The organism is Pseudomonas sp. ok272 (assembly GCF_900109995.1).
Taxonomy (GTDB): domain Bacteria; phylum Pseudomonadota; class Gammaproteobacteria; order Pseudomonadales; family Pseudomonadaceae; genus Aquipseudomonas.
In genome coordinates this window covers 1-57,671 of sequence record NZ_FOCB01000018.1, presented here as the reverse complement: position 1 = coordinate 57,671, position 57,671 = coordinate 1, and the positions used below count along the sequence as shown (strand labels likewise).

Here is a 57,671-nt window from a genome sequence, read left to right as displayed (position 1 = left end):
TTAGCACATGAGAACTCGGCACGCCCGAGAGTAGTAGCAGTGTTCACAGTGCACCGCCTTTCTGGCCCATTGGCACAGAGGAGGCATCACCGTACAAGGCGAGTGTTTTGATCAAGCCCAAGGTGCCGCGCACGTCCCAAATAACGGATGACAGCACTCGGTTGGAGAGCACAGGTTTATCGCCGTCGAAGTGATCTTCCAGCAGCATTAGAACTGAGTCGGCACGGTCGAGGGCGCAGGTGATGGCATCGATGGGAATACCGGCTTCAGCGTCCTGGCTGACGCAGAGCAGATCCTCGGGAAGTGAGAAGCCTGGGAGCATGCTCATTGGGCACCCCCTGCGGCTTCCAGAGCTCGCGCTTTGGACATATGGGCGTTGTAACGGGAAAGGCGTGTAGCGAGGCTGGAGTTGGCGTGTAAAGCGGCGAGAGCCATTGCTCGATGAGCAGCGGCGCGAATTTTGGACGGATTGAGGGCGTGCATGTGGTGAGCTCCTACTTTCAGGCTGGAGCCGCCACCGTCCTTCCTACGGGATTGGGCGACGGCTGTGCACGGGGTAGGAATACCGGGATAGTAGGCACCCGGCCAGGCCGAAGCCTGCCCGCACACAGCCGCCATAACACGTAACTGCGGACGAAAAAAAACGCCTGCAGTTGTGATCTGGGCGCTGATGCGCCTACTAGTTCTCGGGTTCCTACGCCCGGTCGCTGAATTTGCAGCGACGACCAGAGAGTAACGTTCGTTTTTTGAAAGTGCAACTGTGCTGATAGCTTGCGGATTTTTTCGCTGCGGCATAAATTGATTAGGCATACAGATTTACCTCAACGCCTCCGGTTGCCGCCGGGGGCGTTTTCGTTTCAGGCATGGATTTCCCAGCGCAGTGAGACAAAAGGCAACAGGTCGCCTTCGAGGCAGGCGCGCGCGTCCTCGTAGGCGTCGATTTGTTGGCCTTCGTCGACGATGATTGCTTGAGGGGCTTGGCAGGGAACTGACAATGCGCACCAGATGCCATCTCTCCATCGCATCACCATCACGTCCCGGTTCAGGCGTTTTTGCTCTGTGCGGTAACGTTCAAAACGCTGCATACCGCGTGATGAGAATCCGACTGTTCTGAGTACAGAAAAGGGCTGCAAGATGGCCCTGTTGGCAACACAATTTTTCATGCTGCCACCTGATCGCGGGCTGCGATGCGTGCCCGTGTCCATGCCTGAACTTCCCCCAATACCCACGCAACTGGAGCGCTTCGGGCATTGCTGTTACTCAGCTTTACCGGTAACGGGAATCCGCTTTCAGGTTGACGCATCAGCTTGTAGATAGTCGGGCGTGCGAGCCCTACGATTGAAATGACCTCGGGCATGCGGATGAGGGTCATGGAGGGGTCATGCGAGGGAATTACTTTTAATACGGTAGTCATAGCGAGCTAACCCTTTGTTAATTGAGACAACGGGTCATACGCTACGCAGGGGAGGGGGAGTGGACTGTGTCTGCTCCCTTTTATTTCAGAGGTCTAAGGCCTAGAGCGGTCAAATGCTCTCGAATGGTTTTTTTTGTTCCGTTGCCCGCCTGATCGAAAAGCAGATTGGTCAGTTCAGCATCGGTGAGACTGCGCTTTTCACTTTTCCGACCACTGATGATTTGCTCTGCGGCTGCCTTGATTTTTGCTCGCCTATCCATAGCGGCGGTTTTTATCGCTGAGCTGGGATTGCGGTTCCCATTGCCTGCTTCCTGGCCCCTCTTCGTCGCCTTTGTCGAAAATGCGTCGTCGAGAACTCGATGCATCAGGCTTGATGTATTGAAGCCTTTTTTAAACACATCCATCTGCTCCACTTGGCGATAAAGACTCGCCATCAACAACGCCTGGTTCGCCTCACCTAGCAACGTAGCGAAGTCTTCTCGTGCTCGGATTTCGTTTCCGCTACTACGGTCCCGCTCTTTTTCGATCAGAGCAAGGTACTGGCGGGGTGAGTCATGTCTCAGTTGCTCTATCAGGTCTGCATCAATGTCGTAGGTCGCGAGTTCAAGGTCGAATAGCCAATTTGCGAGCGTCTCAACGGCCTGCGTTCCAAGTACCAGGGCGTAGGTAGCCACGAGCTGTGAGTCTGCTGCGGAACGGCTGACCCGAAGGAGCCCTCGAATCACGCTTGGCAATGAGCCTGCTTCCGCAGAGTCGGCATGGTCGTAGATGGCATCACGTACGGAGTACAGGGTTCGTGTGATCGATTCTGCACCTGGGGAGTAGGAACCCTCCTCAAGCCAGAACGATGTGGCTGTGTTGATCAGATCGAAGGCACCTTTGAAGTGTTCGTTGAACTGCGGAAACAGCGCAAGACTGCGAACGGCTGCCTCGACGTCGTCCTGATCCCACACCAGGCACGTTACGTCGAAACCTGCGATTTCGAGTTCGAGCTCTTCTGCCTCGATGCCCCGCTCAAAGTCCATTTAGATCTCCCCGCCGCCCTGAAGCCGGTAGGCTGTTACAGCGATTTGCGGCTGGAAGCGGCAATGCCAGCAGGGTTGCGGGCGTTGCCTTTCTGTAACACGACTGCTCGATGTAACACGTGGTGCTCAGAGGTTTTTCAGTGCGTGTAACGCTAAATATATTCAATAAAAACAATGGCCTACAGGTTTTAGTAACACGCGTAACACCCGTAACACCGTTTTTGAGAGGGTGTAGGGTTAACGGCTTCACACGGCCTTCCCAAATTGACCTTGCACTACATTTCCGGCCACTAGGGAATCAAGATGATCGGCGTACCATTGCATCATTTTTTCACGTTGCTCAAAGTATTGAGCCTTGTTGTATACCCCCGAGATGCCTTCCTCTTTGTGAGCCAACTGCGCTTCAACATGTTCCTTCGGCCAGCCATGCTCTCTAAGTAACGTGCTCGCGGTGTGTCGAGTGCCGTGGCCTACGAGACGACCTTTGTAGCCGATGGTTGCGAAGACTTTGTTGATTGTGTTTTCGCTGATGGTTGGGTTCTTCGCTCCTACACCGGGGAAAAGCCAACGACTCCGTCCCGTTAAACTGTGCAGATCCCTCAAAGCTGTAACTGCTTGGTGGGGAAGGGGGCATACAAAATCACGACGCATCTTCATCTTGGCAGCAGGCGTGGTCCAAATGGCTTTCTCAAGGTCGAACTCTTTCCATTCAGCCAGGCGGACCATGCCAGGGCGCGATGCTGTCCATAGACAGAGCCATGCAGCTGTGCGGGCCGTCAGTCTGCTCGGTGTGTTTTTGAGTGCGTGGAGGAATTCAGCCAGCTCAGGTTCCAGCAGGTGTGGATGTTGCTGAGTCTTGGGGGCTTGCGCTGCAATGTCACGAAGGCGGCTGCCGGGATCGTTTTCGGTAAGTCCTAAGCCGATAGCTCGGCCGAAGATCTGGTTGATCCAGGTGCGGCACTTTTCTGCCACGTTGTGAGCGTCTCTGGCTTCGAGGGATGCCTGGAGGGATGCGCAGTCGGTACGGGTGATTTCGTCGAGGGGCTTATCTCCCAATGCCGGGAGTATGTCCTTGTCGAGGTAGGTGCGGATTTTGTTCAGGGTGGAGGGTGCGAGGCCCTTTTCTTCTTTGGCCTTGAGCCAGGCTTCAGCAGCAACTCGAAAGGTTCGAGTCTTGGCGGCGTCAATGGCTGCTTTGGCTGATCGCTTCTGTTCGAGAGGATCGGCACCACTACTGACAATTTTGCGTAGGTCGGCCGCTTTGTCCCGGGCCAATGCGCCACTTACTTCCGGGTAGCCCCCAAGCCCCATCCAAGCCCAATTGCCCGCCGGGCGTTTGTAGCGCAACTGCCAGGACTTGCCGCCATCAGGTTTGACCCTGAAGTAGAGGCCGTTTCCGTCCAGCTCTCGGTATTCCTTTGATTCCGGCTCCAGCCCTGCAAGTGTCGTGTCTGCGAGAGGGCGGCGCTTGATGTCTGCGCGCTTCATCCTTGTATCCCAAAGTTCGGTACTTTTCTCAGGATACAAGCAGGGATACAGGGATACAACGGATAAGGGGATACAGCGGTAGATAGCCAGACACAAAAAAACCGGCCAAGTGGCCGGTTTCTCTGGGTCTGAAAGCCTGGTAGAGACTTTCAGATACTGCTATATGGTGCCCCGAGGGAGACTCGAACTCCCACTCCTTTCGAAAACGGATTTTGAATCCGCCGCGTCTACCAATTCCGCCATCAGGGCTCAATGGCGGCGAAGTATAGAGATGAGATTACCGTTGGTCAATCACGTTTCATGGTCAATTTTCACTATTTCCGCTAAACTTCCCGGCCCTGCTAGACGAACCCCATCATGCGCGTTGCTGACTTTACTTTTGAACTCCCTGATTCGCTGATCGCTCGCCACCCTTTGGCTGAGCGGCGCAGCAGTCGCCTGTTGACCCTGGATGGGGTCAGCGGTGCCCTCGCACACCGTCAATTTACTGATTTGCTTGAGCATTTGCGCCCGGGCGATTTGATGGTGTTCAACAATACCCGAGTGATTCCGGCGCGGCTGTTTGGCCAGAAAGCGTCCGGGGGCAAGTTGGAGATCCTCGTGGAGCGGGTGCTCGACAGTCATCGCGTACTGGCCCATGTGCGTTCCAGCAAGTCGCCGAAGCCGGGGTCGAAAATCCTCATCGATGGCGGTGGTGAAGCGCAGATGCTGGCGCGCCACGATGCGTTGTTCGAGTTGGGGTTTAGCGAAGAAGTGCTGCCGCTGCTTGACCGCGTCGGGCACATGCCGCTGCCTCCTTATATAGACCGTCCGGACGAAGACGCCGACCGTGAGCGTTATCAGACGGTCTACTCCGAACGCCTGGGCGCGGTAGCAGCGCCGACGGCGGGGCTGCATTTCGATCAACCGTTGCTGGACGCGATTGCCGCCAAGGGCGTCGAGACCGCGTTTGTGACGCTGCACGTCGGTGCGGGAACGTTCCAGCCGGTGCGGGTCGAGCGCCTCGAAGATCACCACATGCACAGCGAATGGCTGGAAGTCGGCCAGGACGTGGTGGATGCGGTGGCGGCGTGCCGTGCCCGTGGTGGGCGGGTGGTGGCCGTGGGGACCACCAGCGTGCGTTCGCTGGAAAGCGCGGCCCGCGATGGCGTACTCAAGCCGTTCAGTGGCGATACCGATATCTTTATCTACCCGGGCCGGCCGTTTCATGTGGTCGATGCCCTGGTCACCAATTTTCATTTGCCCGAGTCCACGCTGTTGATGCTGGTTTCGGCGTTCGCCGGTTACCCTGAAGCCATGGCCGCCTATAAGGCTGCCGTCGAGCATGGGTACCGCTTTTTCAGCTACGGTGATGCAATGTTCATCACCCGTAATCCTGCGCCGACTGCCCCTAAAGAATCGGGCCCCGAGGAAACAGCATGAGCCGCACCTGTCGTATGTCTTTTGAGCTCCTGGCCACCGATGGCAAGGCTCGTCGTGGTCGCCTGACCTTTCCCCGTGGCACGGTCGAGACCCCGGCTTTCATGCCCGTGGGCACCTATGGCACGGTCAAGGGTATGTTGCCGCGTGATATCGAGGCCACGGGCGCCGAGATGATCCTGGGCAACACCTTTCACTTGTGGTTGCGTCCTGGCACCGAAGTGATCAAGAAGCACGGCGACCTGCATGACTTCATGCAATGGAAAGGCCCGATCCTGACGGATTCCGGCGGTTTCCAGGTGTTCAGCCTGGGGGCCATGCGCAAGATCAAGGAGGAGGGCGTGACCTTCGCCTCCCCGGTGGACGGCGCCAAGGTATTCATGGGCCCGGAAGAGTCGATGCAGGTCCAGCGTGACCTGGGTTCGGACGTGGTGATGATCTTTGACGAGTGCACGCCGTATCCGGCCGACGAAGATGTCGCGCGGATTTCGATGGAGTTGTCGCTGCGTTGGGCCCAGCGCTCGAAAAATGCCCACGGCGAAAACACGGCCGCGCTGTTTGGCATCGTTCAGGGTGGTATGCACCAGGACCTGCGCATGCGCTCCCTGGAAGGTCTGGACAAGATTGGCTTCGACGGTTTGGCCATTGGCGGCCTGTCGGTGGGTGAGCCCAAGCACGAGATGATCAAAGTGCTGGACTACCTGCCGGGGATGATGCCGGCAGACAAACCTCGTTACCTTATGGGTGTTGGCAAGCCGGAAGACTTGGTTGAGGGTGTGCGCCGCGGTGTGGACATGTTCGATTGCGTGATGCCAACCCGCAATGCCCGCAATGGGCATCTGTTCATTGATACTGGCGTGCTGAAGATCCGTAACGCGTTCCATCGCCATGATGATTCGCCGCTCGATCCGACCTGCGATTGCTATACCTGCCAGAACTTCTCCCGTGCTTATCTGCATCATCTGGACAAGTGCGGCGAAATGCTGGGGAGCATGCTCAATACCATCCATAACTTGCGCCATTACCAGGTGCTTATGGCTGGTTTGCGCGAGGCTATTCAACAGGGTACATTGGCCGCCTTTGTCGATGCCTTCTATGCCAAGCGCGGGTTACCTGTTCCGCCTTTGGACTGAGTGTTAAAACCTTTAAGACACTAATTTTGCAACTGGAGTGCTAAATGAGCTTTTTTATCTCTAATGCGATGGCTGACGCCGCTGCACCTGCCGCCGGCCCTGCTGGTACTGGCTTTGAGTGGATCTTCCTGGTCGGTTTCCTGGTCATCTTCTACTTGATGATCTGGCGTCCACAGGCCAAGCGCGCCAAAGAGCAGAAGAACCTGCTCGGCAGCTTGCAAAAAGGTGATGAAGTTGTGACCTCCGGTGGTATCGCCGGCAAGATCACCAAAGTTGCTGACGACTTCGTAGTGCTCGAAGTGTCTGACTCGGTAGAGCTGAAGTTCCAGAAAGGTGCTATCGCAGCCACCCTGCCAAAAGGCACGCTGAAAGCGATCTAAGGTTTCATCTTTTACCAATCGACGGGGCGCGCAAGGCGCCCCGCGTCATAAGCGGGCGGCGTGATGCTGAACAAATACCCTCTGTGGAAATACGTACTGATCCTGGCAGTGCTGGCGATTGGTCTGATTTATTCCGCTCCCAATCTTTATCCTGATGACCCGGCTATTCAGGTCAGCGGTGCGAGCACTGCGCTGCAAGTTAATCAGGCAGATCTGGATCGTGTGAGCAAAGCGCTCAACGATGCCGGGATCGCGGTCAAGGCAGCCACATTGGCAGTCAATGGCAAAGGCGGCTTGATTCGCCTGACCAAGCAGGAAGATCAACTTCCCGCCAAGGACGTCGTACGCAAGGCCTTGGGTGATGACTATGTTGTCGCGCTGAACCTGGCACAAACCACGCCACAATGGCTGCGCAGCATCGGCGCGCATCCGATGAAGCTGGGCCTGGACTTGTCCGGTGGTGTGCACTTCCTGCTGGAAGTGGACATGGACAAAGCCATCGACGCCCGCCTGAAAGTCTATGAAGGCGACGTCAAGAGCCTGTTGCGTAAAGAGCGCCTGCGCTATCGCAGCCTGCCGCAACTCAATGGCGCCATTCAGTTGGGCTTCAGTGATGAAGATTCCCGCGAACAGGCCCGTGCACTGATCCGCAAGAGCTTCAACGATTTCGACATTGTTCCCGCCGACCTCAACGGTCAGCCGGTGCTGCGTCTGGCGATGACCCCGGCCAAGCTGGCGGAAATCCGTGAATACTCCATCAAGCAGAACTTGACCACGGTCCGTAACCGCGTCAACGAGCTGGGTGTTGCCGAACCTATCGTTCAGCGCCAGGGTGCCAACCGCATCGTGGTCGAACTGCCTGGCGTGCAGGACACTGCCGAAGCCAAGCGTATCCTGGGCAAGACGGCCAACCTTGAGTTCCGCCTGGCTGCCGAGCCGGGTGCATCCAAGGCAACGTCTGAGACCTTCGAGTTCCGTGAAGGCAAGCGTCCACCTGCACAGATCGAGCGCGGCTTGATCATCACCGGTGACCAGGTCACTGACGCCAAGGCTGGCTTCGGCGAGCACGGGACCCCCGAGGTGAATATTCGCCTGGACGGTCACGGCGGCGAACTGATGAGTCGGGCGACCCGCTCGAACGTTGGTCGCAGCATGGCGGTGATCTTCATCGAGCAGCGCCCGGTGACCACCTACGTCAAGCAGGTGGTCGACGGCGTCGAGAAAGAAGTGCCGGTGCAGAGTTTCAAGGAAGAGAAAAAGATCATCAGCCTGGCGACCATCCAGTCGCCGCTGGGTGCTCAATTCCGAATCACCGGCCTGAACGGCCAGGGCGAATCCTCGGAGCTGGCCTTGCTGCTACGCGCCGGTGGTCTGGCCGCACCGATGTACTTTGCCGAAGAGCGCACAATCGGTCCAAGCCTGGGTGCTGACAACATCACCAAGGGTATCGATGCGTCGCTGTGGGGCATGCTGTTCGTGTCGCTGTTCATCATTGCCATCTACCGCTTCTTTGGCCTGATTGCCACGGTTGCGCTGGGTGTGAACATGGTGCTGTTGCTGGCCCTGATGTCGCTGCTGGGGGCTACGCTGACCCTGCCAGGCATCGCCGGTATCGTGTTGACCATGGGTATGGCGGTCGACGCCAACGTGCTGATCTTCTCGCGGATTCGTGAGGAAATCGCGGCGGGCATGACGGTCCAGCGGGCGATCAACGAAGGTTTCGGTCGCGCCTTCACGGCGATTCTCGATGCCAACCTGACCACCTTGCTGGTGGGCGGGATCCTGTTTGCCATGGGTACAGGTCCGGTCAAGGGCTTCGCAGTGACCATGTCCCTCGGGGTGCTGACCTCGATGTTCACGGCCATCATGGTTACTCGTGCGATGGTCAACTTGATCTTCGGCGGTCGTGACTTCAAGAAGTTGTGGATTTAAGGGGCTGCCATGTTACGTACTATCAACTTCATGGGCGTTCGCAACATTGCGTTCGGCATCACATTGTTCCTCACGGTCCTGGCGCTGGTCAGTTGTGTCTATAAGGGCATGAACTGGGGGCTGGACTTCACCGGCGGTACGCTCATCGAGCTGACCTACGAGCGTCCGGCTGATGTCACCAAGGTGCGCGAGCAACTGGCTGAGTCGGGTTACCACGACGCCGTCGTGCAGAGCTTCGGTGCGACCACTGACTTGCTGGTGCGCATGCCAGGTGATGATCCGCAGTTGGGTCACCAGGTTGCACAGGCGCTGCAGAAGGTCGATGGCGACAACCCGGCATTGGTCAAGCGCGTCGAGTTCGTCGGCCCGCAAGTGGGTGAAGAGCTGCGCGACCAAGGCGGCCTTGGCATGCTGATGGCGCTGGGCGGCATCCTGATCTACCTGGCGTTCCGCTTTCAGTGGAAGTTTGCCGTCGGGGCAATCGTGTCGCTGATCCACGACGTGATCGTGACCATCGGTATCCTGTCGTTCTTCCAGATCACCTTCGACCTGACGGTGCTGGCGGCGGTGCTGGCGATCATTGGTTACTCGCTCAACGACACCATCGTGGTGTTCGACCGGGTTCGTGAGAACTTCCGCGTGCTGCGCAAGGCCAGCCTGATCGAGAACATCAATATCTCGACCACTCAGACCCTGCTGCGGACCATGGCGACGTCGATCTCCACCTTGCTGGCGATCGCTGCGCTGTTGTTCTTTGGTGGTGACAACCTGTATGGCTTCTCCATCGCGCTGTTTATTGGTGTTCTGGCGGGTACTTACTCGTCGATCTACATTGCTAACGTGGTGTTGATCTGGTTGAACCTGAGCAGTGAAGACTTGATTCCTCCTGCTAACACCGAGAAGGAAGTCGACGACCGTCCTTGAGGGAAAAATCCTCCTGCGGTGTCATCCAAAAAGGCGCGAGTTGAACTCGCGCCTTTTTTTATGCTCCAAGGCTGGGAGAAGCGCGGGCCTGTCCCGCATATGAAGGTCAGGAGGTTCATGTGAACAAGTCGTTGCTGGTTGGTGCGGTATTGGGTGCTGTCGGTGTCACTGCCGGGGGTGCTGTGGCCACCTACAGCCTGGTAAAAAGCGGCCCTGAGTTCGCTCAGGTATTAGCCGTTGAGCCGGTCAAGACACAGATCAAGACTCCACGTGAAGTGTGCAAGGATGTGGCAGTAACCCGGCACAAGCCGGTTCAGGATCAGCATCAAATCCTGGGTACGGTGGTTGGCGCGGTCGGTGGTGGTCTGCTGGGTAATATGATTGGCGGCGGCAATGGCAAGAAGATTGCCACCGTTGCGGGTGCGGTGGGCGGCGGCTATGCCGGTAACAAGGTGCAGGAGGGCATGCAGGAGCGTGACACCTATACCACCACGCAAACCCGTTGCAACACGGTCAATGACATCAGTGACAAGGTTGTAGGTTACGACGTGCGTTATTCGCTGGACGGCAAAGAAGGCAAGGTGCGTATGGATCGTGATCCGGGCAACGAGATTCCAGTCGACAAGCAGGGTCAATTGATCCTCGGTCAGAATCAGCCCAGTCAGTGATGCGTTGAATGCAAGGCATAAAAAAAGCACCCCGAAAGGTGCTTTTTTTATGCTTGGGGGCTTAGCGTTTCAGCGAGGCCGGCAGGTGCGGCTGGATAGCCGTCAGCACTGCTTTGAAGCACTTGGTGTTGCCAGCAACGATATGGCCTTTTTCGAGGAAGTCGTGACCGCCGGTGAAGTCGCTCACCAGGCCGCCCGCTTCCTGGATCAGCAAGGCGCCTGCTGCCATGTCCCACTCGGACAGGCCCGACTCCCAGAAGGCATCGAAGCGGCCAGCGGCGACGTAGGCCAGGTCCAGGCTCGCGGCACCAGCGCGGCGGATGCCGGCAGTCTGGCCAACCAGGCTGCGGAACATGCCCAGGTAGTTGTCGAGGTTGTCCATCTGGTCGTCGCGGAACGGGAAGCCCGTGCCCAGCAGGGCGCCGTCAAGGCTGGTGCGACCGCTGACGCGCAGACGACGGCCATTGAGTTGGGCGCCACGGCCACGGCTGGCGGTGAATTCTTCCTGGCGTACGGGGTCCAGGACCACTGCGTGCTCCAGGCGGCCGCGGTACTTGCAGGCGATGCTGACGGCGAAGTGTGGAATGCCGCGCAGGAAGTTAGTGGTGCCGTCCAGTGGGTCGATGATCCACAGGTACTCTTCACCTTCGATGCCGGAGCCGGCGTGCATGCCAGTCTCTTCGCCGAGGATCGAGTGATTTGGGTAGGCTTTGCGCAGGGCGTCGACGATTTTCTGCTCGGCAGCGCGATCCACTTCGGACACGTAGTCCTTGGCGTCTTTTTCATCGACCTTGATGGTATCCAGGCGCTCGATGGAGCGGAAGATCAATTCACTGGCGCTGCGGGCGGCGCGCAGCGCGATATTCAGCATGGGCTGCATGGATGTGTCACCTAAGGTTGTTAAAGAAAGCCGGGCATTCTAGCAGAAAGTTTCTGTAGATGAACGACGGCGTTCGCTTTCGTAGCTTAACTTTAGGATGAACTGTAAGATTTGCAGCCAATTTTAGTCTTCGAGAGCGCCTCCCTTGCTGCAGAACATTCGTGTCGTCCTGGTCAATACCAGTCATCCGGGAAACATCGGCGGGGCTGCGCGTGCCATGAAGAACATGGGGTTGTCGCGCTTGGTGCTGGTTGAGCCGCGGCTGTTTCCGCATCATGAAGCCGATGCGCGTGCCTCGGGTGCCGGTGATGTCCTGGAAAATGCGCAGGTGGTCGCCACCCTGGAAGATGCGCTGGTCGGTTGTAACCTGGTGCTGGGTACCAGTGCACGTGATCGACGTATTCCGTGGCCGCTGCTCGATCCGCGTGAGTGTGGCAGCAAGGTGATCGAAGAGGCGTCGCAAGGTGCCGAGATCGCCCTGGTGTTCGGTCGTGAGGACTCCGGCCTGACGAATGAAGAGCTGCAGCGATGCCATTACCATGTGCACATCCCGTCGGATCCTGAATTCAGCTCGCTGAATCTCGGGGCGGCGGTGCAAGTGCTGGGCTATGAGGTTCGCATGTCCTGGCTGGCGGCCGAAGGTCAGCCGAGCAAGGTCGAGAAGGATGAGGTGGCGTCCACCAAAAGCGGTGAGCTGGCGACCATGGATGAGTTGGAGCGATTCTATGAGCACCTGGAACAGACCCTGGTGGCCATTGAGTTTCTCGATCCCGAAAAGCCGCGGCACCTGATGGCGCGCCTGCGTCGGTTGTATGGGCGAAGCTCGGTCAGTCGGGCGGAAATGAATATTTTGCGTGGCATCCTCACGGAAACCCAGAAAGCGGCCCGTGGTGAGCTTCTTAAGCGGAAGGATTAACGATGTTCGAGCGTTTGCGTGAAGATATCCAGGGCGTTTTTCATCGTGATCCGGCGGCGCGCAATGCGTTTGAAGTGCTGACCTGCTATCCAGGCATGCATGCGATCTGGATTCATCGCCTGTCGTCGGCGCTATGGGGGATGGGCTGGAAGTGGTTGGCCCGGCTGGTCTCGAACTTCGGGCGCTGGTTGACCGGCATCGAGATTCATCCCGGCGCCAAGGTGGGACGTCGCTTCTTCATCGACCATGGCATGGGTATCGTTATCGGCGAAACCGCTGAAATCGGTAATGACGTGACCCTGTATCAAGGCGTGACCCTGGGGGGTACCAGTTGGAACAAGGGCAAGCGCCATCCGACCCTGGAGGATGGGGTGGTGGTCGGCGCCGGTGCCAAGGTACTAGGGCCGTTCACGGTGGGGGCGGGCGCCAAGGTGGGCTCCAATGCGGTGGTGACCAAGGCGGTGCCAGCCGGTGCGACGGTGGTCGGGATTCCAGGACGGATCATCGTCAAGTCCGACGATGAGCAGGAGGCCAAGCGCAAGGCGATGGCTGAGAAGCTTGGTTTCGATGCGTACGGTGTTAGCGAGGACATGCCCGATCCGGTGGCGCGTGCCATTGGTCAGTTACTGGATCATTTGCAGGCAGTTGACGGGCGCCTGGAAGGGATGTGCGGTGCGCTCAAGGATTTGGGTAGTCCGTACTGCGCAAAGGACCTGCCCGAATTGCGCGAAGAAGACTTTGCCTGTGTGAAGGGCAAGGATGAAACCCCGGCGAACTGAGGTTGTGGGGCGGCGGGGCGTGTCCGGTGAGGTGGGCCCTGCCAGTCAGTCGCCGCTCATCTATCTGTGCCATTGCGGCGTAGACTTTGCTATAGTGCGCGCGCTCTTTTGCGGGTAAACCCGACTAAGGTACTAGGTCTTATAGTTGACTTAAATACTCGGGAATCGCATACTTGCCCCCATCCCGTAACTCCGTGGTAATTGTCCATGCGACTGACTACAAAAGGCCGATACGCTGTCACCGCCATGCTGGATCTGGCGTTGCACGCGCAGCATGGGCCTGTGTCCCTGGCGGATATCTCCGAGCGCCAAGGTATCTCCCTGTCCTACCTCGAACAGCTCTTCGCCAAATTGCGCCGTAGCAACCTGGTTTCCAGCGTTCGTGGCCCTGGCGGCGGCTACCAGCTGTCGCGGGAGATGCAGGGGATCCAGGTGGCTCAGGTCATCGATGCGGTGAACGAGTCGGTCGATGCGACCAAATGCCAGGGGCAGGGTGACTGCCATGGTGGCGATACCTGCCTGACCCACCACTTGTGGTGTGATCTGAGCCTGCAAATCCACGAATTTCTCAGCGGTATCAGCTTGGCTGATCTTGTCACCCGCCGTGAGGTGCAAGAAGTAGCCCAGCGTCAGGACCAGCGTCGTTGCAACAGCAAGTCGCCGCGCCTGGACAAGATTGAAGCGTCCGCCGTCGAATGACAGCCAAAGAGCTAGCGGCACGCCAGCCAGCCTGATTTAGGAGATAGTCCATGAAATTGCCGATTTACCTTGATTACTCTGCGACCACCCCGGTTGATCCGCGTGTTGCGCAAAAAATGAGTGAATGCCTGCTGGTTGACGGAAACTTCGGTAACCCGGCATCGCGCTCCCACGTATTTGGCTGGAAGGCTGAAGAGTCGGTCGAGAACGCTCGTCGTCAGGTGGCCGACCTGGTCAACGCCGATCCGCGTGAGATTGTCTGGACCTCCGGTGCCACCGAGTCCGACAACCTGGCAATCAAGGGTGTCGCGCATTTCTACGGCAGCAAAGGCAAGCACCTGATCACCACCAAGATTGAGCACAAGGCTGTCCTCGACACCATGCGCCAACTGGAGCGTGAAGGCTTTGAAGTCACCTACATCGAGCCGCGGGATGATGGCTTGGTGACGCCGGCGATGATCGAGGCGGAGCTGCGCGATGACACCATCCTGGTGTCGGTCATGCACGTGAACAACGAAATTGGCACCATCAACGACATCGAAGCCATTGGCGAGCTGACCCGCTCCAAGGGCATCCTGTTCCACGTCGATGCGGCACAATCCACCGGCAAGGTCGACATCGACCTGCAAAAGCTGAAAGTCGACCTGATGTCGTTCTCGGCCCACAAGACCTACGGTCCAAAAGGCATCGGCGCACTGTACGTGAGCCGCAAGCCGCGTGTGCGCCTGGAAGCGACCATGCATGGCGGCGGTCACGAGCGCGGCATGCGTTCCGGCACCTTGGCGACCCACCAGATCGTTGGCATGGGCGAAGCGTTCCGCGTGGCCAAGGAAGACATGGCTGTCGAGAACGTCCGTATCAAAGCCCTGAGCGATCGCTTCTTCAAGCAGGTCGAAGGCCTTGAAGAGCTGTACGTCAACGGCAGCATGACCGCCCGCGTTCCGCACAACCTGAACCTGAGCTTCAACTACGTTGAAGGCGAGTCGCTGATCATGGCGCTCAAGGATCTGGCGGTATCGTCTGGTTCGGCGTGCACCTCGGCATCCCTGGAGCCTTCGTACGTACTGCGCGCCCTGGGCCGCAACGACGAACTGGCGCATAGCTCGATCCGCTTTACGTTCGGTCGTTTCACCACCGAAGAAGAAATCGATTACGCCGCGCAGAAAGTCTGCGAGGCCGTCACCAAGCTGCGCGCTTTGTCGCCGCTGTGGGACATGTACAAAGACGGCGTCGACATTTCGAAAATCGAGTGGGCGGCACACTAACGAATTAAGTCGCCATAGACAGGCGCTGTAAAAACGTAGCGAGCGAAGGGAAGACGAGGAAGAAACAGGCGAGGGCGCGGAGTTTACGTCGAGCCGGTTTTTACCGCAGGATTACTGAGCGCAGGCGTTTTTACAGAGTCTGAAGAGCGACTCTCTGATGAGTGAGGATTTATCATGGCTTACAGCGAAAAGGTCATCGACCACTACGAAAACCCGCGCAACGTCGGCAAGATGGACGCGGAAGATCCTGATGTCGGCACCGGCATGGTCGGCGCTCCGGCGTGCGGCGACGTGATGCGCCTGCAGATCAAGGTCAACGAGCAAGGCATCATCGAAGATGCCAAGTTCAAGACGTATGGCTGTGGCTCTGCCATTGCCTCCAGCTCCCTGGCCACCGAGTGGATGAAGGGCAAGACGCTGGACGAGGCAGAAACCATCAAGAACACGCAGCTGGCTGAAGAGCTGGCCTTGCCACCGGTGAAAATTCACTGCTCGGTACTCGCTGAAGACGCCATCAAGGCGGCTGTTCGCGATTACAAGCAGAAGAAAGGCTTGATCTGACTTTCAAGGTCTGGCGACGAGTAAGGAGTCAACGATGGCTATCAGCATGACAGAAGCGGCAGCTCAACACGTGCGACGCTCCCTCGACGGGCGCGGCAAAGGTGAAGGGATTCGTCTGGGTGTTCGCACCACAGGCTGTTCCGGCCTTGCCTACGTGCTGGAGTTTGTCGACGAGGTGGTTGCAGAGGACCAGGTGTTCGAAAGTCATGGCGAAAAAGTGATTATCGACCCTAAAAGCCTGGCCTACCTGGACGGCACCGAGCTCGATTTTGTCAAGGAAGGGTTGAACGAAGGCTTCAAGTTCAACAACCCCAACGTACGCGGTGAATGTGGCTGCGGCGAAAGCTTCAACATCTGAGGCTATTTGTGGGCACTCCTTGTCATTTCGCTTTATTCGAGCTGCAACCGAGCTTCGACCTGAATCTCGATCAGTTGGCTACGCGCTATCGCGAGCTGGCGGGCAACGTTCATCCGGACCGCTTTGCTGACGCTCCCGAGCGTGAGCAGCGGCTGGCGCTGGAGCAGTCGGCGAACCTCAACGAGGCCTACCAGACGCTCAAGAGTCCTCCCAAACGTGCGCGCTACTTGCTCGCCATGGGGGGGCGCGAAATGCCGCTGGAGGTCACGGTGCATGATCCGGACTTCCTCCTGCAGCAAATGCAATGGCGCGAAGAACTCGAAGACCTGCAAGACAGTGCTGACCTTGCCGGTGTCGCGGTATTCAAGCGCCGCCTGAAGATCGCCCAGGATGAACTGAACCAAAGCTTCGCGGCTTGCTGGAACGACGCGGCGCAACGTGAACAGGCCGAACGCCTGATGCGGCGCATGCAGTTCCTCGACAAGCTCACCTACGAAGTGCGCCAGTTAGAAGAGCGCCTCGACGATTAACCCAGTGCCGCCTCGGTCGCACGCCTGATATACAGATAAGACCTGATAACGATGGCCCTACTGCAGATCGCCGAACCCGGCCAAAGTCCTCAACCGCACCAGCGTCGCCTGGCTGTGGGGATCGACTTGGGCACTACCAATTCGCTGGTTGCTGCATTGCGCAGTGGTCTTTCCGAGCCGCTGGCCGATGCTCAGGGGCAGGTCATCCTGCCCTCTGCCGTGCGCTATCACGCAGACCGCGTCGAAGTGGGCGAGTCGGCCAGGCTGGCTGCCGCTTCCGACCCGTTGAATACCGTGCTGTCGGTCAAGCGCTTGATGGGTCGTGGTCTGTCCGACGTCAAGCAGTTGGGTGAGCAGTTGCCGTATCGCTTTGTCGATGGCGAGTCCCACATGCCGTTCATCGATACGGTGCAGGGGCCTAAAAGCCCGGTCGAAGTCTCCGCCGATATCCTCCGGGTGCTGCGTCAACGTGCCGAGGCAACCCTGGGTGGCGAACTGGTGGGGGCGGTGATCACCGTGCCGGCCTACTTCGACGATGCCCAGCGTCAGGCAACCAAGGACGCGGCCAAGCTGGCCGGCCTGAACGTGCTGCGCTTGCTCAATGAACCCACCGCAGCGGCCGTGGCCTATGGCCTGGATCAACATGCCGAAGGCTTGGTCGCGATCTATGACTTGGGCGGCGGTACCTTCGATATTTCTATTCTGCGCCTGACGGGCGGTGTGTTCGAAGTGCTGGCCACAGGGGGCGACAGTGCCCTGGGTGGTGACGACTTCGATCACGCGATTGCCAGTTGGATCATCGAGAGCGCCGGCCTGTCGGTCGACCTCGATCCGGGCGAGCAGCGCCATCTGCTGCAAACCGCCTGTGCGGCCAAGGAAGCCCTGACGGCAGCGGCTTCGGTCGAGGTGGTCTACGGTGACTGGAAAGCCCCACTGACCCGCGAAGCCTTTGACGCGCTGATCGAGCCGATGGTTGCCCGCAGCCTCAAGGCCTGCCGACGTGCGGTGCGTGATTCCGGCGTCGAGCTGGAAGACGTGCAAGCGGTGGTGATGGTGGGCGGTTCGACCCGCGTGCCACGTGTCCGTGAGGCGGTGGCTGAGGCGTTTGGTCGTCAGCCGCTGACCGAGATCGATCCGGATCAAGTGGTGGCCATTGGGGCCGCGATCCAGGCGGATACGCTGGCTGGCAACAAGCGCGACGGTGGCGAGCTGCTGTTGCTGGATGTTATTCCGTTGTCCCTCGGGCTGGAAACCATGGGCGGCTTGATGGAGAAGGTGATTGCGCGCAACACCACCATCCCGGTAGCCCGTGCCCAGGACTTCACGACGTACAAAGATGGCCAGTCGGCCATGATGATTCATGTGCTGCAAGGCGAGCGCGAGCTGATCAGCGACTGCCGGTCGCTGGCGCGATTCGAGTTGCGCGGCATTCCGCCCATGGTGGCGGGCGCGGCGAAGATTCGCGTGACCTTCCAGGTCGATGCCGACGGTTTGCTCAGCGTTGCCGCCCGCGAGTTGGCGTCGGGTGTTGAGGCGAGCATCCAGGTCAAGCCGTCCTACGGCCTGACCGATGGCGAGATTGCCCGCATGCTCAAGGATTCGTTCCAGCACGCCAATGATGACAAGGTTGCCCGTGTCCTGCGTGAGCAACAAGTCGACGCCCAGCGTTTGATCGAGGCGGTGCAGGGTGCCCTGGACGCCGATGGCGATCGCCTGCTCGATGCCGAGGAACGTTTGGCCATCGAGATGCAGATGCAGGAACTGACTGAATTAATGAAAGGCACCGATGGTTATGCCATCGAGCAACAGACCAAGCGTCTGTCGCAAGTGACTGACGCCTTTGCCGCCCGTCGCCTGGATTCGACGGTGAAAGCCGCCCTGGCGGGGCGCAACCTGAATGAGATTGAGGAATAACGATGCCGCAGGTCATTTTTCTGCCACATGATAAGTTTTGCCCGGATGGCATGGTTGTGGAGGCTGAGCCCGGTACGTCCATCCTCGATCTGGCCCATGAACACCATATCGAGATGGAAAGCGCCTGTGGCGGCGTCTGCGCCTGCACTACCTGCCATTGCATCATCCGCGAAGGTTTCGACTCGCTGGAAGAGGCGGATGAGCTGGAAGAAGACTTTCTTGATCGGGCTTGGGGTCTGGAGGCGCAATCGCGTCTAGGCTGTCAGGCGATCGTCGGGACAGAAGACCTGACGGTCGAAATTCCGAAGTACTCGCTCAATCACGCCGCCGAAGCCCCACACTGATTCAAGGAATTGTCATGAGTCTGAAATGGACTGATGTACTGGAAATCGCCATCCAACTGGCTGAATCCAAGCCGGAAGTCGACCCAATGTCGGTTAACTTCGTCGACCTGCGCAAGTGGGTCATGGCGTTGCCCGAGTTCGACGATAAGCCTGAGCACTGCGGCGAAAAGATTCTGGAGGCCATTCAGGCCCACTGGATCGAAGAGCGCGACTGAAGCGCGCAGCAGGTTAGGCAATACCCAAGAACCCGCGTATAATTCGCGGGTTTAATTTTTCGCAAATTACCGTTTCTGGAGTTACACCATGGCTGTTCAACGTACTTTCTCCATCATCAAGCCTGACGCTGTTGCAAAAAACGTTATCGGCGAGATCACCACTCGTTTCGAAAAAGCTGGCCTGCGCGTTGTAGCTTCGAAACTCAAGCAACTGTCCAAAGCAGAAGCTGAAGGCTTCTACGCTGAGCACAGCGCTCGTGGTTTCTTCGGCGACCTGGTTGCTTTCATGATCTCCGGCCCAGTTGTCGTTCAGGTTCTGGAAGGCGAAAACGCTATCGCTCTGAACCGTGAGCTGATGGGCGCTACCAACCCTAAAGAAGCGGCTGCTGGCACCATCCGTGCTGACTTCGCTGACTCCATCGATGCCAACGCTGTACACGGTTCGGACTCCGAAGCCGCTGCTGCTCGCGAAATCTCGTACTTCTTCGCAGCTACTGAAGTAACCACTCGCTAAGCATTGGCTTAAGAGTGAAGGTGAATCCATGACTACATCGACTGTTAAAACTAACCTGCTGGGTCTGACTCAGCTGGAAATGGAAAAATTCTTCGACTCAATCGGGGAGAAGCGTTTCCGTGCCGGTCAGGTAATGAAGTGGATTCACCACTTTGGCGTCGATGATTTCGACGCCATGACGAACGTCAGCAAGGCCTTGCGTGACAAGCTCAAGGTTATTGCCGAAGTTCGTGGTCCCGAAGTGGTCAGCGAGGACATCTCCACCGACGGCACCCGTAAGTGGGTGGTACGCGTGGCGTCCGGCAGCTGTGTCGAGACCGTCTACATTCCCCAGGGCAAGCGCGGCACTTTGTGCGTTTCGTCCCAGGCTGGCTGTGCCCTGGATTGCAGTTTCTGCTCCACCGGCAAGCAAGGCTTCAATAGCAACCTTACCGCCGCCGAAGTCATCGGCCAGGTATGGATTGCCAACAAATCCTTTGGCAGTGTCCCGGCTACCGCCGACCGTGCCATCACCAACGTGGTGATGATGGGCATGGGTGAGCCGCTGCTGAACTTCGACAACGTCGTGGCTGCCATGCACTTGATGATGGACGATCTGGGCTACGGCATTTCCAAGCGCCGCGTGACCCTGTCGACCTCCGGCGTGGTACCGATGATCGATGAGCTGTCCAAGCACATTGACGTCTCCCTGGCGCTGTCGCTGCATGCACCCAATGACGCATTGCGTAACCAATTGGTGCCGATCAACAAGAAATATCCGCTTAAGATGCTCCTCGAGTCGTGCCAGCGCTACATGTCGTCCCTGGGCGAAAAGCGCGTGCTGACCATCGAGTACACCTTGCTCAAGGACATCAACGACAAGGTCGAGCATGCGGTCGAAATGATCGAACTGCTCAAGAACATCCCATGCAAGATCAACCTGATCCCGTTCAACCCGTTCCCGCACTCCGGGTACGAGCGTCCGAGCAATAACGCCATTCGTCGTTTCCAGGATCAGCTGCATCACGCCGGGTTCAATGTCACTGTACGTACCACCCGTGGCGAAGACATCGATGCCGCCTGTGGTCAATTGGTAGGACAGGTGCTGGATCGCACCCGTCGTAGCGAGCGTTATATCGCGGTGCGTGAATTGAGCGCCGAAAACGATATCGCGCAAGACGCTGCGAATCGTACTTAAGAGAGGATCTCTATGTCCCTGCGCGTTGCGCTGCTTGTGCTGTTGGCCAGTCTGTCGGCTGGTTGCGTCACCTCGGGTGATCCTGATCCGGTGAAGACCAGCAAGGGCCGTGACGAGGCGCGAGCCGCTTACGTGCAGTTGGGCATGGGGTATTTGCAAAAAGGCATGGCCGAGCAGGCGAAAGTACCGCTTGGCAAAGCCCTGGAACTCGATGGCTCGGACGCCGATGCCAACGCAGCCCTGGGGTTGGTGTTCCAGGTCGAAATGGAGCCGGACCTGGCCGAGCAGCACTTTCGCAAGGCGCTGGCGGTACGGCCCGGTGACGCGCGGATCCTGAACAACTACGGCAGCTTTCTTTTTGAGCAGCAACGCTACAAAGAAGCCTACGAGCGCTTTGAGCAGGCCAGCGCTGACAGTCTTTATCCTCAGCGTTCAAGGGTTTTCGAGAGCCTGGGGATGACGGCGGCGATGCTTGGCCAGCGTGACCTGGCCCGTCAGCAACTGGAAAAAGCCTTGCGCCTGAACCGCCAGCAACCGCGGGCGTTGCTGGAAATGGCTGAGTTGTCCTTCGAAGACAGGCATTATGTCCCCGCGCGTGACTATTACGACCGTTTTAGCCTGCTCGCCGAGCAAAATGCACGTAGTCTATGGCTCGGTGCTCGGTTGGCTGGCGTGTTCGATGAGCGCGACAAGGCCCAAAGCCTGGGCCTGCAATTAAAACGACTCTATCCCGGTACGCCGGAATATCAGCAATACCTGTCGGAGCAATGATGAAAGCGGCGCATCCCGAAGTTGTAGCAGCGAATCGCGTAAACCCCGGAGACGCCTTGCGTCAGGGTCGCGAAAGCAATGGTTGGTCGCTGGCTGAAGTGGCTCTGAAGCTCAATCTCACCACCAGTTCCTTGCAAAACCTTGAAGACGGCGCCTTCGACAAGTTGCCAGGGCATACCTTTGCCCGCGGTTATATCCGCGCCTACGCCAAGTTGCTCGGTGTCGATCAGGCGCCTCTGGTCTTGCAGTTCGACCAGCTCACAGGTACCGATGCCCAGGGTAGTAATGTGCACAGCCTTGGCCGCATCGAAGAGCCCTCGCGCGTTTCCCACACCATCTTGCGGATTGTCAGCCTGTTGTTGCTGATTGCCGTCATGGCGGCTGGTTTTGTCTGGTGGCAGGATCAAACCTCGCTGCGCACCAAGGACCTGATCGGCCTGAGCCCTGAGCACGTCGAAGTGGAAGGTGCCGATGGCACCACACGGATCCATCCCCTCGATGAGCGCGAAGACCAGGCCGTGGCAGAAGGGCAGCTTGAAGCTACGCCACTGGCATTACCTGAAGGCGTGCCTACCCCTCAGACTGAGGAGAGTACCGAGGCCCCCGTCGTGCCAGGTGCTGATCCGGTCGCTCCGCTAGTTGCTCCAGCCCACGCCCCTGTTGCACCGGTTGTCAGTGCCCCCATCGCTCCTGCCGTGCCCGCGGTTGTTGTACCAGTGCCAGTTGCCGCTGCCGCCCCCGTTACGCCGCCTGCCGCCCCGATTGCCGGAGCTGGCCAGGTGCAGATTCAGTTCGTCGCCGATTGCTGGACACAAGTGACCGACGGCAACGGCAAAGTGTTGTTGAGTGGCCTCAAGCGCAAGGGCGAAACCGTCGATGTCAGCGGTAAGCCGCCGTTCGCAGTGCGCCTGGGCTTTGCCCGGGGCGCGCAGGTCAGCTACAACGGGCAAGCGGTCGATTTAGCTCCGTTCACCAGTGGCGAGACTGCTCGCCTGAAGTTGGGTCAATAAGTCATGCACGGCGAATCTCCAATCAAACGTCGCGAATCGCGCAAGATCTGGGTCGGCAATGTACCGGTGGGCGGCGATGCGCCGATTGCCGTGCAAAGCATGACCAACAGTGATACCAACGATGTTGCCGCTACTGTGGCCCAGATCAATCGTCTGGAAGCCGCCGGCGTCGACATCGTACGGATTTCGGTGCCGGACATGGACGCCGCCGAGGCTTTCGGCAAGATCAAGCAATTGGTCAAGGTGCCCCTGGTCGCCGATATTCATTTCGACTACCGGATCGCCTTGCGGGTGGCCGAGCTGGGCGTCGATTGCCTGCGGATCAACCCGGGCAATATCGGCCGCGAAGATCGTGTGCGCGCGGTGGTCGATGCCGCCCGTGATCGTGGGATCCCGATCCGGATCGGCGTCAACGCCGGTTCCTTGGAAAAAGACCTGCAAAAGAAATACGGCGAGCCCACGCCTGCGGCGCTCGTCGAGTCGGCGCTGCGTCATGTCGAGCACCTCGAACGCCTGAACTTCCAGGACTTCAAGGTCAGCGTGAAGGCTTCGGACGTGTTCATGGCCGTCGAAGCCTACCGCCTGCTGGCCAAGGAAATCGTCCAGCCGCTGCACCTGGGGATCACCGAAGCCGGTGGATTGCGTTCAGGCACAGTGAAATCCGCCGTGGGCCTCGGTATGCTGCTCGCCGAAGGGATTGGCGATACTATTCGCATCTCGTTGGCGGCTGACCCGGTCGAGGAAGTGAAAGTCGGCTACGACATTCTCAAGTCCCTGCACCTGCGTTCCCGTGGGATCAACTTCATCGCCTGCCCGAGCTGCTCGCGGCAGAACTTCGATGTGGTCAAGACCATGAACGAACTGGAAGGGCGACTCGAAGACCTGTTGGTGCCATTGGATGTCGCCGTGATCGGTTGCGTGGTCAACGGTCCCGGCGAAGCCAAGGAAGCCCACATCGGCCTGACTGGCGGTACGCCGAACCTGATTTACATCGACGGCAAGCCGTCGCAGAAATTGACGAATGACAATCTGGTGGATGAGCTGGAACGGCTGATCCGCCAGAAAGCGGCCGAAAAGGTCGAAGCCGACGCGGCAGTTATCGCCCGTGGCTGATCGAACGAATTAAGGAATTTTTGTGAGCAAGTCTCTGCAAGCCATTCGTGGCATGAACGACATCCTGCCCGAACAGACCCCGCTGTGGCGTCATTTCGAAGGCACTGTTTCGCGTCTGCTGGATAACTACGGTTACAAGCAGATTCGCATGCCGATCGTCGAGTTCACCGAGCTGTTCAAGCGCTCGATCGGTGAAGTGACCGACATCGTCGAAAAAGAGATGTACACCTTCGACGACCGTAACGGCGACTCCCTGACCCTGCGCCCCGAAGGCACGGCAGCCTGCGTGCGTGCAGTGCTGGAACACGGCATCACCGGCGGTGGCCAGGTGCAGAAGCTCTGGTACATCGGCCCGATGTTTCGTCACGAGCGTCCACAAAAAGGTCGCTATCGCCAGTTCCACCAGATCGGGGTTGAAGTGTTCAACCTGGACGGCCCGGACATCGACGCCGAACTGATCGTGCTGACCTGGCGCCTGTGGGGCGAGCTGGGTATCCGCGATGCGGTCAAGCTGGAACTCAACAGCCTGGGCACCAGCGAGTCCCGTGGCCGTTACCGTGAAGCGCTGGTCGAGTACTTGTCCGCCCACCTGGACAAGCTGGACGAAGACAGCCAGCGCCGACTGAAAACCAACCCGCTGCGGGTACTCGACACCAAGAACGCCGATACCCAGGCCGTGTTGGTCGATGCCCCGAAGATGGCTGACTACCTCGACGATGAGTCCCGTGCGCACTTCGAAGGCCTCAAGGCTCGCCTGGACGCTGCCGGCATCCCTTATGTAATCAACCCGAAGTTGGTGCGTGGGCTGGATTACTACAGTAAAACCGTATTCGAATGGGTCACCGATAAACTCGGTGCCCAGGGCACCGTCTGTGCGGGCGGTCGTTACGACGGCCTGGTCGAGCAGATGGGCGGCAAACCGACCTCCGGGGTTGGTTTTGCCATGGGTATCGAGCGTCTGGTTCTGCTGCTGGAAACCCTGGAGCAGATCCCGGCAGAAATCTCCCGCCAGGTGGACGTCTACCTCTGTGCCTTCGGTGAAGAAGCAGAGTTGGCAGGCCTGGTCTTGGCCGAACGTGTTCGGGATCAACTGCCCAACCTGCGCCTGCAAGTCAATGCTGGCGCCGGCAGCTTCAAAAGCCAGTTCAAGAAAGCCGACAAGAGCGGTGCACTGTTTGCACTGATCCTCGGTGACGAAGAAATGGCCCAGCAAGTGGTAGGCGTCAAACCCCTGCGTGGCCAGGGCGAACAACAAAGCATTGCCTGGGATGCGCTCGCCGCTCACCTGGCCACCTGCGTCGTGCAGGGTTGAAGCTGTCAAACAGCCGATTTAGCGAATAAGGAGTATTGGGGTGTCGAGTACCGAAGATGAACAACTGGCAGATTTGAAGGACTGGTGGACGCGCAACGGTAAACCCCTGGTCACTGGCGGCCTGTTGGCGCTGGTCATCGTGTTCGGCTGGCAGGCATTTCACAAGTATCAGAGCAACCAGTCGCAAGGTGCCTCGATGCTCTATCAGGAACTGCTGGAAACCACGTTGACGCCGGACGGCAAGCCCGACGCGGCCCGTGTGGCAGACCTGGCCAACAAGCTCAACAGCGAGTTCGGCGGCAGCGCCTACGCGCAATACGGCAGCCTGTTCGTGGCCAAGGTCGCGGTCGACAGCGGCAAGCTCGACGATGCGGCCACTGCTCTCAAGGCGGTAGCCGACAAACCGGCCAACGCAACCCTAGGTGAAGTGGCGCGTCAGCGTCTGGCCCAAGTGTTGTCGGCGCAGGGCAAGCTTGACGAAGCACTGAAGCTGCTCGAAGGCGATGCGGACAAGGCATTCCTGGCGACTCGCGAGGAACTCAAGGGCGACCTGCTGGTCCAGTTGGGTCGTGCCGATGAAGCGCACGCGGCGTATCAAAAGGCTAAAGCTGCACTGTCGGATGAAGCGGCAGTAGGCGGCCTACAAATCAAGCTGGACGACCTGGCCAAAGGGGATGCGTGACGTGATTCGTTGGAAACATGCAGCATTGCTGGCTCTGGCCGTTCTGGCCGCGGGTTGCAGCAGCAACAGCAAAAAAGAACTGCCACCGGCTGAGCTGGTCGACTTCAAAGAAGAAGTGGTCCTGCAAAAGCAGTGGAGCCGTTCGATCGGTGACGGTCAGGGCGAAACCTACAACATGCTGGTGCCGGCGATTGACGGCGATACCATCTATGCCGGTGACGTCAATGGCCTGGTTGTCGCGATGGATCGCAACAACGGTGACGTCAAGTGGAAGAAAGAACTTGAGCTGTCTGTTTCCGGCGCCGTAGGCGTTGGTTACGGCCTGGTCATGGTCGGTACGCTCAAGGGTGAAGTGATTGCCCTCGACGCCAGCAGTGGCGAAGAAAAATGGCGCGCCCGGGTGACCAGCGAAGTGCTGGCGCCGCCGGCCAACAACGGTGACGTGGTGGTGGTGCAAACCCAGGACGATCGTCTGATCGGCCTGGATGCCACCACTGGCAACCAGCGTTGGTTGTACGACAGTTCCCCGGCGGTCCTGACCTTGCGTGGCACCAGTGCGCCGGTCGTGACTAATCACCTGGCGTTGGCGGGGCTGTCGACCGGTAAGGTCGTGGCGCTGAACATCGATAACGGTGTGCCTGTCTGGGAAACCCGCGTAGCCATTCCACAAGGTCGTTCGGAGCTGGATCGCGTGGTCGACATCGACGGCGGCCTGCTGGTGTCGGGTGACAAAGTCTACGTTGCCAGCTACCAGGGACGCGTTGCGGCACTGGACCTGCAGAGCGGCCGTCAGTTGTGGCAGCGTGATGCTTCCAGCTATGCCGGTGTGGCCCAGGGTTTTGGTACCGTCTACGTCAGCCTGTCCTCGGGCACGGTTGAAGGCGTCGACGAGCGTTCCACCACTGCGTTGTGGACCAACGATTCGTTGGCTCGTCGTCAGTTGTCGGCACCGGAAGTGTTTTCCAGCTACGTTGCAGTCGGTGACCTGGAAGGTTACCTGCACCTGCTGAGTCAAGTGGACGGTCGCTTTGTCGGCCGCGAGCGCATCGACAGCGATGGCCTTCGTGCCCGTCCGCTGGTGGTGGGTGACACGATTTATGTATTTGGCAACAGTGGCAAACTGGAAGCCCTGACCATCAAGTAACAACTATGCTTGGGGTTGAACCCCCAGGCGGCTTCACCTGTGGGGGCGAGCCCGCTCGCGATAGACGTCAACGATGACGCGTAAAGCCTGTAGATACGCGGTGTTGTAACGTTTTTCGCGAGCGGGCTCGCTCCCACAGTGCTGCCCCGAGCACCAGCCGCTGCCTCGCAGCGGCTTTTGTATTTTCTGAAATAACGAAGTGGAGAGCCGCATGGTTCCCGTAATCGCCCTGGTGGGCCGACCGAACGTCGGCAAGTCCACCATGTTCAACCGCCTGACCAAAAGCCGCGACGCTATTGTCGGCGACCTTTCCGGTCTGACCCGTGATCGCCAATACGGTGAGGCAAAGTGGCAAGGGCGCTCCTACATCCTGGTCGACACCGGCGGTATTTCCGGTGACGAACACGGCATGGACGAAAAGATGGCCGAGCAGTCGCTGCTGGCCATTGAAGAAGCCGATGTCGTGCTGTTCCTGGTAGACGCCAAGGCTGGTTTCACGGCCGCCGACCAGATGATTGCCGAGCACTTGCGCAAGCGCAACAAACGCTCCCTGTTGGTGGCCAACAAGATCGACAACATCGATCCTGAGATGGCTCGCGCCGAATTCGCCCCCCTGGGCATGGGCCACGCCATTGGCGTTGCCGGTGCACAAGGTCGCGGTGTGAACACCCTGCTGGAAGCCGCCTTGAGCGATTTCCCGCGTGATACCGACGAAGAGGACCTGAACGCCGACGTCGCCGAAGGCGAAGAAGCGGTTCGGATTCCGGGCCCGAGCGAAAAAGATGGCATCAAGATTGCCATCATCGGTCGTCCCAACGTCGGCAAGTCGACCCTGGTCAACCGCATGCTCGGTGAAGACCGGGTTATCGTCTACGACGAACCGGGCACCACCCGCGACAGCATCTACATCCCGTTCGAGCGTAACGAAGAAAAGTACACGCTGATCGACACCGCGGGTGTGCGCAAGCGCGGCAAGATCCACGAGGAAGTTGAAAAGTTCTCGGTGGTCAAGACCCTGCAAGCGATCAAAGACGCCAACGTGGTGATCTTCGTGATGGACGCCCGCGAAGGCGTGGTTGATCACGACCTCAACTTGCTGGGCTTTGCCCTGGAAGCCGGTCGCGCCATCGTTATTGCGCTGAACAAATGGGATGGCATGACGCCTTCCGAGCGTGACTACGTGAAGATCGAACTGGAGCGACGGTTGTTCTTCGTCGACTTCGCCGACATCCACTTCATCTCGGCGTTGCATGGCACTGGCGTGGGCAACCTGTACCAATCGGTGCAGAACTCGTTCAAGTCGGCGATCACGCGCTGGCCGACCAACCGTCTGACCCAGATCCTCGAAGATGCGGTTGGCGAGCACGCGCCGCCGATGGTCAACAACCGTCGGATCAAGCTGCGTTATGCCCACTTGGGTGGTGCCAACCCGCCGCTGATCGTGATCCACGGTAACCAGATCGAGAAGGTTCCAAACTCCTACGTTCGTTACCTGGAAAACACCTATCGCCGAGTCTTGAAGCTGGTCGGTACGCCGATCCGCATCGAGTTCAAAGGTGGCGAGAACCCGTACGAATCGAAGAAGAACTCGCTCACAGACCGTCAGGTCAACAAGAAGCGTCGCTTGATGACACACCACAAAAAAGCCGACAAGAAGCGCCGCGACAAGAAGTAACAGGGCTGGCGCCGGTTATCTAGCGCCGCTCACTCCACAAAACAGGGCCCTCGTTCGGGGCCCTTTTTTGTGCCTGGAGGTTTGTCGCTTGACCACTCGGTGCCTGCAGCTTAAAACTTGCTGTTCACCTGCAGGGGCCCACCGATGATCACCAGCAAGCTGCCGAATGTCGGCATTACCATCTTCACGCAAATGTCTCAGCTCGCGGCGCAAACTGGCGCGCTCAACCTGTCCCAGGGGTTCCCCGATTTTGATGGCCCGCAAGCGCTGCGCGATGCGGTGGGGCGGCACATTGCGAGCGGCCACAATCAGTATTCGCCGATGACCGGCCTGCCGGCGTTGCGTGAGCAGGTGGCGGCCAAGATTGCCCGTAGCTATGGCGCCAACGTGGATGCCGATACCGAAGTGACCATCACCCCTGGCGCAACCCAGGCAATCTTCTGTGCGATTCAGGCGGTTATCCACCGCGGTGACGAAGTGATCGTGTTTGATCCGGCCTATGACAGCTATGAGCCTTCGGTGGCCCTGGCTGGCGGTCGTTGTGTGCATGTGCAACTGGGCGTGAAAGACTTCGCCATCGACTTCGAGCAGCTCAAGCAAGCGCTGAGCCCGCGCACGCGGATGATCATCCTCAACTCGCCCCATAACCCCAGTGGCGCGCTGATTTCCCGCGCCGAGCTGGACCAGTTGGCCGAGTTGATCCGCGACCGTGATGACCTCTATATCGTCAGCGACGAAGTGTATGAACACCTGGTTTATGACGGCGTGGCCCATGCCAGTGTGCTGGCCCATGAAGAGCTGTATCAGCGCGCCTTTGTGGTCAGCTCGTTCGGCAAGACTTATCACGTCACGGGCTGGAAGACCGGCTATGTGGTCGCGCCCCCGGCACTCACCGCCGAGCTGCGCAAGGTGCACCAGTACGTCAGCTTCTGCGGCGTGACGCCTTTGCAGTACGCCTTGGCCGACTACATGGCCGAACACCCTGAGCATGTCGAAGAGCTGCCGGGTTTCTACCAGGCCAAGCGCGACCTGTTCTGTGACCTGCTGGCACCTTCACGCTTTAGCTTCAGCAAGGTCACCGGAACTTACTTCCAACTGGTCGACTACTCGCAGATTCGCCCGGACCTCAATGACGTCGACATGGCCCTGTGGATGACTCGCGAACACGGCGTGGCGGCGATCCCGGTGTCGGTGTTCTACCAGGACCCGCCCAAGGAGCAGCGCCTGGTGCGCCTGTGCTTTGCCAAACGTGAGGAGACGCTGCGCCAGGCGGCGGAAAAACTATGCGTGATCTAAGTGCACTGCCCAATCTCAACGTCGCATTGATCCAGACCACGCTGGTCTGGCATGACCGCCAGGCCAACCTTGAACACTTCGAGGTATTGCTTGAGCAGGCGCGGGGGTCGGACCTGATTATCCTGCCGGAGATGTTCACCACCGGTTTTTCCATGGCCTCGGAAACCCTTGCGGAAGCTGAAAACGGGCCGACCAGCCAGTGGCTGCGCGCGCAGGCTGCGAAGCTGGATGCGGTAATCACTGGCAGCGTGATCATCCAGGCAGCCGATGGCAGCCACCGTAATCGGCTGCTGTGGGCGCGACCGGACGGGGAGCTGTGGCACTACGACAAGCGCCACCTGTTCCGCATGGCGGGTGAGCACAACCACTACACCCCCGGCGAGCGTCAGATGCAGTTCGAGATCAAGGGCTGGCGAGTGCGGCCATTGATTTGCTATGACCTGCGTTTCCCGGCGTGGAGCCGCGACGCGCACGACACCGACCTGCTGCTGTACACCGCGAACTGGCCCGGGGCGCGACGCATGCATTGGAATCGGCTGTTGCCCGCGCGGGCGATCGAGAACCTGTGCTACGTCGCCGCCGTGAACCGCATTGGCACCGACGGCAAAGGCTTTGCCTATAGCGGCGACAGCCAGGTCCTGGATTACCAGGGCGAGACCTTGCTCAATGCAGGCGAAGCCGATGGCGTGTTCAAGGTGACGTTGGACGCCGCCGAACTGGCCGCCTACCGCACACGGTTCCCGGCGAACCTGGATGCCGATACCTTCGTGTTCACCTGAGATCTTGATTGCTGGATAGACCGCTTTCGCGAGCAGGCTCGCTCCCACGCCGAACCCTTGTGGGAGCGAGCCTGTTCGCGAAGCAGCCCCAACGGGCAGCACAAAACCACCCACCAAACAAAAGGCCCCGAGGTTCTCACCCCGGGGCCTTTTGCGTGACGGCTAGCGTGTTACGCCGCCTTGGCCTGCGGCTGGCTCAGGGAGCGGTTCAGCGCGCTGAACAGGGCCTTGAAGCTGGCGGTGGTGATGTTCTCATCGATGCCCACGCCGTGGACTGCGCGTTCGCCGTTCACCCGCAGCTCAATGTAGGCCGCTGCCTTGGCGTTGGTGCCCGCGCCGATGGCGTGTTCGTTGTAGTCCATGATTTCCACGGGGATCGGCAAGCCGGCCACCAGGGCTTCCAGGGCGCCGTTGCCCTTGCCGCGCCAGTGCAGGTTGGTTTCGCCCTGGCCCTTGCTCGACACTTCGACTTCGACGGTGCTGTGGCCGTTCTCTTCCTGCAAGCGATGGCTGACCAGCGCGTACGGGGTGTTGGCCTGCAAGTACTCGCTGTGCAACAGCGCGTGGATCTGCTGGGCGGTCATTTCCAGGCCCAGGCGGTCGGTCTCGCGTTGGACCACTTGGCTGAACTCGATCTGCATCCGGCGCGGCAGGTTGATGCCGTACTCCTGCTCCAGCAGGTAGGCGATCCCACCCTTGCCGGACTGGCTGTTGACGCGGATCACCGCCTCATAGCTGCGACCGATGTCGGCCGGGTCGATTGGCAAGTACGGCACTTCCCACAGGGCGTCCGGTTGCTGCTGGGCGAAGCCCTTGCGGATGGCATCCTGGTGCGAACCGGAGAATGCGGTGTGAACCAGGTCGCCGACATACGGGTGACGTGGGTGCACCGGGATCTGGTTGCACTCCTCGACAACTTTACGCACGCCGTCGATGTCGGAGAAGTCCAGCTCAGGGTCCAGGCCCTGGGTGTACATATTCAGTGCCACGGTCACCAGGTCGACGTTACCGGTGCGCTCGCCGTTGCCGAACAGGCAGCCTTCGACGCGGTCGGCACCGGCCATCAGGCCCAGCTCGGTGGCGGCAACGCCGGTGCCACGGTCGTTGTGGGTGTGCAGGCTGATCAGCACGCTGTCACGGCGGTTGATGTGCCGGCCGAACCACTCGATCTGGTCGGCGTAGATGTTCGGCGTGGCGCACTCAACGGTGGCGGGCAGGTTGAGGATCATCTTGTGCGAAGGGCTCGGGTTCCAGACCTCGATCACCGCGTCGCAGACTTCCTTGGCGAACTCCAGCTCGGTGGCGCTGAACGTCTCCGGCGAGTACTCGAAGGTCCATTGGGTTTCGGGTTGCATGGCCGCGTACTTGACGAACAGCTTGGCCGCGCTGACCGCGATCTCCTTGATGCCGTCCTTGTCTTGATTGAAGACAATCCGGCGGAAGGACGGGGAGGTGGCGTTGTACAGGTGGACAATGGCCTTTTTCGCCCCGCGCAGGGATTCGAAGGTGCGCGCGATCAAGTCTTCACGGCCCTGGGTCAGCACCTGGATGGTGGTGTCGTCCGGGATGTGGCCGTCTTCGATCAGGGTGCGCACGAAGTCGAAGTCGGTTTGCGAGGCCGCCGGGAAGGAGGCTTCGATTTCTTTCACGCCCACCGATACCAGGGTTTTCCAGAAGCGCAGCTTTTTCGCCGCGTCCATTGGCTCGATCAACGACTGGTTGCCGTCGCGCAGGTCAGAGCTGCACCAGATCGGTGCCGCGGTGATGGTCTTCGACGGCCAGGTGCGATCCGGGATGTCGATGGTCGGGAAGGCGCGGTACTTGGACGATGGGTCTTTGAGCATGCTCATCTGGAAATCCTTATTGTGTTGGCCGAAAAAAGGCGGCCTGCCGGTGGATCAAAAAAGCGTGGGGCAAAACGAGGGGCGAGGCACAGCGATTCAGCTTGGCAGTCGTGCGCTGACGAGGCACAGGCTGCGGTGCTGGCGAAGCTGAATGAGGGTGTGAGAGGTTTTCATGCCTTCAACCCTAACCGCGGTGACGGAGGATGGCAAGCAGTCGAAAAACTTTGAGAGAAATACTCGGGAAGCGCTTTTTATCGAGATTTTATTGCGGTGATCGCAGGCGAATGTCTGGATGTTTGCGTGGGGCTAGGCTGTGGCGCAATTGAGGTTTTTCCCCGCCTTGGTTGCTCGGTGTCGTTGCGAGTGTCTTCGCGAGCAGGCTCGCTCCCACATGAACGCTCAGGTGCACGCAGGATACCGGCCCCTGTGGGAGCGAGCCTGCTCGCGAAAAGGCCGGTCACTTCAGCGAAGACTCAGGGCTGGAACGCGCCAATAAAGATCGCCGGATCAACCCGGGCATCGTTGAGGCTGATGTTCCAATGCATGTGCGGCCCGGTCGCTCGGCCCGTGGCGCCGACCTTGCCCACCACGGCGCCGCGGGCCAATGGCTGGCCGACGTTCACGTCGATCTTCGACAGGTGGCAGAACATGCTGATAAAGCCCTGGCCGTGGTCGACGAACACGGTCTTGCCATTGAAGAAGTAGTTGCCGATCAGGATCACCTTGCCCGCCGCCGGGGTCTTGACCGGCGTGCCGGCCGGTACGGCGAAGTCCAGGCCGGAGTGGGGATTGCGCTCTTCGCCGTTGAAGAAACGTCGGACACCGAACTTGCTCGACAACGGCCCGTTGACCGGCTTGTCCAGCAACACATTGCTCGGGGTATTAGGGCTGAAGGTGCGGTAGGCGCTGATCTGTTCGGCCAGTTCGCCCTCGATGCGCTTGAGGTTCGCCGGGTTCGGATTGACCTGTTGGGTGTTCTTCAGGGTGATGCGCTGTTCCGGGTATTGCTTGGGGCCGACGGTGAAGCTCAGGTTGCGACCGGCGCTGCTGATCTGCTGGGTGCCGGGTTTGACCGCCAGGGGAATGCCGACAATCGCCAGCCACGTGGCCTGTTCCTTGATCACCAGCACCGGTTTGCCCTGATAGCTGGCCTTGGGCGCCTGGCTCGAGGCGCCCAGGTTGACCACTGCCACGCCACCGGGCACCGGCTTGTTGAGCAGGCGGGTGATGTAGCTGTCGGCGTGGGCATTGACGCTCAGGCACAGCAGGAACAACAGGCTAAGAACACGTGGCATGGATCAATCCAGTAGAGAGAGGGTGACAGGTGTCAGGTGGTTGTCTTCGACCCGCACCTGCAGTTCGCCTTCGCCCAGTCGGGCTTTCAGGCGTTGGCCGTTGTGGGTCTGCGCGGCGTCGCGGATCGCGTTGCCGCGCTCATCCAGGAGGATGCTGTAGCCCCGGCCCAGGGTGGCCAGTGGGCTGACCACATGCAGCGTCTGCACCTGGGTTTGCAGTTGCAGGCGCCGGGCCTTGAGGCCTTCGCGCATCGAGCGCGGCAAGCGTTCGGCGAGGCTGTCCAGGCGCTGGCGCAGCATCGCCAGTTGCCGCCCTGGATGTTGCGCGGCGAGGCGGGTGTCCAGGCGAATCAGGCGTTCGCGACGGGTGTTGAGGCTACGCTCGAAGGCTCGGCGCAGGCGCATGTCCAGATCGTCCAGGCGTTGCGCTTGCTGGCGCAGGCGCTCACCGGGGTGACGCAGGCGCCGGGACATACCCTCCAGGCGCAGGCGGTCGCGCATCAAGCGGTCGCGCATGCGCATCACCAGGCGGCGATGCAGGCTCTCGACCCGGCGTACCAGGTCAGCGGAGTCGGGGGCCAGCAGTTCGGCGGCGGCCGACGGCGTGGGCGCGCGGACGTCGGCGACAAAGTCGCTGATCGACACATCGGTTTCATGGCCGATGGCGCTGACGATAGGGGTCACGCAAGCATCCACCGCTCGGGCCACGGCCTCTTCGTTGAAGCACCAGAGGTCCTCCAGCGAACCACCACCGCGGGCCAGGATCAACGCATCGAAACCCCGCGCGTCCGCGAGTGCAAGGGCGCGGACGATCTGCGCGGTGGCTTCGCGGCCCTGCACGGCCGTGGGGATCAAGGTCAGTTGCACCTGAGGCGCCCGGCGCCGGAACACGCTGATGATGTCGCGTATCACCGCGCCCGTGGGTGAGCTGATGATGCCGATGCGTTGCGGATGCGCCGGCAGCGGGACTTTGCGCTCGGCGCTGAACAGGCCTTCGGCACTGAGCTTTTCCTTCAAGGCATCGAAGGCCAGGCGCAGGGCGCCGTCGCCGGCCGGCTCCACGGTGTCGAGGATCAGTTGGTAGTCACCACGGCCTTCGAACAGCGAGACCTTGCCCCGGACCTTGACCGCCAGGCCATCTTTCAGTGCCTGGCGCACCCGCGCGGCGTTCTGCCGGAACAGCGCGCACCGCACCTGGGCGCCGCTGTCCTTGAGGGTGAAGTACACGTGACCCGAGGCCGGGCGGGCGAGGTTGGAGATTTCGCCTTCGACCCAGATGTTGCTGAACACGTCTTCGAGCAACACCCGCGCACGGCCGTTGAGTTGGCTGACCGTCAGGACTTCGCGGTCCAGGCCCAGTCTTGCAAAGGGATCTTTAATCATGGGGCGCAGTTTAATGGCATTTGCCGCGCTGTCTCCATGATTCAACACAAATCCGCCGTGGGCGCGCCGGTGCACACGTTTATGAAGTGTTGAACCAGTGCCGTAGGACCTTGCCGATGGGCGAGGGCGACCGTGCTGTGGCAATCCGTATCGGCCAGGGCCAGGAAATGGATGCCTGGCGGGGCAATGTCCTGCATCGATTCGGGCAGCAGCGCGACGCCGAACCCGGCCTGGATCAGTTGCAGCTGCGTGGTCTTGCGCGACATCACTCGCGCCGCCTTGGGAAAGAAGCCCTGGCGCATGCACAACTCGGCAGACAGATAGCTGAGCCCACCACGCTGCGGGTGCGGGATCGATATGAAGGCTTCGTCCTTCAAGTGGGCCAGGTCGATGGCCGGGTACTTATCCACCGCCAGTCGGTGGCCTGGCGGAACCGCCAGCAACAGGCGCTCGCGGTACAGCGGCACGACCTGAACGCCTGCCCGTTGGCGCAGCACTGGCAGGCGCAGCAGCCCGACATCCAGGCGGCCCTCGGCCAGCGCGTCCAACTGGGCCTCGGAGGAGAGTTTGGCGATGTCCATCGACACACCGGGGTGCCGGCCGAGGTAGTCGCTGATCGCGTCGAGCAACCGGCCGCTCATCGGCACCGTGCTGGAATGGCTCAAGCGCAAGGTGCCCAGTTGCCCGGTGCCGACGTGGGTCGCCAGTTCGCTGGCCTTGGTCAATTCGGTCAACAGGCTGCGGGCCCGCGGGTAAAAGGCTTCGCCGGCGGCGGTCAGGCGTGGCTGGCGAGCGGTGCGTTCGAACAGCGGGGTGTTGAGTTGGGCTTCCATCTCCTTGATCTGCCGACTGAGGGCCGACTGGGCGATGAACAAGCGTTCGGCGGCGGCACTGAAACTGCCGGTCTCGGCAATTTCGACGAAGTAACGCAGTTGGCGAGTAGACAGCACAAGTCATGCCTTTTTGAGATGGGTTGGTGGCTTATTGGATATTAGTCGCAAGGCTCGCCGCTGGCTAAAGTCCTTTCACCGGGATTGAAGGAAGACGAACCGATGAGTGTGCTCGCACTGTTGCAGCAATGGCCGTTTGGCCCCATGGACTGGCTGGTGATGGGTGCGGGGATCGTCCTGGCCTACATCGTATTTGGCATCGCGGGCTTTGGCACGGCGTTGGTGGCGGGGCCGATCCTGATCCTGTTCATGCCGCTGTCAACCATCATCCCCTTGCTGGTGCTGCTGGATTTCATCGCGGCATTCGGCAATCTGCTGCCTTCGCGCCGTGAGGTGGCCCGGCCCGAACTGTTGCGCTTGCTGCCGTGCATGGCGCTGGGTTGCACGCTGGGGGTGGTGTTCTTGCTCAACCTCAAGTCCGATCTGTTGTTGCTGTTGATGGGACTGTTCCTCAGTGCCTACGCGATCTACAGCCTGTGGGTGACGGTGCGGCCTGCGCAGTTGTCCGCCGTCTGGGCGATTCCGATGGGCACGGTGGGCGGCCTGTTCGGGGCCTTGTTCGGCAGTGGCGGCTTCTTGTATGCCCTCTACCTGAACAGCCGCCTGCCCAAGGACGCCGCCCGCGCCACGCAAAGTGCGCTGATCAGTTGCAGCACGGTGGTGCGCCTGAGCCTGTTTGCGCTGGCGGGGGTGTATGCCGAGCTATCCTTGCTGGTGCTGGCGTTGTGTCTGCTGCCGGCCATGGCCCTGGGGCTGTGGGTCGGCCGGCGATTGACGCTGAAATTGTCCCGCGAGGCCTTTGTGCGTCTGGTGACCTGGCTGGTCCTGGCCAGTGGCATGGCCCTGCTGGTTCGTTACTTCAGTGCTTGACCTGTGGGGCTCAGGGATTAAGCTGCCGGCCGCAAATCTTGTGGGAGCGAGCCTGCTCGCGAAAGCGGTTTAACATCCAATCGTGTTGTTGGCTGGCATACCGCCTTCGCGAGCAGGCTCGCTCCCACAGTGGATAACTTCAGTATTGGTATCAGGCCTGTCCCCATGAACTCGCAAAGCATCCTCGTCCCGAAAATCTCCACCCTGGCGGTGCACGAACCCCGCGCCCGGGCGATTGTGCGGTGGCTGGTGCGCAAGGACATCATTGAAGCGTCACTCACTACCTGCGGGCGGATGGGCAATCGCATGGCGCACGCCATCGCCCCGGGCGCGCGGGCGGTGGTGCTGCATCCCGAGGCGCTGCCGTTCGGTGAGCCGATCAACGGGCTGGAGATTGTCACCCAGCGCTGCATCTATACACCGACCCAGGGGTTTCTCGAAGAAGCCGGCTGCGCCGAGTGTCGCAAGGAGATCGGCGAGGCGTTGTTCGACAGCCTGGAAGACTGGATGCCAGGGCGTACCGACAACTTCATTTGCCCCGAATGCGGGCATGAGGACGACATCAACGGCTTCTTGTTCCTACAAGAGTGCGGCTTCTCCAACCTGGGCTTTATCTTCAATAACTGGCTAGAGGCCGGGTTCAAGCAGAGCTTTATCGATGAATTTGCCGACTGGCTCGATCAACCGGTGAGCTGGATCAAGGTTGAACTGTAGGCAATGCTGACCCTGGGTGGGAGCGAGCCTGCTCGCTCCTACACGGGGACTGAGGTGGGTCAAACGCCCCGTCGATCACCGTGTCGATCACCGTGTCGATAATAGACAGAGTTTTACCTTTCACCCGAAGGGGTGTCTGAGTATAATGGCGCGCTTCCAATTTCCCGCTCGGGAGCCCCCGCGATGCTGCGTATCAGCCAAGAAGCTCTGACCTTCGACGACATTCTCCTAGTGCCCGGTTATTCCGAAGTACTGCCCAATGAAGTCAGTTTGAAGACCCGCCTTACCCGTGGCATCGAGCTGAATATCCCACTGGTTTCCGCCGCCATGGACACCGTCACTGAAGCCCGTCTGGCAATTGCCATGGCTCAGGAAGGTGGTATCGGCATTATCCACAAGAACATGACCATCGAGCAGCAAGCTGCCGAAGTGCGCAAAGTCAAGCGTTACGAAGCTGGTGTGGTGAAAGATCCCATCACTATCGAGGCCGACGCCACCGTGCGTGAACTGCTCGAACTGACCCACATGCACAATATCTCCGGGGTTCCGGTGCTGCACGATGGCGACCTGGTCGGCATCGTCACCTCCCGTGACGTGCGTTTCGAGAACCGCATGGAAGCCCGTGTCCGTGACGTGATGACGCCTAAAGAGCGCCTGGTCACGGTCAAGGAAGGCGCTGACAAGAACGATGCGCGTGAGTTGCTGCATAAGCACCGTATCGAGCGCGTGCTGATCGTCGACGACAAGTTCGCCCTCAAGGGCATGATGACCGTCAACGACATCGAGAAGGCCAAGGCCTACCCACTGGCCAGCAAGGACGACCAAGGTCGTCTGCGCGTCGGCGCCGCAGTCGGTACCGGTAAAGACACCGGTGATCGTGTTGCCGCGCTGGTCGCCGCCGGGGTTGACGTGGTGGTGGTCGACACTGCCCACGGCCACTCCAAAGGCGTGATCGACCGTGTGCGTTGGGTCAAGCAGAACTTCCCTGAAGTGCAGGTGATCGGCGGCAACATTGCCACCGGTGCCGCCGCCAAGGCCCTGGCCGAAGCGGGCGCGGATGCGGTCAAGGTCGGTATCGGCCCGGGCTCGATCTGCACCACCCGTATCGTCGCCGGTGTCGGCGTGCCGCAAATCAGCGCCATTGCCAATGTTGCCGCGGCCCTTGAAGGCACGGGCGTGCCGTTGATCGCCGATGGCGGTATCCGCTTCTCCGGTGACCTGTCCAAGGCCATCGTTGCCGGTGCTTCCTGCGTGATGATGGGCTCGATGTTCGCCGGTACTGAAGAAGCGCCAGGCGAGATCGAACTCTACCAGGGTCGTTCCTACAAGGCTTACCGTGGCATGGGTTCGCTGGGCGCCATGTCCCAGGCCCAGGGCTCTTCCGACCGTTACTTCCAGGATTCCTCGGCCGGTGCCGAGAAGCTGGTTCCGGAAGGTATCGAGGGCCGTGTGCCGTACAAGGGCACTCTGAGCGCCATCATCCATCAACTGATGGGTGGCCTGCGTTCCTCGATGGGTTATACCGGCAGCGCCGACATCGAAGAGATGCGTACCAAGCCAGAGTTCGTGCGCATCACTGGCGCCGGCATGGCAGAGTCCCATGTCCACGACGTACAGATCACCAAGGAAGCGCCAAACTACCGCGTAGGTTGAGCCTTCCAGCAAAAAGCTAAGTAACCGGGGCTGTCTTATTCAGCCCCGAGTTGTTTCTGATTCATTAGACGAGACTGATCTCATGGCCCTCGACATTCACGCTCACCGCATTCTGATCCTCGACTTCGGTTCCCAGTACACCCAACTGATTGCTCGCCGCGTGCGTGAAATCGGCGTGTACTGCGAACTGCACCCGTTCGACATGGACGACGAAGCGATTCGCGAATTCGCTCCCAAAGGCGTCATCCTCGCCGGTGGCCCTGAGTCCGTGCACGAAGCCAACAGCCCTCGTTGCCCGCAAGCGGTGTTTGACCTCGGCGTGCCGGTGTTCGGCATCTGCTACGGCATGCAGACCATGGCGGAACAGCTGGGTGGCAAGGTCGAAGGATCCGAACTGCGTGAGTTCGGTTACGCCCGCGTTGACGTGGTCGGCAAGAGCCGCCTGCTCGACGGCATCGAAGACCACGTCGACGCCGATGGCCTGTTCGGTCTCGACGTCTGGATGAGCCACGGTGACAAGGTCACCCGGATGCCGCAGGACTTCCACGTCCTGGCCAGCACCCCGAGCTGCCCGATTGCCGGCATGTTCAACGATGACCTGCGCTACTACGGCGTGCAGTTCCACCCGGAAGTGACCCACACCAAGCAGGGCGGTCGCATCCTCTCGCGCTTCATCCTCGACATCTGCGGCTGTGAAGCCCTGTGGACGCCGTCGAAGATCGCCGAAGACGCCATCGCCAACATCCGCGCCCAGGTCGGTACCGACAACGTGCTGCTGGGTCTGTCCGGCGGTGTCGACTCCTCGGTGGTTGCCGCGCTGCTGCACAAGGCGATTGGCGATCAACTGACCTGCGTGTTCGTCGACAACGGCCTGCTGCGCCTGCACGAAGGCGAGCAAGTGATGGCCATGTTCGCCGAGAACATGGGCGTCAAGGTGATCCGTGCCAACGCCGAAGAGCAGTTCCTCGGTAACCTGGCCGGCGAGTCCGACCCGGAGAAGAAGCGCAAGATCATCGGTCGCACCTTCATCGACGTATTCGATGCCCAGTCGAACAAGCTGGACAACATCAAGTACCTGGCCCAGGGCACCATCTACCCGGACGTGATCGAGTCGGCTGGCGCGAAAAGCGGCAAGGCCCACGTGATCAAGTCGCACCACAACGTCGGTGGCCTGCCGGAAGAAATGAACCTCAAGCTGGTCGAGCCCCTGCGCGAGCTGTTCAAGGACGAAGTCCGTCGTCTGGGCTTGGAACTGGGCCTGCCGTACGACATGGTCTACCGTCACCCATTCCCGGGCCCGGGCCTGGGTGTGCGGATCCTCGGTGAAGTGAAGAAGGAATACGCCGACCTGCTGCGTCGCGCCGACCACATCTTCATCGAAGAACTGCGCAAGGCCGATTGGTACCACAAGGTCAGCCAGGCCTTCGTGGTGTTCCAGCCGGTGAAATCGGTGGGCGTGGTCGGTGACGGCCGTCGTTACGCCTGGGTCGTGGCCCTGCGTGCGGTGGAAACCATCGACTTCATGACCGCGCGCTGGGCGCACCTGCCGTACGAGCTGCTGGAAACCGTATCGGGTCGCATCATCAATGAAATCGAAGGCATCTCCCGCGTCACCTACGACGTGTCGAGCAAGCCGCCAGCGACCATTGAGTGGGAATGATTGGACGTCCGGCACTGCCCGGCACCCACTAGCAAGAAATGCCCTGGAGCCCGCGTAATTGCGGGCTTTTTGCTTTTTTGGTCTGGCAAACTCTGGCAGCTTTGTGCATCGCCAAGCACCGTGTTTATGTGGCATGGTACGGGGCATTGACTGAACCAAATGCCATGCTTGGTACTCGATACCATGCCTCCTTAGCAGGGAAGGGCATGGTATCAAATCTCATGATTAGCCCGGTTTCATTGGGCTTTATCGTGGTGTATGAGTGCTTTTCTTTGCATGGTATTTTTTACAAGGAATCCGTGACTGCCATGCTGACCGATACCAAGCTGCGTAACCTCAAACCGAAAGAAAAACTCTACAAGGTGAACGACCGCGACGGACTGTACGTGGCCGTCACCGCTGCCGGTTCCATCTCATTTCGCTACAACTACTCCATCAACGGCCGTCAGGAGACCATTACGTTTGGTCGCTATGGCGTGGGTGGCATCACACTTGCGGAAGCCAGAGAGCGCTTGGGTGAGGCTAAAAAGATGGTTTCGGCTGGTAAGTCACCTGCCAAAGAGAAAGCCCGTGCCAAGGCACGCACCAAAGGTGCAGAGACGTTTGATGCGTGGGCTGAGAAATGGCTGCGTGGGTATCAGATGGCTGACTCGACCCGCGACATGCGCCGATCTGTTTACGAGCGCGAACTCAAACCGCAATTCGGTAATCAGAAGCTGTTGGAAATCAATCATGAGGACTTGCGAACGCTGACTGATGCAATCGTGGAGCGTGGAGCTCCAGCGACGGCCGTGCACTCCCGCGAGATTGTGATGCAGGTTTTCCGATGGGCGATTGAGCGTGGCCAGAAGGTAGATAACCCGGCTGATCTGGTACGTCCTGCAAGCATCGCTAAATTTGAGCCACGTGACCGCGCTTTGGGGCCTGACGAAATCGCGTTGATGTATCAATACCTTGACCGCATCGGCACCGCCTCCTCCGTGCGAGCCGCTGCTAAGCTGCTGTTGCTCACTATGGTTCGCAAAAGTGAGTTGACCAACGCCACCTGGAACGAGATCAATTTCAGCGAAGCCCTGTGGACCATTCCGAAAGAGCGGATGAAGCGACGCAACCCCCATTTGGTGTTCTTATCTCAGCAGGCTTTGGATTTCTTCATTGCGCTGAAGACATTTGCCGGTGGTTCAGATTACGTCTTTCCCTCCCGGTACGATTCTGATTTGCCGATGAGCACCGCGACGATCAATCAGGTGCTGACGCTGACCTATCGGCTCGCGCAAAAAGAGGGGCAGCCGCTGAGTAAGTTCGGGCCCCATGATTTGAGACGGACAGCGAGCACACTGCTGCATGAGGCAGGTTACAACTCAGACTGGATTGAGAAATGCCTTGCACACGAGCAGAAGGGCGTTCGGGCCGTCTACAACAAGGCTGAATACCGTGATCAGCGTCGGGAGATGTTGCAGGATTGGGCAGATATGATTGATGAATGGACGATCAAACAGCCACGGCAAAGCACCGCAGGCTAGTGGGCTAATTACATTGATTTGACCATGCGTTTGCATGCGACCTGAACAGTCATTTGTATCAGACTTGACCAGCGCGTCTCGCGTCCATGCTTTGCCAAAACTGACCCTAAGCTGGTGGTGACGATAGGCCGAAATCGGCCGATTCTGTTGAAAAAGTCGGCCATGGTTTCCACGGCAGAAAAGTACGCGCTTGAGATTGAAATCTTTTCTATGAGCAGAGGATTCCGGGCTCAGATTTCGCGTAGCTGCGCGCAAAGAAGGCGTTTTCAGCAACCAGTATGCGGGCAGTCAGGAAGGACCGACTTTTTCAACACAATCGGTCGGTTGCTGTCCTTCGTGACAGGCTGCAACCGGCCAGAAGCGGTCGGTCGACTAAATGAACCTGGAGCGGTTACGCTGGCGTTTTTGACTGCACGGAGAAGCACATGACAGAGGCATACTAGGGAAGCTGCTTGTGCGCAGAGGTCGATTACGAGCTGCTTGCCCCCAAAGCAGTGAGCCATTGTCATTGCAGTCAGTGCCGCAAAGGTCACGGGGCAGCGTTTTCGTCGTATGACAGCGTTACGCGTATCGCGCTACGAATTCTTCGCGGCGCCAACAGCCTATGCGTCTTCGCAGACGGTATTGCGCGAATCTGCGCAGAGTGCGGTTCGACCCTGTTCTGGCCACGCTGTGAAGGTGAACTTGCCGACTGGATTTCGGTGACGCTGGGCACGCTTGATACGCATTCCTGCCCCAGATGCAAAAGCACGTCCACGTAGATTCCGCAATTACCTGGCACACGTCATCTAGCTATCGCCTGGAGTCTGACTGATGGCATTGCGTAGAAGGCGGCTTTTCTAATCAACCCATTACAGCCAAAAGTCGACATTTCCGGACTGTACCGTCTACTGCATAAATCTCCATGGACATAGCTCTTGCGAATTCGTAACCTCAGGCGAGATCTTGCCGTCTTCTCTTCTGCTTGCTTCGTGTTTCTTGGCTCAAGAGCCGAGAAAGGCCAAGGAGCGAAAGTGGCCTTGTATAGCTTAAAAATTACGCTAAATTTTTCCCTGCTTGCAGTTGGAACCGTATGGACCCTCTTCGCATCGACATCAGCACCTTGATTGCATCTGCTCAGGAGCGGCTGCTTGCGACCGTTCCGTGTCTTATCGACTATGTTGATAGGGAGGCTCTGGAGAAAAACGTACTTCCTCCATCGCTCGGAAAAACTCCCATAAATGTCTATGCGCTATGGAAACGCACCGGGCCAGACGCTACTTGGGAGCTAATGTACATCGGACAACGCAGCCACAGGTCAGGATGGTCGCGGGTAGCGCAGCATCTATTCTCGACCCCTGCGAGCACTCAATCAAAGTTGAAAGAAGTTCGCGCAGCGATACAGTCTGGGGATCAACTTGGCGTCACTGCAATTTTGGTCGAGCCGGACTCGATGCGCCTGTCGGTTGAAGAGGAGTTGATCAAGAGGAATTCGTCATCAGCCGAGCATCTTCTATGGAACCGCAAAGCAAGATCAACGGTTCAGAAGCGCCGAAGTAGTTACAATGCTGTTTAACAGTCCGGCCCACCACGATTTGATCGATCACCCAAGGGGTGGCAATCGCAATGGAAATAAAATTATATCCTGCACATGGACATCCAGTTGGGACCAGTGGATCTCCCTGGTTCCGGGTCAGAGAAGATAAAATCTATCCAGCTCATGGACACCCAGAAGGTAGCAGTGGCTCCCCATGGTTTCGGATTAAAGACCATAAACTTTATCCCGCTCATGGACATCCGGAAGGAACCAGTGGCAGTCCATGGTTCCGTATTAAAGAAGATAAAATTTACCCAGCGCATGGGCACCCTGAAGGTACAAGCGGCTCTCCTTGGTACCGAATGAAGTAGTATTATTTTTGCGCTTCAACTATCGCCAATTTTGTAACCGCTTATATTAAGGCTTATAACTTTCGAGAACTACAATTTATGAAATCTGAAAATTTGATAAGTGACATCGAAAAAAATGTACGCTATCAAATCAAAAAAGTAAATGCGCTCTTCCAAAAAAGACATAAGACCAATGTGCAATATCTCAATGAATACGTAAACCCAGGACAAAAGCTCGATGAAGATAATGCGATATTAAATCAAGCGATTTCCGATGCATTGCTAAACTCCATGGCCTCCCTAATCGACTACTACAGTATCTGCTGCATGTTGAAGCTAGGAGTTACAGAGGAAAAAATTAAGAAAGTACAATATCGCTCACTCAGCAACAGCTTCATAATTGAAAAAGCCTCTGCATCCAAGTCTGAAAAAGACTCAACAACAATCGACACCATCCTCAAGCAATACGCAGAAGCGACTGAAAAGAATAAAAACTTCAAATCGCTCATAGGAGATGACTATTGGATTGGCTTTCTAGGGAAGGCTATAAGTCATACATTAAAGGAGTATGGTGCACTAGAGGATAGTACCTTCGAGCTAGCTTACGATGAGGAAGAAGATCGAATTAAGGTAAACCCTAAAGTGGAGCAGTATTATTTCTACATGCGCCCCCTATTGTGCAATGCCGCTACCTCCATGGGCCTAAAGCACAACATTTACATAGACATAAACAACTTCCTGAAACACAATGCAGTCCCATACTTGACGAATAATATCGAGAAATTCACAAACGAAGAACGAATATTTTCGTATTTCGAAGTCAGGAACGACCACTCCTCCCTTCTTAAAGAAGGCGTTTTAAAAGATCTTTTGTTGTCGGATTTCCTAGATTTAAAAGACAGTCTCAAATCCAAACAAATGAATAAGGAGAACTACGAATTTCTTTGCCCACTAGAAAAAAAGTGGGGGCTTGGCCGGGTTCTGACACTAGACCCTGTAAATAGTTACATCGGCCCGAACGATGACATCTTGTACTTTTATATTGGTGGAGTTCTGATGGCAAAAACAAAAACCGCAATATGGGTCGATGCTGACAAAAGTTTTCTTACTGCGTTGCAAGAACTGAGGCGAGAGATAGATAGAGGCCTTAACTTTAAATTCTAATTATTTCGAAATTCCATCTGGTCTTGCTGGGGATTTTCGTAACTACAAATCGATGAGCCGCGCTCGTAGCGTCTGCGGATTTCAAGGTCGACGGTGGCTATGAAAGGCCCATTTCCTACGCTTTTCGCTGCGGTACGCCCAGATATGCTGACCACACCGTGCATGAGGGATTTTCTGCTGACGGCGGAAAGACACTTCTTTTTCGACGCAGGAAGGGTTCAGCGCGGTTCAGGAGTAGTACTCCCGGATCGTACACCTGGTTGTTAACCCAGTCTGCGTCCTCCTAGTGTCCGCTCAGGGTCGTTATGAGCCTCTCAGCTTCGACGTCTGATCGGTCAAGTTCTCTGTAATCGTTGGTCAAGTTCAATGCAAATGACTGGTCAGGTCATATGCAAGCGCCTGGTCAAGTGCGCTGCAATTTCGCAGCTAGATCATGATTGTCTTCAGCGTGTCGCCTGCTTCTGCGCTCGCCGCTTGATAGCGGCGGAAACTGCTTGGCGTGATACGCCAAGTTGGCGCGCTATTTCAGCTTGACTCATGGTGCCAAGGGTTAACAGATCATCCATCGTACTGGTGGGAGATTTGAGTGCCTGGAGCAGTCGATAGGCTTCTCTCCTGACATATGCGTGGGCTTCAATGTCCCACTTAGGGAGAGTGCCGGCTTCCTGCGACCAGATTTTGTCAATCAACTCGTCATACTCTAGCGCGAACCTTCTGTCACGTTGATATGCGCGGCGAGCTTCATCGCTTCGCCTTGGGTTGTGTGCTTCGCAGTAGAGTTTACTGGGCTTCGCTGCGCCTTCGGGCTGACCCGGTAGTTTAGTGGGCCGGAGCAAGTCACCATGCCGTGCCCACGCGGCAATGAGTATTCGCCGCTCGACGTGCTCCCTGAAGGCTGACACCGAACGGTCACCGCGCATTTCCACCATGTCACAGTAGGCCATCAACATGCGGGCGGGCTCGTACCGGCCGAACTCACCTTTCCATGCCTGCTCATAGCGCGCCACCAAGGCGTCGGCTTTTTTCTGAGCTGCCGCACGAATGGCATCCGTTAGCGGCGTGACTTTGACATTTCCTCGTTTTAGGCGCTTGAAGACCTTTTGAGCCCCCACGCTGATCGAGTATTCGGTGGATCGCCAGCATAGTTCGCAGAAGCCCCAGTCATAGACGTTGCTGAGCTTGGCGCGGATGCGATCAGACGATGTATCACTTTCCCTAACCAGGCGTTCTAGAAACGGATCGAATGTGCTCGGCGCTTTCTCACGTTTTTTCATCGTCCGATGATAGCTCCTCATGACAACTAAATTCTAACTTTTTTGCACCCTGACTCTGGCGCTGGAGGGCATTGTCAAGCATCTGACGACTTTGAAGGAAAGCGACCTTATGGAGATCAAGCCAAAGAGCAAGACACTCATCAACCGCAAGAAATTGCACGCGATGATCCCGCTGGCTGAACGCACGATCTACAACATGGAACAGCGGGGGGAGTTCCCGCGCCGCATCGCACTAACCAGCCGAAACGTCGCGTGGGATCTGACTGAGATCGAGGAATGGATCGACGCGCGCAAGTCGTCGGGTATACATGCTGCCCGCCCCGGAATAGGGGCCTGAATCGTGGCGATTGATGTGTGGGCAGCATGCCAGGGTAAACCGCTTGTGCTGGATTTCATGCGGCCATCTGCGGGCAGCTCTGGACGAGAATGCAGGGCGCACAGTCGCTCAGCAAGTTGGCATGGGGTTTGGCCATCCATATGACTAGCAGAAACAATGGTCCCCAGTCGATGAGGGCTGTAATAGGCCGCGAGCGCATTGAGGCCGTAGCGCGTCCTGGCGAGACATACGAGCAAGTCGCCGCCCGCTTGCAGCGCGAAGGGAACGAGGAAAGCCGTCTAGTAGCAGCGCCTAAGCTACAACCCGCTACCCGCGTGCGCAAACCATCCAAGGGGGATGAGCAGCAGGATTTCTTCATCCCTACGGTGTATGACGTGGGCATCCGCGATAGCCGCAACATCATGGATGTGGCCGTATTCCGACTGTCCAAGAAGGAGAGGCGTGCGGGCGAGGTCATCACCTATGAGTTGCGGGACGGCAACGTGAAGGTCTCTGCCGGTCCAGCCGGTATGGCTTCTGTGTGGGATTACGACCTTGTGCTGATGGCTGTGTCGCATTTGACCGAAGCAATGAACCGCTATCGAGATGGTAGGGGCGAAAAGCCGGGCCGGGTTTTCCGGCCGCACGTTGGTGACGTCCTCAAATTCCTGCGTCGTGCTTATGGCGGCAAGCAGAAAGACGATCTTGTAGAGACGTGCCTACGGCTGAACACCACGCATGTAGCGGTCCGGCGTACCGAAAAGGGCAAGAATGGCCGAACCATCACCGTGAATGAAGGTGAGCCGCTGATTAGCCGATACAAGGTCATTGAGAACAGCTCAGGCAAGCCAGAATTCATTGAGATCGAGGTGGCGCAGTGGATGTATCAGGAGATCACGGGCGGCAAAAACCCCGACGTGCTGGCCCTCCACCCTGACTTCTTCCTGATCGGTACCGGCATTGGCCGGTTCGTGTATCGTCTTGCGCGCAGAGCAGCGGGCAAGACAGAGGCCAGATGGTCATTCCAGACCATCTACGAGCGCAGCGGCTCGGCGGGAACGTTCAAAGAATTCTGCCGCATCTTACGCGGCATTGTCGAGGCTAACGACTTGCCGGAATATACCTTGACGATGGAGGCCGGGCAGAGCGGGCCACAGCTCGCAATGGCACATCGGCGCCGCATGGTCGACGGAGCGGCCGGTGTGTAATGTACGGGTGCCAATGCGCGGCACGCGCTCAGCCTGTGGATAGTCCGTACATTACCCACCAACCTCCGTACTTTACCCACCCAAAACCGTACATTACCCACCAAAAGCCGTACATTGCACACTGGACAAATTTACAACCCATTGAAAATAAAAAGAAATTTTGATTATTTTTTTCCTAAATCTTTTAAAACTTAATTAAAACTCTAAAACCCGCTGAGGGTGCCAATTTGGCAACCGAAGCAGGGGCACCCCTGCGGGGTTCCCCCACCGCTTCGCGGCGGCTTCCCCTTCCGCATGAAAATGCGTTCGGTACACTCACAGAGTTGTCTATGCGCCGGCCAGCCGGCGCGGCGTACAGATTCGCTACCGTGGATTGTGGTTTATGGGCCGCGCGACATACGCGATTGCTGGCCATGAACGAACCTCGTTCATCCATGTTAGATATCTAGCAAGGGAGGCTGCGCAGTGCCCTGCCGGTGTACTGGCCAATACACCCTCAGAAAAAACCTGCGCGCGCATGTTTTCCAGCAGCGCACAAGGCCACCGTGTTGATCTCAAAAAAGGGACACCAAAGGGAAGGGGGGCGGCCGGGTTGGCAAACGCACAGACTTGCCCACCCGTTTGCATTCGACCTGACCAGCCATTTGCGCCAGATTGGACCTCCACGCTTCGTGGCCATGACCGGTAGAGAACGACCGATTCTGTTGAAAAAGTCGGTTCGCCCAACCAGCCTTGTCATTGACTGGTTAAAACGCCTTTTTTGCACACTGCTACGTGAAATCCGAGTCCAGAAGCCTCTGCCGAAAGTAAAGATTTCAATCTCGGACGCATACTTTACTGCTGCGCAAACCAAGGTCGACTTTTTCAACAGAATCGACCCATAGCTGCCGGTGATGAGTGGCGGCAACCAGCCAGGAAGCATCTGCAATGCTTATGGTGACGGACCGGCTGGTTTCGCAATGCGTTTAGCCATATGATCGCGTATTTCTGAAGGCGTCTGTTCACCTACTTGGACGAGTAATCGAAACTGTCCATTCATTGTGTATACCTCTGCATACGTTCATCAGAACACTGGAAGTCTCTACCTAGTAAGGGATGAAGAGAGAAGCAAGAGTTTTATTCACAAACACGTTCGGGCAGTCATGCATCATTTGGTGTTTATTTATAGTTACACCTCGCTAAGGAGCGGCAATGTCAAAAATTAAAATAACCGTGGCAACAATTGGGCATATGCCGGCGGAGTTCCAAAAGAAAAAGCTGAAGGAGTGGAAGTCTTCGATATTTGAAGTAGTTGACGACATTGAGAACTACTCCCTGAACTGTCAATCTGACGGTCATGGGTGGGAGTTTACGGATGCTGCACTAGAGAACGTATTGCCTACAAGTTTTAATGGAGACTTTTTAGTGTCCATAGTTAACGTGCCAATTGAGGGGAACTGGTACACGCGACGTCTTACATCCAACAGGGTGGTGTTCTCGTTTCATGAAATCAAAGACATACTTAGATTCTCAAACATTCCGTTAGCAAATGTTATCTATCGTCTTTTTTACGCATATTTGTTGCTATACAAAAGAAGCGGAAACCGCATACCCACAAATACAGAGCACACTAACTTCACTCACGATGAGACGCGCGGGTGCATTTTTGATATGAATGGTATAAAAACAGATATCACCCATTCATGCCACAAGCCAATCCTCTGTTCAAGTTGTGTAGAACGGAGTCGCCAAGAAAAAGTGTCAAGCGAAACTATCGAAAAATGTCAGTCCGAGATACATGGAATACAAAAAGATCTTTTCTATAAAATTACAGACTTTATAACGCAGCACCCTGTATGGTCGCTCGCAATCTCCGGACTCACGGCCATAGTACTAGGTGCGACAGGATCTGTTGTTGGTTCTTACGTATATGAGGCGATAAAGCACTGAGTTGCGCCAAAATTTGCAGTAACTCAATGAACGCTCCTGGCCGTTTTCTGCCTGTCACCGCCACTGGCAGCAATGTGCAGTTCTCTGCCGATCATGGTTACGAAGTACATTGGTCAAACCGATGCAATCGGTGGTCGAGTGCAATGCAAATGACTGGTCATCCTATTCTTGATGAACCGAGTAACGTATTTGGTGAGCTGGTATAGCCGAGGTCTAACCAATCCTCGAAAGCCTCGTAAATTTGCACCAAAGGCACCCTCGCACGACTTCCGCCCGCACCTCATCCATGACAGCTATGAACGACACACGGCCGCATCCACGGCGTTGTGGGTGGTGCTCGACAGGGGGCAATTCGTGGTTATTCATACGTTTTTCTCCGTTCGAGCTATCTGGTACTTAATATATTTATTCAAAGAAAAATAGCGCAATTTTTTGCGATTAATTGTTCCGACTAATGCGACTTTATGCGATTCAATGCGATTCAATGCGATTCTAGGAAATATACGCGAGTGGGAAAAACGGAACTGGCTGTTTTGTCCAAATCGCATAGAATCGCAAAAACAATGACGGCAAGATGTGTGTTGTAGGCCTACGCTGCTCCGCAGCTAGGGCCTCCACCACCTTGCCTTATTCGCCTTCGGCTCGACGGACAGTCTTGCTCTGCGAGGCTTACCGTCGCTGCCGCGACTCAAAAGCAGAAAGAAAAAAGCATGGAAACAGAGCAAAAGCCAAGGCCACGGCGGGAGCTTCCACCGATCAAGGTTTGGGTGTCTGTTGAAGAACGGGCCGTGATTCAGGAGCGGGCCGATCAGACGGGCTTGTCCCTGTCTGCTTACCTCTTGGCCGTTGGTATGAACACGCCAATAAGGTCTGTTGTTGACCTGGCCGCCGTTGGTGACTTGGCCAAGGTCAATGGCGACCTTGGGCGGGTCGCGGGGTTGTTGAAATTGATGCTTCTCGAAAAACGCGGGCAGGGAGAAATAGCGATAGAAGTGCACGCCCTAATGGTGGAATTTCGCGATCTGCAAGGGGAGTTGAGAACGATTATGAGCAAGGTGGTTTACGAAGGAAAATGAAAAGATCCTCGATGGCTAACTTCTGCATTTCCTTTTGGGTGTCCTTCAAAGGCTACTTCTGGTCTAGATAGTATGTTGCTAGTGATTTTAGGCTGAGTCCCTAGAATCGTAAGCATAGGTAATCATTGATTTTTTTTGATTTCGCGCTTGACGTCGGAGTCGTGGCATCGTTTAATTCGGCCCGCGGCCCAGATAGCTCAGTCGGTAGAGCAGGGGATTGAAAATCCCCGTGTCGGCGGTTCGATTCCGTCTCTGGGCACCAAAACATCTAAACCCCTGATTCCGCAAGGTCTCAGGGGTTTTTTGTTTGTGCCGCATAAGCCAATCCCTCCTCACTGGTACACATCGCCTCTCACAGTCGTATCATTTACTGAGTCAGCAATGCTCTGCTATGTACGTTCGGCTTTCACGTCCACCAACTTTACGTATTCTGTAGCTCCCGCAATATGGCCAGCCTGGAAAATAGAGTGCTGTCGTTTTTGCTCGAAAATCGTGAGGGCTAATGTCTGAAAAATCTCTCTTTTCGATTGTGCAATCCAATCGAGTGATAGCAGTTATGAGCGTGGCGCATGTTTCAGCCGCTTTCTGGTGGTAAGAAAGCCGCGCTGAGGCAGCATCCAATTGCTAGAATGGTGCATTTTGCTCCTGTCAGCCGCTTTGAAAGGAAATGCACATGTCGGCTCTTGCTATGCTTCTGGATTCGTATCGCTCCGCCTCTGTCACCGAACGCGAAAAAGGCACTTACTTCGAGGAGCTGATCTGCGTCTACCTTCGCAATGAAGCGACCTACAGGGATTTGTACGACAAGGTCTGGACGTATGCTGATTGGGCCAAAGAACAGGGCCTGAGTGGTAAAGATGCGGGTATTGACCTGGTGGCTCGCACCGAGGGTACCGGTGAGTACCATGCCATCCAGTGCAAGCTGTACGCCGAGGACTACAAAGTCCAGAAAAAAGACATCGATAGCTTCTTCACAGCTTCGGGAAAGGCACAGTTCTCGCACCGGGTCATCGTTACCACTACCAACCATTGGAGCGAGCACGCCGAGGATGCGCTGCTGGGCCAGCAGCCCCCGGTCAGCAAGATTGACCTGCAAGCGTTGGAGGACAGCCAGATTGACTGGGCCAAGTACCAGTCCAGCAAAGCGGTCACGCTCAAAATCAAGAAGCAGCTGCGCGAGCACCAGCAAACGGCATTAAATGCTGTGGCCGCTGGCCTCAAGGATGCTGAGCGCGGCAAGCTGATTATGGCTTGTGGTACCGGCAAAACGTTCACAAGTCTGAAGATAGCTGAGCGCTTAGCTGGAAAGGGTAAGCGAGTGCTGTTTTTGGTGCCCAGCCTATCGCTGCTATCGCAGACCCTTACAGAGTGGACGCAAGAAAGTGAAACACCGCTGCACAGCTTCGCGGTCTGCTCCGACAGTGATGTAGGGAAAAAGCGCAAGTCTGAAGACGACGCGGTTCAGGTTTTCACTCACGAGTTACGTTACCCGGCGACGACCAAGGCGGATCGCTTGGCAGCGGAAATGCTCAAGCGCCACGGCCCTGAGCACATGAGCGTGGTGTTCTCCACCTATCACTCCATCGACGTGATAAGCCGTGCCCAGCATGAGCATGGTTTGGCCAATTTCGATCTGGTTATCTGCGACGAAGCGCACCGCACCACAGGCGCTACCTTCGGTGATGACGACGAAAGCAATTTCGTGAGGATTCACGATGGTGGCGATATTCGTGCTGCCAAGCGCTTGTATATGACCGCCACACCACGCATCTACGGCGACAGTGCTAGGGTCAAGGCTGAGTCCGGTGAAGTCACGCTCTGCTCGATGGATGACGAAGCCCTGTACGGTAAAGAGTTGTTCGTTATCAACTTCTCCGAGGCTGTACAGCGTGGCTTGCTCACTGACTACAAGGTCCTAGTCCTGACGGTTGAAGAGAGTGTTATCAGCCGCCGTCTGCAAGAGCTGCTGAAGGACGAGAACAATCAGCTAAAGGTAGATGACGCTGCCAAAATCGTTGGCTGTTGGAAGGCGTTGGCCAAGCAAGGTTTGCATGACCAGCTTATCGGTGATGATGAGCCAATGAAGCGTGCTGTCGCCTTCTGTCAGGTCATTTCCCCCAACTATAAGGGCACTAAGCACAAGGTCAGCTCCGTCAATATTGCCGACATGTTCCAGTCGGTTGTGGAGGCTTATCAGGAGTCCGAGGGCATTGACGAGGCCTCGCGACTGACCTGCGAGGCAGAGCACGTCGACGGCGGCATGAATGCCAGCCAGAAGGAAGCCAAACTGACGTGGCTGAAGGCTGAAGCTCCGGCCAATACCTGCCGTATCCTCAGCAATGTGCGTTGCCTTTCTGAAGGTGTGGATGTGCCAGCCTTGGATGCTGTACTTTTCCTAACGCCGCGTAATTCGCAGGTGGATGTGGTGCAGTCCGTCGGGCGCGTGATGCGTAATGCTCCGGGCAAGAAGCGCGGCTATGTTGTGTTGCCGGTGGTGATCCCGGCAGGCGTGGAGCCTCACGAAGCGCTCAACGACAACCAGACCTACAAGGTGGTCTGGCAGGTACTCCAAGCGCTGCGTTCGCATGATGACAGCTTTGACGCTATGGTCAACAAGCTCGATCTGATCGGCTCAGACCCGCGCAAGATGGAAGTCATCGCCATTACCGATAAGGCTGAGAAGAAGGCAAAGAAAGGCACCGGCACCAGTAACGGCAAAGCCGGTAAAGGCCAGTACGGCATCGGTAGTAAGAACCAAGATGCACCCGGCCAGATGACCCAGCAGGCCGAGTTGACTTACGAAGTAGGAGAAATCGAGAAAGCCATCTACGCCAAGATCGTCGACAAGTGCGGCAACCGCCACCACTGGGAGGACTGGGCCAACGATATTGCCAAGATTGCCCGCACCCATATCGGCCGCATTCACGGCATTCTGGAAAGCCCAGCCAACACCCTGGAGAAAGCCGCTTTCGCCGCCTTTGCCGCCGAGCTGCGCGACGACCTCAACGACAGCATCAGCGATGACGAGATTGTCGAAATGCTCGCTCAGCACCTGGTGACCAAGCCGGTGTTCGACGCGCTTTTCGAGGAATATAGTTTCGCCAGTCACAACCCAATGTCCAAGGCCATGCAGGGAGTGTTAGATGCGCTCCATGAACACCACCTAAGCAAAGAAGCCGATACTCTGGATAAGTTCTACGCCAGCGTGCGTCAACGTGCTGCCGGTATCAACAACGCCCAAGGCAAGCAGAAGATCATCCTCGAACTGTACGACAAGTTTTTCCGCAATGCTTTTCCTAGAATGACTGAGCGTCTGGGTATCGTTTACACCCCTGTTGAGGTGGTGGACTTCATCCTCCATAGTGTTAACCATTTGCTGCAACAAGAGTTCGACCAAACTTTGGGTAGCAAGGGCGTTCATATTATCGACCCGTTTACAGGCACTGGAACATTTATAACCCGGCTAATCCAGTCGGGCCTAATCAAATCGGAGGAGTTGCCTCACAAATACAAGCATGAAATTCATGCAAATGAACTGGTTTTACTGGCCTACTACATCGCTGCCATAAATATTGAGGCGGTCTATCACAGTTTGATGGGTGGGGTATATTTGCCATTTGAGGGTATTTGCCTCACTGACACCTTCCAGATGTATGAAAAGGAAGATCTGGTCGATGAGCTTCTCGTTGATAACAGCAAGCGACGCAAGCGACAAAAGGACCTGGACATAAGGGTTATTATAGGTAATCCGCCCTATTCTTCCGGAGATAAGGAGGATAATAATAATAAAAATATTGATTACCCGCACTTGGATTCCCGCATTTCGGAAACCTTTGTTTCGCAGTCAGCTAATGGCATGGGTAAAAGCAAAATTTATGACTCCTACATAAGAGCGATCAGGTGGGCGAGTGATCGGATGGGAGACAGTGGGGTCATTGGCTACGTGTCGGGTTCCGGCTTTGCTGAGAAACCCGCTATGGATGGTTTGCGCAAGTCTTTAGTTAATGAGTTCAGCAAAATCTACATTATTAACCTCCGAGGCGACATTCGTAAGAACATGCTGAGCAAAGGAGCAGCCAGAGAGGGGCAGAACGTATTCGACACGAGAAGCATGACCGGCATTGCCATCACCTTGCTTGTAAAAAAAACTGACCCCAAGAGTAGGGGGGAAATTTTTTATTATGACATTGGCGATGATCTTACAACCGAACAGAAACTTGATTGTTTAAAAAGTCTAGTAAGCATTAATGGAGTCGCCAGCGCTGGTTCGTGGACACCAATTGTTCCTGATAGGCACGGCGATTGGTTGAGGCAGAGAGTCGATGCGTTTGAAAAACATATACTGCTTGGGAGTAAGGGGGCTAATCAAAAGGTAAAGCTATTTAATAGCTACTCCATGGGTATCAAGACCAATCGCGATGAGTGGACATATAATTTCAGTAAGAAACTGTTAGTTCTGAACATGCAGAAGACGATTGATGTGTACAATAAGGAGCTATCACGATATAGCGACGGCAAGCAATCAGGCGAAGATGTTGCGGATTTTGTTACAAGGGATAAGGCCAAAATTAAGTGGACAACGGATGTCTTGAATGATCTGGTAAGGGGGCGTCAAAGCACATTTTCTCCAAGTGATGTTGTTATGTCCTTGTACCGGCCATTCACTAAAGAGTGGGCGTATGCGAATAAGACTTGGAACTGGACACGGCATTTAATGCCTCAGTACTTACCAAATAATGGCGCTCAAAATCGAGTTATCATTGTTTCCGGCGTGGGCTCCAGAAGCGGATTTTCTGCTTTGATAACTGACACACTCCCGAATCTTCATTCACTGGATACTGGACAGGCATTTCCTCTTTACCTTTACGGTGAAGCTGCCCAGGCGCCCAAAGATGATCTATTTGCCATACCGGTAGAAGGTGGCTTGCACCGAGGCGACGCCATTACCGACGCTGGGCTGGCTCACTTCCAGGCTGCCTACCCCGGTGAGCCCATGAGCAAAGAGGACTTGTTCTACTACGTCTACGGCATCCTCCATTCGCCGGACTACCGCAAGCGCTTTGCCGACAACCTCAGCAAGGAGCTACCGCGCATCCCGGCCGTTAAGAAAGCCGCTGACTTCTGGGCATTCAGCAAGGCAGGTCGCGCATTGGCCGACCTTCACCTGAATTACGAAACCGTCGAACTCTACCCGCTGACAATCGAGGCTAGGGGTACGCTCACCAATAGCGATTACCGCGTAGAGAATAGGGCGATGAAGTTTGCCAAGAAGGGCGACAAGAGCGCGGTCATCTATAACCACCGCATCACCCTCAAGGGCATCCCCGAGGCTGCTTGGGACTATGTAGTCAATGGCAAGGCCGCGTTGGACTGGGTGATGGAGCGGCAGGCGGTACGTACGGACAAGGCCAGTGGAATCGTCAATGATGCGAATGACTGGGCTACCGAAACCATGGGTAATCCCAAGTACCCACTGGAGCTGTTTCAGCGGGTGGTTACTGTGAGCCTGAAAACCCAGAGCATTGTGAACGGTTTACCGGCCCTCGATATCTGATCATGTGAGCTTGTGATGCTCAGGTCTGCCAATTCGGCTGACCTGAGCATCACGGCAGACGCTCAGGTCTGAATTCAGAGGTGGCGATGAAAGACCGTAGCCATGATGAGGCAATGGCAGTGCTTTTCCAGGCTGATCCGTCGTATGCAGCGGAGCTGCTGGCCGAAGTTGTCCGTGACGGCAATGCGGATGAATTGTAAGCGCTCCATGAACCCCACATTTTAAAGGTGGGGATCTATGGCTATCTTGGAATTTGCGGCGTGCAGCTCCACGGCAGCAGGGCCTCGAAGTCTTCTACGCTCGAGGCTTGTGGCAGGCGCTCAAGTGCGTGGCGCAGCCACGCATAGGGCTCTTGGCCGTTGGCTTTAGCTGTCTCGACCAAGCTGTAAAGTTGGGCGCTGGCCAACGCGCCTTTGGGCGTGTCGCTGAACAGCCAGTTCTTGCGCCCGATCACGAAGGGCCGGATGGCCCGCTCGGCCGCATTGTTGTCGATCGGCAAGTAACCGGCTTCGGTGTAGCGCACCAACTTGATCCAGTTGCTGGCCAGGTAGCTGATGGCTTTGCCCAGTGCATTTTGCGCCGTCACTTGTGGCTGGGTTTTCTCCAGCCATGTGTGCAACTGGGCCAACACCGGCAGGCTGTTTTGCTGTCGGCTTTCGTGGCGATGTTCATCGCCGACTTCTTTTAAATCTCGTTCAATACCGTACAGCTTGTTGATCAAATTCAGGGCAATATCGGCACGCCCGGTTTTACCTTTAGGCTGCACCTTTTGCGCCTCGACAAACTTGCGTCGCGCATGTGCCCAACAACCTAAACGTTCGACACCTGATTGCGCGCCCAAGGCGTTATAACCCGCGTAATCATCGGTCATCAGGTAGCCGCGATAACCTTCGAGCAGCCGCGACGGCACCTCCTGCGCCCGGCTGGTCGAGTAGTCAAAAAGGATCACAGGCTGATTCGGCGGCCCGCCGGTTTGCACCCACATCCAGGATTGGCTGGTCGGCTCTCGACCTGGCTCTTTCAGCACTTGGACACGTGTTTCGTCGCAGTGGATGACGCGGCTTTCCAGTAACCG

The 57,671-nt window shown here is 57.4% G+C and carries 53 protein-coding genes and 2 tRNA genes (1 of these 55 running past the window's edge); 41 read left to right on the top strand and 14 right to left on the bottom strand.

The genetic code is table 11. The features are described from left to right. The 7 genes from BMW74_RS21615 to BMW74_RS21585 form a co-directional block, all read right to left on the bottom strand. Positions 1-47, bottom strand: the start of a protein-coding gene (locus BMW74_RS21615; protein WP_093426175.1) for a DUF3077 domain-containing protein. It extends 226 nt beyond the left edge of the window; only the first 47 of its 273 coding nucleotides appear in the window; the start codon lies at positions 45-47; the stop codon falls past the left edge of the window. Continuing rightward, positions 44-328: a hypothetical protein gene (locus BMW74_RS21610; RefSeq protein ID WP_093426174.1), complete on the bottom strand. Its 285-nt coding sequence runs from the start codon at positions 326-328 to the stop codon at positions 44-46. The genes BMW74_RS21615 and BMW74_RS21610 overlap by 4 nt, the downstream gene beginning before the upstream one ends. A 529-nt stretch (positions 329-857) precedes the next feature. Then, positions 858-1,163, bottom strand: coding sequence for a hypothetical protein (locus BMW74_RS21605; protein ID WP_093426173.1), 306 nt, complete (start codon positions 1,161-1,163; stop codon positions 858-860). Beyond that, positions 1,160-1,414 carry a helix-turn-helix transcriptional regulator gene (locus BMW74_RS21600; RefSeq protein ID WP_093426172.1) on the bottom strand — a complete coding sequence of 85 codons (255 nt, stop codon included), beginning with the start codon at positions 1,412-1,414 and terminating at the stop codon, positions 1,160-1,162. The genes BMW74_RS21605 and BMW74_RS21600 overlap by 4 nt, the downstream gene beginning before the upstream one ends. Before the next feature lie 80 nt (positions 1,415-1,494). Further along, a complete protein-coding gene (locus BMW74_RS21595) occupies positions 1,495-2,439 on the bottom strand; it encodes a hypothetical protein (protein WP_093426171.1) in 945 nt (314 codons plus the stop codon). A 246-nt stretch (positions 2,440-2,685) separates the two neighbouring features. Then, positions 2,686-3,927, bottom strand: coding sequence for a tyrosine-type recombinase/integrase (locus BMW74_RS21590; RefSeq protein WP_093426170.1), 1,242 nt, complete (start codon positions 3,925-3,927; stop codon positions 2,686-2,688). 164 nt (positions 3,928-4,091) lie between these two features. Then, positions 4,092-4,176: transfer RNA gene (locus BMW74_RS21585), tRNA-Leu, on the bottom strand. A gap of 108 nt (positions 4,177-4,284) precedes the next feature. On the opposite strand from BMW74_RS21585, the gene queA reads away from it, so the two are divergent. The 6 genes from queA to BMW74_RS21555 all read left to right on the top strand — a co-directional run bounded on the left by queA (position 4,285) and on the right by BMW74_RS21555 (position 10,383). Next, the gene (gene queA / locus BMW74_RS21580; protein WP_093426169.1) at positions 4,285-5,349 is read left to right on the top strand and encodes a tRNA preQ1(34) S-adenosylmethionine ribosyltransferase-isomerase QueA; all 1,065 of its coding nucleotides are present in this window, start codon (positions 4,285-4,287) and stop codon (positions 5,347-5,349) included. 14 nt (positions 5,350-5,363) lie between these two features. Beyond that, a complete protein-coding gene (gene tgt / locus BMW74_RS21575; RefSeq protein ID WP_175479279.1) occupies positions 5,364-6,479 on the top strand; it encodes a tRNA guanosine(34) transglycosylase Tgt in 1,116 nt (371 codons plus the stop codon). 44 nt (positions 6,480-6,523) lie between these two features. Beyond that, positions 6,524-6,859 carry a preprotein translocase subunit YajC gene (gene yajC, locus BMW74_RS21570; RefSeq protein WP_093426167.1) on the top strand — a complete coding sequence of 112 codons (336 nt, stop codon included), beginning with the start codon at positions 6,524-6,526 and terminating at the stop codon, positions 6,857-6,859. 63 nt (positions 6,860-6,922) lie between these two features. Continuing rightward, the gene (gene secD, locus BMW74_RS21565; RefSeq protein WP_093426166.1) at positions 6,923-8,791 is read left to right on the top strand and encodes a protein translocase subunit SecD; all 1,869 of its coding nucleotides are present in this window, start codon (positions 6,923-6,925) and stop codon (positions 8,789-8,791) included. Between the two features lie 9 nt (positions 8,792-8,800). Next, on the top strand, positions 8,801-9,715 hold the full coding sequence (secF, locus tag BMW74_RS21560) for a protein translocase subunit SecF (protein WP_093426165.1): 915 nt from the start codon (positions 8,801-8,803) through the stop codon (positions 9,713-9,715). Between the two features lie 119 nt (positions 9,716-9,834). Beyond that, complete coding sequence (locus tag BMW74_RS21555) at positions 9,835-10,383, top strand: glycine zipper 2TM domain-containing protein (protein ID WP_093426164.1); 549 nt, start codon at positions 9,835-9,837, stop codon at positions 10,381-10,383. 61 nt (positions 10,384-10,444) lie between these two features. Here the strand turns inward: BMW74_RS21555 and suhB are convergent, their stop codons facing one another. Further along, positions 10,445-11,263, bottom strand: a complete 819-nt coding sequence (suhB, locus tag BMW74_RS21550) for a type III secretion system regulator SuhB (protein ID WP_093426163.1) — start codon at positions 11,261-11,263, stop codon at positions 10,445-10,447. A gap of 145 nt (positions 11,264-11,408) precedes the next feature. Here suhB and trmJ point away from each other — a divergent pair, with 145 nt between their 5' ends. The 21 genes from trmJ (at position 11,409) to BMW74_RS21445 (ending at position 30,317) form a co-directional block, all read left to right on the top strand. After that, positions 11,409-12,179, top strand: coding sequence for a tRNA (cytosine(32)/uridine(32)-2'-O)-methyltransferase TrmJ (gene trmJ, locus BMW74_RS21545; protein ID WP_093426162.1), 771 nt, complete (start codon positions 11,409-11,411; stop codon positions 12,177-12,179). 2 nt (positions 12,180-12,181) lie between these two features. Next, the gene (gene cysE / locus BMW74_RS21540) at positions 12,182-12,958 is read left to right on the top strand and encodes a serine O-acetyltransferase (RefSeq protein ID WP_093426161.1); all 777 of its coding nucleotides are present in this window, start codon (positions 12,182-12,184) and stop codon (positions 12,956-12,958) included. Between the two features lie 207 nt (positions 12,959-13,165). Then, complete coding sequence (gene iscR, locus BMW74_RS21535) at positions 13,166-13,657, top strand: Fe-S cluster assembly transcriptional regulator IscR (RefSeq protein ID WP_093426160.1); 492 nt, start codon at positions 13,166-13,168, stop codon at positions 13,655-13,657. Between the two features lie 50 nt (positions 13,658-13,707). After that, entirely contained in the window at positions 13,708-14,922 is a 1,215-nt protein-coding gene (locus tag BMW74_RS21530; RefSeq protein ID WP_093426159.1) for an IscS subfamily cysteine desulfurase, read from the top strand. A gap of 174 nt (positions 14,923-15,096) precedes the next feature. Next, the gene (gene iscU / locus BMW74_RS21525; protein WP_003443374.1) at positions 15,097-15,483 is read left to right on the top strand and encodes a Fe-S cluster assembly scaffold IscU; all 387 of its coding nucleotides are present in this window, start codon (positions 15,097-15,099) and stop codon (positions 15,481-15,483) included. A 34-nt stretch (positions 15,484-15,517) separates the two neighbouring features. Further along, positions 15,518-15,841, top strand: coding sequence for an iron-sulfur cluster assembly protein IscA (gene iscA / locus BMW74_RS21520; RefSeq protein ID WP_093426158.1), 324 nt, complete (start codon positions 15,518-15,520; stop codon positions 15,839-15,841). 8 nt (positions 15,842-15,849) lie between these two features. Beyond that, positions 15,850-16,371 (top strand): co-chaperone HscB, encoded by a 522-nt coding sequence (gene hscB / locus BMW74_RS21515; RefSeq protein WP_093426157.1) that lies wholly within the window; start codon positions 15,850-15,852, stop codon positions 16,369-16,371. 51 nt (positions 16,372-16,422) lie between these two features. Then, positions 16,423-18,285: a Fe-S protein assembly chaperone HscA gene (hscA, locus tag BMW74_RS21510; RefSeq protein ID WP_093426156.1), complete on the top strand. Its 1,863-nt coding sequence runs from the start codon at positions 16,423-16,425 to the stop codon at positions 18,283-18,285. Positions 18,286-18,287: 2 nt separating this feature from the next. Then, on the top strand, positions 18,288-18,629 hold the full coding sequence (gene fdx, locus BMW74_RS21505; RefSeq protein ID WP_093426155.1) for an ISC system 2Fe-2S type ferredoxin: 342 nt from the start codon (positions 18,288-18,290) through the stop codon (positions 18,627-18,629). Between the two features lie 14 nt (positions 18,630-18,643). Next, positions 18,644-18,844: a Fe-S cluster assembly protein IscX gene (iscX, locus tag BMW74_RS21500; RefSeq protein WP_093426154.1), complete on the top strand. Its 201-nt coding sequence runs from the start codon at positions 18,644-18,646 to the stop codon at positions 18,842-18,844. An 88-nt stretch (positions 18,845-18,932) separates the two neighbouring features. Further along, on the top strand, positions 18,933-19,358 hold the full coding sequence (gene ndk / locus BMW74_RS21495) for a nucleoside-diphosphate kinase (protein ID WP_007916882.1): 426 nt from the start codon (positions 18,933-18,935) through the stop codon (positions 19,356-19,358). 28 nt (positions 19,359-19,386) lie between these two features. Continuing rightward, positions 19,387-20,535: a dual-specificity RNA methyltransferase RlmN gene (gene rlmN, locus BMW74_RS21490; RefSeq protein ID WP_093426153.1), complete on the top strand. Its 1,149-nt coding sequence runs from the start codon at positions 19,387-19,389 to the stop codon at positions 20,533-20,535. 12 nt (positions 20,536-20,547) lie between these two features. Next, positions 20,548-21,306, top strand: coding sequence for a type IV pilus biogenesis/stability protein PilW (gene pilW / locus BMW74_RS21485; protein ID WP_093426152.1), 759 nt, complete (start codon positions 20,548-20,550; stop codon positions 21,304-21,306). Further along, on the top strand, positions 21,306-22,316 hold the full coding sequence (locus BMW74_RS21480) for a RodZ domain-containing protein (protein WP_093426151.1): 1,011 nt from the start codon (positions 21,306-21,308) through the stop codon (positions 22,314-22,316). The genes pilW and BMW74_RS21480 overlap by 1 nt, the downstream gene beginning before the upstream one ends. A 3-nt stretch (positions 22,317-22,319) precedes the next feature. Next, entirely contained in the window at positions 22,320-23,429 is a 1,110-nt protein-coding gene (ispG, locus tag BMW74_RS21475; protein WP_007944259.1) for a flavodoxin-dependent (E)-4-hydroxy-3-methylbut-2-enyl-diphosphate synthase, read from the top strand. Positions 23,430-23,451: 22 nt separating this feature from the next. Continuing rightward, entirely contained in the window at positions 23,452-24,741 is a 1,290-nt protein-coding gene (gene hisS, locus BMW74_RS21470; RefSeq protein WP_093426150.1) for a histidine--tRNA ligase, read from the top strand. Positions 24,742-24,781: 40 nt separating this feature from the next. Beyond that, positions 24,782-25,423 (top strand): tetratricopeptide repeat protein, encoded by a 642-nt coding sequence (locus tag BMW74_RS21465; protein WP_093426149.1) that lies wholly within the window; start codon positions 24,782-24,784, stop codon positions 25,421-25,423. Next, on the top strand, positions 25,416-26,567 hold the full coding sequence (gene bamB / locus BMW74_RS21460; protein WP_093426148.1) for an outer membrane protein assembly factor BamB: 1,152 nt from the start codon (positions 25,416-25,418) through the stop codon (positions 26,565-26,567). Before BMW74_RS21465 ends, bamB begins: the two co-directional genes overlap by 8 nt. 211 nt (positions 26,568-26,778) lie before the next feature. Beyond that, positions 26,779-28,242, top strand: coding sequence for a ribosome biogenesis GTPase Der (gene der, locus BMW74_RS21455; RefSeq protein ID WP_093426147.1), 1,464 nt, complete (start codon positions 26,779-26,781; stop codon positions 28,240-28,242). Positions 28,243-28,386: 144 nt separating this feature from the next. Continuing rightward, entirely contained in the window at positions 28,387-29,538 is a 1,152-nt protein-coding gene (locus BMW74_RS21450) for a pyridoxal phosphate-dependent aminotransferase (protein WP_093426146.1), read from the top strand. Next, a complete protein-coding gene (locus BMW74_RS21445) occupies positions 29,526-30,317 on the top strand; it encodes an amidohydrolase (RefSeq protein ID WP_093426145.1) in 792 nt (263 codons plus the stop codon). Before BMW74_RS21450 ends, BMW74_RS21445 begins: the two co-directional genes overlap by 13 nt. A gap of 170 nt (positions 30,318-30,487) precedes the next feature. On the opposite strand, the gene leuA is transcribed toward BMW74_RS21445, so the two are convergent. From leuA to BMW74_RS21420, 4 genes are all read right to left on the bottom strand, one after another. Next, positions 30,488-32,167 carry a 2-isopropylmalate synthase gene (gene leuA, locus BMW74_RS21440; RefSeq protein ID WP_093426144.1) on the bottom strand — a complete coding sequence of 560 codons (1,680 nt, stop codon included), beginning with the start codon at positions 32,165-32,167 and terminating at the stop codon, positions 30,488-30,490. 467 nt (positions 32,168-32,634) lie between these two features. Then, a complete protein-coding gene (locus BMW74_RS21430; protein ID WP_093426143.1) occupies positions 32,635-33,456 on the bottom strand; it encodes a M23 family metallopeptidase in 822 nt (273 codons plus the stop codon). A gap of 3 nt (positions 33,457-33,459) precedes the next feature. Then, positions 33,460-34,839 carry an exodeoxyribonuclease VII large subunit gene (gene xseA, locus BMW74_RS21425; protein WP_093426142.1) on the bottom strand — a complete coding sequence of 460 codons (1,380 nt, stop codon included), beginning with the start codon at positions 34,837-34,839 and terminating at the stop codon, positions 33,460-33,462. 41 nt (positions 34,840-34,880) lie between these two features. Continuing rightward, entirely contained in the window at positions 34,881-35,789 is a 909-nt protein-coding gene (locus tag BMW74_RS21420; protein WP_093426141.1) for a LysR family transcriptional regulator, read from the bottom strand. A 102-nt stretch (positions 35,790-35,891) separates the two neighbouring features. Here BMW74_RS21420 and BMW74_RS21415 point away from each other — a divergent pair, with 102 nt between their 5' ends. The 8 genes from BMW74_RS21415 to BMW74_RS21370 all read left to right on the top strand — a co-directional run bounded on the left by BMW74_RS21415 (position 35,892) and on the right by BMW74_RS21370 (position 45,239). After that, complete coding sequence (locus BMW74_RS21415; RefSeq protein WP_093426140.1) at positions 35,892-36,659, top strand: sulfite exporter TauE/SafE family protein; 768 nt, start codon at positions 35,892-35,894, stop codon at positions 36,657-36,659. Positions 36,660-36,824: 165 nt separating this feature from the next. Continuing rightward, on the top strand, positions 36,825-37,373 hold the full coding sequence (locus BMW74_RS21410; protein ID WP_093426139.1) for a sugar ABC transporter ATPase: 549 nt from the start codon (positions 36,825-36,827) through the stop codon (positions 37,371-37,373). 183 nt (positions 37,374-37,556) lie between these two features. After that, on the top strand, positions 37,557-39,026 hold the full coding sequence (guaB, locus tag BMW74_RS21405; RefSeq protein WP_093426138.1) for an IMP dehydrogenase: 1,470 nt from the start codon (positions 37,557-37,559) through the stop codon (positions 39,024-39,026). Between the two features lie 82 nt (positions 39,027-39,108). Beyond that, positions 39,109-40,686 carry a glutamine-hydrolyzing GMP synthase gene (guaA, locus tag BMW74_RS21400; protein ID WP_093426137.1) on the top strand — a complete coding sequence of 526 codons (1,578 nt, stop codon included), beginning with the start codon at positions 39,109-39,111 and terminating at the stop codon, positions 40,684-40,686. Between the two features lie 308 nt (positions 40,687-40,994). Continuing rightward, positions 40,995-42,209 carry a tyrosine-type recombinase/integrase gene (locus tag BMW74_RS21395; protein ID WP_093426192.1) on the top strand — a complete coding sequence of 405 codons (1,215 nt, stop codon included), beginning with the start codon at positions 40,995-40,997 and terminating at the stop codon, positions 42,207-42,209. Positions 42,210-42,703: 494 nt separating this feature from the next. Next, complete coding sequence (locus BMW74_RS21385; RefSeq protein ID WP_256562639.1) at positions 42,704-42,970, top strand: GFA family protein; 267 nt, start codon at positions 42,704-42,706, stop codon at positions 42,968-42,970. Positions 42,971-43,281: 311 nt separating this feature from the next. Further along, the gene (locus tag BMW74_RS21380) at positions 43,282-43,764 is read left to right on the top strand and encodes a hypothetical protein (protein ID WP_093426135.1); all 483 of its coding nucleotides are present in this window, start codon (positions 43,282-43,284) and stop codon (positions 43,762-43,764) included. Between the two features lie 410 nt (positions 43,765-44,174). Further along, positions 44,175-45,239 (top strand): hypothetical protein, encoded by a 1,065-nt coding sequence (locus BMW74_RS21370; protein ID WP_093426133.1) that lies wholly within the window; start codon positions 44,175-44,177, stop codon positions 45,237-45,239. 443 nt (positions 45,240-45,682) lie between these two features. Here BMW74_RS21370 and BMW74_RS21365 read toward each other — a convergent pair whose 3' ends face one another. Beyond that, complete coding sequence (locus tag BMW74_RS21365) at positions 45,683-46,513, bottom strand: MarR family transcriptional regulator (RefSeq protein WP_093426132.1); 831 nt, start codon at positions 46,511-46,513, stop codon at positions 45,683-45,685. Between the two features lie 109 nt (positions 46,514-46,622). On the opposite strand from BMW74_RS21365, the gene BMW74_RS21360 reads away from it, so the two are divergent. The 6 genes from BMW74_RS21360 to BMW74_RS21330 all read left to right on the top strand — a co-directional run bounded on the left by BMW74_RS21360 (position 46,623) and on the right by BMW74_RS21330 (position 56,596). Continuing rightward, positions 46,623-46,850, top strand: a complete 228-nt coding sequence (locus BMW74_RS21360; protein ID WP_056721184.1) for a helix-turn-helix transcriptional regulator — start codon at positions 46,623-46,625, stop codon at positions 46,848-46,850. Between the two features lie 314 nt (positions 46,851-47,164). Continuing rightward, positions 47,165-48,037 (top strand): replication initiator protein A, encoded by an 873-nt coding sequence (locus BMW74_RS21355; protein ID WP_256562635.1) that lies wholly within the window; start codon positions 47,165-47,167, stop codon positions 48,035-48,037. Positions 48,038-49,228: 1,191 nt separating this feature from the next. Further along, positions 49,229-49,966 (top strand): hypothetical protein, encoded by a 738-nt coding sequence (locus tag BMW74_RS21345; RefSeq protein WP_093426130.1) that lies wholly within the window; start codon positions 49,229-49,231, stop codon positions 49,964-49,966. A gap of 710 nt (positions 49,967-50,676) precedes the next feature. Continuing rightward, entirely contained in the window at positions 50,677-51,042 is a 366-nt protein-coding gene (locus tag BMW74_RS21340) for a plasmid mobilization protein (RefSeq protein ID WP_093426129.1), read from the top strand. Positions 51,043-51,228: 186 nt separating this feature from the next. Beyond that, positions 51,229-51,304: transfer RNA gene (locus BMW74_RS21335), tRNA-Phe, on the top strand. Positions 51,305-51,715: 411 nt separating this feature from the next. Continuing rightward, positions 51,716-56,596 (top strand): DEAD/DEAH box helicase, encoded by a 4,881-nt coding sequence (locus BMW74_RS21330; protein WP_093426128.1) that lies wholly within the window; start codon positions 51,716-51,718, stop codon positions 56,594-56,596. A gap of 241 nt (positions 56,597-56,837) precedes the next feature. On the opposite strand, the gene BMW74_RS21325 is transcribed toward BMW74_RS21330, so the two are convergent. Further along, on the bottom strand, positions 56,838-57,671 hold an 834-nt coding region (locus BMW74_RS21325; RefSeq protein WP_139208444.1), incomplete at its 5' end, for an IS66 family transposase.

Excerpts from the sequence above, each read along its gene's own strand:
- BMW74_RS21610 (WP_093426174.1), bottom strand. The coding sequence starts at position 328 with ATGAGCATGCTCCCAGGCTTCTCACTTCCCGAGGATCTGCTCTGCGTC.
- BMW74_RS21605 (WP_093426173.1), bottom strand. The coding sequence starts at position 1,163 with ATGAAAAATTGTGTTGCCAACAGGGCCATCTTGCAGCCCTTTTCTGTA.
- BMW74_RS21600 (WP_093426172.1), bottom strand. The coding sequence starts at position 1,414 with ATGACTACCGTATTAAAAGTAATTCCCTCGCATGACCCCTCCATGACC.
- BMW74_RS21595 (WP_093426171.1), bottom strand. The coding sequence starts at position 2,439 with ATGGACTTTGAGCGGGGCATCGAGGCAGAAGAGCTCGAACTCGAAATC.
- BMW74_RS21590 (WP_093426170.1), bottom strand. The coding sequence starts at position 3,927 with ATGAAGCGCGCAGACATCAAGCGCCGCCCTCTCGCAGACACGACACTT.
- queA (WP_093426169.1), top strand. The coding sequence starts at position 4,285 with ATGCGCGTTGCTGACTTTACTTTTGAACTCCCTGATTCGCTGATCGCT.
- tgt (WP_175479279.1), top strand. The coding sequence starts at position 5,364 with ATGTCTTTTGAGCTCCTGGCCACCGATGGCAAGGCTCGTCGTGGTCGC.
- yajC (WP_093426167.1), top strand. The coding sequence starts at position 6,524 with ATGAGCTTTTTTATCTCTAATGCGATGGCTGACGCCGCTGCACCTGCC.
- secD (WP_093426166.1), top strand. The coding sequence starts at position 6,923 with ATGCTGAACAAATACCCTCTGTGGAAATACGTACTGATCCTGGCAGTG.
- secF (WP_093426165.1), top strand. The coding sequence starts at position 8,801 with ATGTTACGTACTATCAACTTCATGGGCGTTCGCAACATTGCGTTCGGC.
- suhB (WP_093426163.1), bottom strand. The coding sequence starts at position 11,263 with ATGCAGCCCATGCTGAATATCGCGCTGCGCGCCGCCCGCAGCGCCAGT.
- cysE (WP_093426161.1), top strand. The coding sequence starts at position 12,182 with ATGTTCGAGCGTTTGCGTGAAGATATCCAGGGCGTTTTTCATCGTGAT.
- iscR (WP_093426160.1), top strand. The coding sequence starts at position 13,166 with ATGCGACTGACTACAAAAGGCCGATACGCTGTCACCGCCATGCTGGAT.
- BMW74_RS21530 (WP_093426159.1), top strand. The coding sequence starts at position 13,708 with ATGAAATTGCCGATTTACCTTGATTACTCTGCGACCACCCCGGTTGAT.
- iscU (WP_003443374.1), top strand. The coding sequence starts at position 15,097 with ATGGCTTACAGCGAAAAGGTCATCGACCACTACGAAAACCCGCGCAAC.
- iscA (WP_093426158.1), top strand. The coding sequence starts at position 15,518 with ATGGCTATCAGCATGACAGAAGCGGCAGCTCAACACGTGCGACGCTCC.
- hscA (WP_093426156.1), top strand. The coding sequence starts at position 16,423 with ATGGCCCTACTGCAGATCGCCGAACCCGGCCAAAGTCCTCAACCGCAC.
- fdx (WP_093426155.1), top strand. The coding sequence starts at position 18,288 with ATGCCGCAGGTCATTTTTCTGCCACATGATAAGTTTTGCCCGGATGGC.
- iscX (WP_093426154.1), top strand. The coding sequence starts at position 18,644 with ATGAGTCTGAAATGGACTGATGTACTGGAAATCGCCATCCAACTGGCT.
- ndk (WP_007916882.1), top strand. The coding sequence starts at position 18,933 with ATGGCTGTTCAACGTACTTTCTCCATCATCAAGCCTGACGCTGTTGCA.
- rlmN (WP_093426153.1), top strand. The coding sequence starts at position 19,387 with ATGACTACATCGACTGTTAAAACTAACCTGCTGGGTCTGACTCAGCTG.
- pilW (WP_093426152.1), top strand. The coding sequence starts at position 20,548 with ATGTCCCTGCGCGTTGCGCTGCTTGTGCTGTTGGCCAGTCTGTCGGCT.
- BMW74_RS21480 (WP_093426151.1), top strand. The coding sequence starts at position 21,306 with ATGAAAGCGGCGCATCCCGAAGTTGTAGCAGCGAATCGCGTAAACCCC.
- ispG (WP_007944259.1), top strand. The coding sequence starts at position 22,320 with ATGCACGGCGAATCTCCAATCAAACGTCGCGAATCGCGCAAGATCTGG.
- bamB (WP_093426148.1), top strand. The coding sequence starts at position 25,416 with ATGCGTGACGTGATTCGTTGGAAACATGCAGCATTGCTGGCTCTGGCC.
- der (WP_093426147.1), top strand. The coding sequence starts at position 26,779 with ATGGTTCCCGTAATCGCCCTGGTGGGCCGACCGAACGTCGGCAAGTCC.
- BMW74_RS21450 (WP_093426146.1), top strand. The coding sequence starts at position 28,387 with ATGATCACCAGCAAGCTGCCGAATGTCGGCATTACCATCTTCACGCAA.
- BMW74_RS21445 (WP_093426145.1), top strand. The coding sequence starts at position 29,526 with ATGCGTGATCTAAGTGCACTGCCCAATCTCAACGTCGCATTGATCCAG.
- leuA (WP_093426144.1), bottom strand. The coding sequence starts at position 32,167 with ATGAGCATGCTCAAAGACCCATCGTCCAAGTACCGCGCCTTCCCGACC.
- BMW74_RS21430 (WP_093426143.1), bottom strand. The coding sequence starts at position 33,456 with ATGCCACGTGTTCTTAGCCTGTTGTTCCTGCTGTGCCTGAGCGTCAAT.
- xseA (WP_093426142.1), bottom strand. The coding sequence starts at position 34,839 with ATGATTAAAGATCCCTTTGCAAGACTGGGCCTGGACCGCGAAGTCCTG.
- BMW74_RS21415 (WP_093426140.1), top strand. The coding sequence starts at position 35,892 with ATGAGTGTGCTCGCACTGTTGCAGCAATGGCCGTTTGGCCCCATGGAC.
- BMW74_RS21410 (WP_093426139.1), top strand. The coding sequence starts at position 36,825 with ATGAACTCGCAAAGCATCCTCGTCCCGAAAATCTCCACCCTGGCGGTG.
- guaB (WP_093426138.1), top strand. The coding sequence starts at position 37,557 with ATGCTGCGTATCAGCCAAGAAGCTCTGACCTTCGACGACATTCTCCTA.
- guaA (WP_093426137.1), top strand. The coding sequence starts at position 39,109 with ATGGCCCTCGACATTCACGCTCACCGCATTCTGATCCTCGACTTCGGT.
- BMW74_RS21395 (WP_093426192.1), top strand. The coding sequence starts at position 40,995 with ATGCTGACCGATACCAAGCTGCGTAACCTCAAACCGAAAGAAAAACTC.
- BMW74_RS21380 (WP_093426135.1), top strand. The coding sequence starts at position 43,282 with ATGGACCCTCTTCGCATCGACATCAGCACCTTGATTGCATCTGCTCAG.
- BMW74_RS21370 (WP_093426133.1), top strand. The coding sequence starts at position 44,175 with ATGAAATCTGAAAATTTGATAAGTGACATCGAAAAAAATGTACGCTAT.
- BMW74_RS21365 (WP_093426132.1), bottom strand. The coding sequence starts at position 46,513 with ATGAAAAAACGTGAGAAAGCGCCGAGCACATTCGATCCGTTTCTAGAA.
- BMW74_RS21360 (WP_056721184.1), top strand. The coding sequence starts at position 46,623 with ATGGAGATCAAGCCAAAGAGCAAGACACTCATCAACCGCAAGAAATTG.
- BMW74_RS21345 (WP_093426130.1), top strand. The coding sequence starts at position 49,229 with ATGTCAAAAATTAAAATAACCGTGGCAACAATTGGGCATATGCCGGCG.
- BMW74_RS21340 (WP_093426129.1), top strand. The coding sequence starts at position 50,677 with ATGGAAACAGAGCAAAAGCCAAGGCCACGGCGGGAGCTTCCACCGATC.
- BMW74_RS21330 (WP_093426128.1), top strand. The coding sequence starts at position 51,716 with ATGTCGGCTCTTGCTATGCTTCTGGATTCGTATCGCTCCGCCTCTGTC.